Here is a 57671-nt window from a genome sequence, read left to right as displayed (position 1 = left end):
TGTCACAAGCTTATAACCTCTTTTTTTTACCGTTTCAAACTCATAGCCTTCTTGCTTCAATGTTTGCAGGTGTTTCCAAATAGCCGTTCTTGATACTTGAAGCTCATCTGCTAACACTTGCCCTGAAATCGGTTCTCCGTTCGCATTTAAAAAACGTTTTAATATTTCATCCTTCATCGTGAAATGCATGAAACCATTCCTTTAATTGTTGTTTATCATTTTCTACTTCTCTGTTTAAGACAGCCAAAATCGCCGCATCTAAAGTCCTTTTAATCCACGCGCCACGCTTTTCTGAAGACCACTCCATTAGATCTCTGCCGGAAATAGCAAGTTCACTTACATGCTGTATTGGTAATGCGCTTTTTCGATAAACTAAATCATCAAAAGAAAAAGGCAGAACATTATTTTGCCATTTTACAAATTGACAGGCAGTTTCTAAAACAGATAAATCATAGCGCAATAAATCAATCGGTGATATTTCATTTAGTAAGCATTCATATGCACCTAAAACACTCTTTGTAAACAGTTTATCTTTATTTGAACAGCGATACGCCGAAAGTAAAGAAAGGTCACTTTCATTTACTAGACAAAAGTAGGCCCATCCAACTTGCCGATCTTCTGAGTAAAACTCGGTCCAACTATGATGATTGAATTTACCAGGTAAATAGTTGCTTAATGATGTATTTTCAATATACTCAATTCCCATTTGGGTATGTTTGGATGTAAAAATTTTTGAGAGCTCCACTTGAATTCGTTCGATTGAAATATACGAGATGGTAGATGCTTTTTGATGAATGGCCTGCAAAGTTTGATGTTCAATCGAGAATTGGAGCTGTGAAGCAAATCGCACAGCGCGCAGCATTCGAAGCGCGTCCTCTTCAAATCGCTGAAGTGGCTCACCGACAGCACAAATTACTTTATTATCAATATGCTGACGTCCATTATAATAATCAATATAGTCACCTGATTTGCTAAGTGCCATAGCATTCATCGTAAAATCACGACGCTTTAAATCTTCTTTTAAGTTGCGGACAAAATGAACCGCATCCGGACGGCGGTGGTCGCTATAACCTGATTCAGTTCGATATGTCGTCACTTCAATCGGTTCCCCAAAATCAAGGACAAGCACAGTACCATGGGCTATCCCTACGTCTATTGTATGGGTAAAAATCGCCTGAACTTCTTCTGGTAATGCGCTTGTCGCAATATCAACATCATTATTCTCTTTTTTTAAATAATAATCGCGGACTGCCCCACCTACTATATACGCTTCAAATCCTGCCTGCTCTATCGTATTGATGACTTTCTTAGCTGCTTGCCAGTGCATTTTTTTCTTGAACCACTCTTTCATAAATTCGCTCGTATTGTTCTACCATTTTCGATTCGTGGAATTGTTCACGTACTGCCTGTAATGCTGCCAGTTTGAATGCTGCATGTTTTACTTCATCCTGCAATAATTCGACTGCATAATCAGCGACCGATTGTGTATCGCCAAGAGGAACTAAATAGCCATTCACTCCATGATTAATCACTTCCGGAATACCACCAATTGCTGTACCGATTCCAGGGACTCCACATGCCATTGCCTCTAATAGTACTAATCCAAAAGATTCCTTCTCAGAAAGCAGTAACTTCAGATCACTAATCGCAAAGAGCTCAGTAATATTTTCCTGTTTCCCTAAAAATAAAATATCATCTTTATATGGCGACACTTTAACAAGATCGGTTACACGATGTTTTTCAGGTCCATCTCCAACTAACAGTAATTTAGCAGGCATTCTTTCTCGGATTTTCAAAAAAGAATCTACAACATCTGGTAAATTTTTTATTTTGCGGAAATTTGAAATATGAATGATTACTTTTTCATGTGGCAAAATACCAAATTGCTCTTTTAAATTTCCTGGATCTACTGGTTTAAACACATTGTCATCGACAAAATTATATATTGTTTCGATTTTCTGTTTCGTATCTATTAAGGCATATGTCTGCTGTTTTAGTGATTCAGAAACGGCGGTAACAGCATCCGAACAATCAATTCCATATTTAATTGCCTGAGCTAATGTCGAATCTTCACCTAAAACCGAAATATCCGTCCCATGAAGAGTCGTAACGATGCCAAAATTCTCACCACTCATATGTCTTGCTAATACGGCACAAACAGCATGAGGAATTGCATAATGCACATGTAATATATCTAGTTTTTCTTCCTTAATAACATCGGCCATTTTACTTGCTAATGCAATATCGTATGGTGGGTATTGAAATACTGAGTAATTATTTACTTCAACTTCATGGAAAAAAACATTTGGATAAATTTTATTAAGCCGAAATGGTACGCTCGATGTAATAAAGTGAATTTCATGTCCCCGTTCCGCTAGCATCTTTCCAAGTTCTGTGGCGATAACACCAGAACCTCCAACTGTCGGGTAACATGTAATACCAATTTTAAGTTTTTTCATTAGTCTCCCCATCCTCTCAACAATACGATTAACTTTCGTTAGTAAATATTTTACCGCAATTATGCTTTAGCATGATTACTTTATTCACTATTTTCTGCGTTCCGCTAAAATGCGCCAATCGACAAATCCTTCCTGCAGGCCCTTTAGTAAAATTTCTGCAGTCCCCATATTTGTCGCAAGGGGAATATGATATAAATCACATAATCGTACTAATGCCATAACATCCGGCTCATGTGGCTGTGCAGTCAATGGGTCGCGGAAGAAAAAAACCATATCCATATCATTGTTCGCTATCATAGCACCTATTTGTTGGTCCCCTCCTAATGGACCCGAACGAAATTTTGTAATGTCAAGCCCTGTTTCAGCTTCAATCATTGTACCAGTAGTACCTGTTGCATACAGATCATGCTCTTCCAAAATATCCCGATATGCAATGGCAAATTGAATTAAATTGTCCTTTTTTCGATCATGTGCAATTAATGCAATTTTCATAAATTTCATCCCATTTCTAAATGATGTTCTCTAATCCGTATATTAATGTATTGCAATTCATAACTTTTTCAATACTAAATGTAACTCCACCCATAAAGCTACCTCGATTTAAAGAATCATGACGGATTGTTAATAATTCACCTGTCCCACCAAACAAAACTTGTTGATGTGCTACTAAACCGGGTAGGCGAACGGAATGAACATGCATGCCTTCTATATTTGCACCTCTAGCACCAGTATGTGTTTCTTTTTCATCCGGATGACCTTGTTCTTTAGTGTTTCTAACTTCACTAATCATTTGGGCCGTTTTAATTCCGGTACCAGATGGCGCATCCAGCTTTTGATCGTGATGCATTTCTATTATTTCGACATCCGGGAAATACTTCGCAGCCTCTTTAGCAAATTTCATCATTAATATTGCACCGATAGCAAAATTCGGAGCAATAATACAGCCTAATTGTTTTTCTTTTGCTAATTGTTGTAATTCCTCAAGCTGCTCATCTGTAAAACCTGTTGTCCCAACAACTGGCCGTACATTATGTAATAATGCTTGTTTAGTTCTTTCAAAAACGAAATGTGGATTCGTTAAATCGACAAGCACATCTGGCTTTGTATCTCGTACAAGTTCCGGGAAATTCGTATAAATTGGAACTTCATATTGTTTTGGAAACTCATCCAATTCTCCTAGCGTTGTGCCGACGTCTTTGTAATCCAGAGCAGCAACCAATTCCATTCCATCATTTTTAATTATCGTATGAACTGCTTCCATACCCATTTTACCTCGTGCACCAGCAATTGCGACTTTAATTGTCATTACATAAAACTCCTTTGAACTTTAGTTAATACAGTATTTCTATATTTTTTGACTATAATCATAATTAGTTTTCAATAATATGTTCACAGGCACAAATAATGATTCGTTTTAGCCCACTGTTGTCAAATACATCGAAATCAAACATAATAAACGATGTAGCCTTTTTCCTGCTTCGACACATATTTTCTTTCACAATAGATTATAGGAGGATGACAATGCAAGGAATAAAAATAAAAAATATCATCGGGATCCTCATCGGTTCCGCCATCTTTAGTTTTGGCTTTGTACATTTTAATATGCAAAACCAGCTAGGAGAAGGCGGATTTAGTGGTATTACACTTATTTTATATTTTACACTAAATTGGGACCCAGCATTAATGAATTTACTATTAAATATACCAATGTTTATTCTTGGCTGGAAATTGCTCGGTAAAAAATCGTTTATCTATACATTAATCGGCACGATTGGCGTATCTGTTTTCTTGAAAATCTTTCAAATCTATGAATTTGACATGAATTTGAAGGACGATTTATTTCTCGTGTCCTTATTCGCAGGGGTATTTGTCGGTATCGGTTTAGGTATTGTTTTCCGCTTTGGCGGGACAACGGGTGGAGTAGATATTTTAGCTCGACTTGCCAATAAATATTTTGGCTGGAGCATGGGGAAAACGATGTTCGGCTTTGATTTTTTTGTTATTATCTTTTCTTGGATGACATTTTTAGATGCAAGGTCGATGATGTATACATTAGTAGCTGTCTATGTAGGAGGTCGGGTGATTGACTTCGTTCAGGAAGGTGCTTATTCAGCAAAAGGTGCATTTATTATTTCTTTACATTCAGATGAAATAGCAGATTTAATTACAAAAAATATGGATCGTGGTGTAACGATTTTTGATGGACATGGTCATTTTACGAAAGAACACCGCAATGTTCTCTATTGTGTCGTTTCACGTAGTGAGCTTGTAAGATTAAAATCCATTGTTCATTCCATTGACCCCCACGCCTTCGTTACAATTATGGACGTTCATGATGTATCCGGTGAAGGCTTTACATTAGACGATAAAAAACAACCGCTAGACTAAAATGAATAAATAATAGGATAACATCCAATTAAATGGAAGAACAAAAAAGCAATTGCGCGGTGCAATTGCTTTTTTTCGTGAACTAGAACTTAATATTGTTACGACCATTTTTTTCTTTATTAATCGTCTGAAGTCATGCCTGTGTAAATTAAGATTAAACGTAATAGTTCCATTACGGCTACAGCAGCTGCTGCTACATATGTCATTGCTGCCGCATTTAATACTTTACGTGCAGAACGTTCTTCCGTATTGTTAATAATCCCTAAAGAAACGACTTCGTTCATAGCTCGTTTCGATGCATCAAACTCGACTGGTAACGTAACTAATTGGAATACAACACCTGCTGCTAATAATGCAATACCTAGCAATAGGAAACCTGATAAAGATGAAAAAATACCAATTAACACGAAAATCCATGACATATTTGAAGAGAAACTAGCCAATGGCACTAATTTTGAACGTAATGTTAAAAACGAATATGCATCCGCATGTTGCATCGCATGACCTACTTCGTGCGCTGCTACAGCTGTACCTGCGATCGAAGAGTTGTAATAGTTGTCTTCTGATAACGCAACTGTTTTAGTTGCGGGATTGTAGTGGTCCGCTAAATAACCTTGTGTTGGTACGACACGCACATCTGTTAAGCCGTGCTGGTCTAAAATGTAACGTGCTACTTGCGCCCCTGTCATACCCTTTTCAGCAGACACTTTTGCAAATTTCTTATACGTACTTTTTACCTTCATTTGTGCGTACAACGGCAATAGCATAATGATGATAAAATAAACGATATACATTCCCATTTCCGAACTCCCTTTCTATATCTTCAATTCTCTTTAATTTTAAAGGCTTTTTACTGTTGTTGCAAATATTCGCGCTTGCGACTTTCTAAAAAAGCGAGCATTATACATGCAATAGATAGCCAAAATGTGAAGTAGCCAATTTCACTTGGATATTGGTTGATCACACGGTAAAACGGCATTTGACCAAATAAATAGTCAATCACGTCATTATGCAGTGTCCAAATGGCCCCAACCATCACGTGCCACATTTTAAAACGATATTTCGGTAAATATAAAACTGCCTGAACAGCCATTAAGAAATGTGATGCTACAAGCATCCACCCAGCTGCACCTAATTCCCCGGTTTCAGCCAATGTAAGAAGATTCATTACAACAGCCCATAAGCCATATTTAATGAGCGTAATAAGTGCTAGCACTTCCATTAGTTTGTAGTTTTTCCCTAATAGCCACCCAATAATGGCAAAGCAGAAAAATAAACTCGCAGTTGGAGAATCTGGAACGAAAATGTAATAAATCGGATCTGTAGCTGCTAGCTGCCCTTTATACCAATAGTATCCGTAAATTGTACCGAATAAGTTAACAACAAGCAATAAGCTTAAAAAGGCACGGTGGTTCATTAAATACCATAATTGCATGATATATGCTTTCATTTTTTCTCCTTCTTTTCATAATAAATCTTCATTTCATATGTATTTTGTGCAACTTACATAAACAATGTACGTCTTTTATTATAAACATGCTTTAGGCGAGAAGCAAAATTTCCCTTTAATTTTGAATAAAGAATCTTTGCTGCTAAGTAACAGAAATCTTAGACTCTAATTAATACATTTCTAGTAATCTATCAAAAAAAGAGAGTCAGAATTCTGACCCTCTCTAAATTAAATATTATTATTCTGCTTCTTTTAATCCAGCAATAAATTCAGCTAAAACTTGAAGCTCTTCATCAGTACCTGTAAATGTTCCTGCTGGCATACCACCACGACCATTTACAATTACTTCTTGTACTTCTTCTGCTGTTAATTCATTGCCTAAAAGCATTGGACCTGATACACCAGCTAAGTCTCCACCGTGACAGCCAATACATGAAGCTTGTGCTTGGTAAATTTCATAGCCTTCAGAAGTTTCATCGACTTCAACATCAGGTAATAGTCCTAAATGTTTATCCGTAATTTCACCTTGTGCATCAACCGCATCCCAATCAGTTGCGTCTACAGATTCCCAAGTTGTATAAATAAGTGCTGCTACTGCTAACAACATGAAAGCTGTCGGTAATGGACGTTTTGACGGACGACGTTCAGGTGTTGTATCTAAAAATGGTATTAATGCTAATGCACCGAATGCAATACCTGGAATAACCATAGCTCCAATTACATTATATGGACCAGATGCATAAGTATATTTTAATAATTGGTACATCGATAAGAAATACCAGTCCGGTAACGGAATATAAGATGCATTAGTTGGATCTGCCGGACCCTCTAGTGGTGAAGGATGTGCGACAGTTAATAGTAAATAACCGATTAAGAAAACTGCTCCTACCATCCACTCTTTTAATAAGAAGTCAGGCCAGAAAGCTTCTGTTTTCCCTGGATATTCGGTATAGTCTTTCGGCACGTTCGGCATACGGTTATTCGCTTTAACACGTGAATCCCCTACGAACTTCATACCTTTTCCGCGTTGCATAGTGTCCCCTCCTTAAAAAATCATACAATTAGTTTCAGATCATAGAGGTCCTGAAATACCTTGGCGGCGGATCATAATAAAGTGAACTGCCAATAAAGCAAATAGTGCTGCTGGTAAGAAGAATACATGAATTGCAAAGAAACGAGTTAATGTTTGCGCACCAATAATTGTAGAATCCCCAGCTAAAAGTGTTTTTATTATTTCTCCTAAAAACGGAACAGATGCAGCAATTTCGATACCTACTTTAGTTGCAAATAACGCTTTCATATCCCATGGTAATAAATAACCTGTGAAGCCTAAACCTAACATAATTGCAAAAATACCTACACCAACTAACCAGTTTAACTCACGAGGTTTTTTATACGAACCTGTGAAGAATACACGAAGTGTATGTAAGAACATCATAACGATTACTAGAGATGCCCCCCAATGGTGCATACCACGAACGATTTCACCGAATGCTACTTCGTTTTGTAAATAGTAAACTGATTTCCAAGCATTTTCTACGTCTGGTACATAGTACATCGTTAAGAACATACCTGATAGAATTTGAATAACTGTAATGAAGAAAGTTAATCCCCCGAAACAGTAAACGAATGCTGAAAAGTGATGGGCAGGGTTAACGTGCTCTGGCACTTCGTGGTCGGCAATATCACGCCAAATAGGAGTAATATCTAAACGTTCATCGACCCAATCATAAATTTTATTTAGCACTGTGTCGTACCCCCTAACTTATTTAGTTACTGTGTGTGTTTGCGATTTTTTTCCCAAGCATTAAGAAACCATCATTTTCTGACACTTCAAACATATCTAGTGGTCCAAGTGGCGGTGTACCTTTTACGTTTACACCTGATTTCTCATAACGTCCCGCGTGACATGCACAGAAGAACTGATCTGGGTGTGTTGGATCACTTGCCCAGTTTACAGTACAACCTAAATGCTTACATACAGGTGATATTGCGACGATTTGATCGCCTTCTTTGTAAACCCAAGCTGCATCGGCAACTTCTGATTTATACCAACCATCTGTTTGTTCATACGAGAAGTCAACTTTTACTGGAACTTCTGTAATTTCAGCAGCTTTTTGGCTTGTTTGTACAAAATCTCCTTCTTCTTTCGTTTGAAGAATTGGGTCAATCGCAAAACGAACCATTGGCATTAACATACCTGCAGCCATAAATCCACCTACGCCAGTAATCGTATACGTTAAAAATTGACGTCTTGTAACTCGATTCTTACTCATCCTTTTCCCCCCTCTTACTAAAAGGTCAGTCCAACGGACATATACTTTTAAAAATAGTAAATAACTAGGACATATCTATGATATATCAACTGAATAAGTTGGTCAATATAGCATTCATTTCCATATGTGTAGATTGTGAACATTTAATGAAACAAATAGAGTGCAATTATACCCAAATATTTGTCAAAGTTGGAATAACTTGTTTCAATTGATCTTCCAATATACGTTGTTTTACTGATTTATCCATAGATTCAAGGGGGATTGAAGGAAGCCAAATAATATTTAAAAATTCTTTATATTCTGTCCAACTATGGTCACAAGTTACAAAAATGATAGATTTAAATCCCGCATTCTTTAATTCTTGTTCGATTGATGTAGGCAAAGTTTCAGATTTTGTGTTAACCGTATAGGAAAACGGGGGGAAGAGCATAAGACGTCCTTTGAATTGCTGTTCTATAAAATTCGTTAAAGACATTAAATATTCTGCAGCAGAACTGCTTTGTTTCATTCCTTGTTCTGTAAAATCCAATTGTAAAAGAGGAACAATAGCGGTATCAATAAATTGCTTTTGTGCTTGAAATTGTTCTATATCAGTTACTTTAAAATTCATTTTCATTCCTCCTGGGTCTTTTGAATACTACGAAAATAGGCAATAAGTATTTTTTTAATAGTTATATTCACTTCGTATATTTCAACGCCTGCAGTAAATTTGATAACTCAAAAAAGCGGTCTTTATCTCCTGCATCCAGCGCCTCATCAATCTCTTTTAAAAGCTGTTGTTCCTGAAACTCCAATACGCTATTCTCCAGCAATCGCTGCGCTGCTAAACGGTCTTTTTCACTTATAAACAAGTCTTTAGGTACATATGGATTTTCTTCCAGCACCGCCAAATATAAAGGCTCTGGCGGAATGCTAGGAAAATTCAGTTGAAAATAAATAGATTCATGTGCATTAATACGTAAATCATGAAAAGCTTTCTCTGCATCGGATGTCATAATATTTTCTTTATAAAATCTAAAAGGGATACTCGTCGTTTCAATTGTCGACATAACGATAGACCGTGGACAATAGTGTGCTTCATCAACGAAGTGAACATTTTCCAACAATTCATCATTACTTAATAAGTAATTTAAAATCCATACCCCTTCACGCCTTTTTAATTGGAAATTTTTCAAAAACCATCTGATGAATAGCTTTTTATCATTCAGTGGTACGAAATAGGTCAACATGCAATCCTCCCTTTACTCAAAGCGTTCTAATAAATCAGTCCATTGCTGTTCTGAAGGTTGTAATTGTACAAGTCGCTCCACAACTTTTTTTGCTTCCTCACGCTTACCATCCTCAACTAAAAACAGATAATATTTCTCCAAGAATTCAACATCATCTTTAAATTCAGTATATGCCTCTTTATAAATTTCGTATGCTTTTTCAAACTGTTCTTCTTCATTATAGGCATTGGCAACAAACGGATAGAGCGAAACCCATTCAAATTCATTTTGCTGTAGCTGTTCATATAGTGCAATAATTTCTTCAAAGCGCTGTTCTGTACTATAGACAGACATTAATATTAAAATTGCCTCCATATATTCAGGATCTAGCGCAATTGCTTCATGCAGATATTCAGTAGCTTCCTGTATCATACTGTTTTTTATCGCCATCTTTCCGGCAAATAAATACAATGACTTATCATACTCATCACGTTTCAAGCCCTCTTTGATTGCTTTTAGAGCTCGCTCATTGTCTTCAAGCATTGCGTAGCTTTCCGCCAATAATAGGTAGGCGGAGAAATAATCTGGATCAAGCTCTTTTAGATCTTCCAGTTGTTTTATAGCCAGTTCATATTTTTCTGTTTGGAATGCTGAATAAGCTGAACCAAACAGTAAATCTGCAGTTACTTCTTCTTCCAATGCCTCCATATAATAATCTAACGCTCTTTCATACCCCGCTCCGGCACGGTAAACTTCTGCAAGGCGTTGGGCTAATATTATACCAGCAAATTTTTTGTCAACTGTATAGAGTTCTTCATATATACGTACTGCTTCAGAAAATCTCCCAGTTTCGAATAATAATTCTGCTTTTGCAAATTGTAATAAAGGCTCATGAGGCAAAATCTGTAAAGCTTCATTAATACGTTGTTCTGCTACTTCAAATAATCCTTGCATTTGATAGTAATCCGCTAAAACTAAAAGCGCTTGTGGATATTCTGGTGCATCATCTGCAATACCCATTAACAAATCGAGCGCATTATCCTCTTCGCCCATTTCAATTAAAACACTTGCGCGATCAATTGAAATCTGAGCTTCCTCGGGAAATAAAAATTGCAAATGCTCGAAGACTTTGTCTGCTTCATTTAAAAATCCATAATGCATAAGTGCCTCGGCAATTTCATATTGTGCTGCTGGTTCAGCCTCCATTAAAAATGATTCAAGAAGAGTATTTACTTGCTCCAAATTACCTTCTTGAATCGCCTGTAGTAATTGTTCCATAAGTCGTTCACCTTTTTCTTTTGTTTTCAATATTTATGCTACATGACTGATTCGCGGTTCTCAAGGAAAAGCTTTAACATATATCATTATTTATTGAAAACAAGCATTTAAACCTTCCTAAATATCATGTTTGTAAAAAAATTGCCTCTAGCTATGCAACTTAAACTAGAGACAACACAATGTTATTTTAATTATTTTCATATAGTATACACGCCACTTCATGATCCTCTGACAGTTTTGTCATTTCAATGCGTTCTTTCTTGCAGTCTTCCATGGCAAATTGACAGCGTGTATGAAATGGACACCCTTGTGGCGGATTTGATGGATCCGGAATCTCGCCTTTCAATAAAATTCTTTCCACTGTATCATTTGGATGGGTTTTAGGAATAGCAGAAATCAAAGCCCGACTGTATGGATGTTTTGGGTTTGAAAATAATTGCTCTTTAGTGGCCACTTCTACGATATTTCCTAGATACATTACCGCTATTCGGTCACTTACATGTCGAACTACATTTAAATCATGAGATATAAATAAGTACGTTAAATCATACTTTTTCTGAAGATTTTCCAATAAATTCAATATTTGCGCCTGAATGGATACATCCAATGCCGAAACAGGTTCATCCAACACGAGAAATTTCGGCTTTAAAACGAGTGCACGTGCAATGCTTATTCGTTGTCTTTGCCCTCCTGAAAATTCATGTGGATATTTTGTTAAACTTTTTTCTGTCAGTCCAACATTTTGAATAATTTCTTTTATCTCCTGCTCCGCTGCTTTTCCATTCATTAGTTTATGTGTCAAAAGTGGCTCCAAAAGTAACTGTCTAACGGTCATACGGGGATTTAGGGAGCTATACGGATCTTGAAAAACAATCTGAATATCGCGACGCAATTCTCTAAATTGAGAGTTAGATAATTCCACAATGTTTTTTCCGTTGTAAATTATCGCTCCATCAGTAGGTTGAATTAATCTCAAAATCATTTTGCCTGTAGTTGATTTTCCGCAGCCACTTTCACCTACTAATGCAATTGTTTCATTTTTGTAAATGGATAACGAAATCCCGTCTACCGCTTTTATATGTCCTACAGTTTGCTTAAAAAGCCCCCCTTTAATAGGAAAGTATTGCTTTATATTTTTTAATTGCAAGATTGGCTGCTCATTCATGATTTTCGACTCCTTCTACAAATAACCAGCATTTCGCAAACTGTGTTTCTGTAATTCGAATTGGTTTAGGGGAGGTACTCCAGCAAGTTTCTAGCACATGAGGACATCTTGATGCAAAGCGACATCCTTTAGGGAACTCATCTGGTGTTGGGACATTGCCAGGTATTGAATATAATTCTGCTGATTGATCACCTATACTGTGAACGGCTTTTAATAGTCCCTTCGTATATGGATGCTTTGGCTGATCGAATATCTCTTGAACCCTACCCTGTTCAACAATTTCACCAGCGTACATGACCGCAACATCTTCACAAATTTCTGCAATAACTCCTAAATCATGTGTAATGAGCAGAATCGTTGTATTATATTGCTGTTTCAAATCTTTCATCAAATCAAGTATTTGCGCTTGAATCGTTACATCCAATGCCGTAGTTGGCTCATCTGCAATCAATAATTTCGGTTTACATATTAATGCCATCGCAATCATGATTCGCTGACGCATTCCCCCGGATAGTTCGTGGGGGTAGTTATTCAGTACCTTTTCAGGTCTGGATATACCAACTGATTTCAGCATTTGCAAAGATTGTTCATACATTTCATCTTTTTTAAGCTTTTGATGAAACTTTAATACTTCAAACAGTTGATACTTTATAGTATACATAGGATCAAGAGCAGTCATAGGCTCTTGGAAAATCATCGAAATTTCATTTCCTCTAATTTTACGGATATGATTTTTTTTTAATTCCAGTAAATTTCCCTTTGATAAAAAATTGATTTCTCCATTAATAACGGATAGCTTATCTGCAAGTAAATTTAATATTGCCAATGAAGTTAAACTTTTACCACTGCCAGATTCCCCCACAATACCGTAAGTTTTTCCTTCCTTCAGTTTTAAACTTATATTTTTAACAAGGGGTTCAATATTATTATGTTTATCCAATGAAATGGTTAAGTTTTCAATTGATAATAGATTCTCCACTGTACTCACCTCTCAATCGTTCAAATCGTTTCCACGGATTCCCATCGGAAAATGCCACTTTTCCCATTACGACTTCCCTTTTTGCCCCCGTAGCGATTGGTAACTGATTTGGTATTCCCAGCATTGTGTTATATCCGAAAATGGCAAAACCAATCGCTTCTTTCCAAACGCCAGGAACACCAATTTCATCTAATCTAGAAACCTTAATATGAGGAAAAGCTTCTTTTAATAGCTGCATCAAACAAGAGTTTAGGCTTCCACCACCATTAATATAGATTTCCTTTAGCTCATCCATTGGGAGGTAACTTTCATAGCTTCGTTTTATTGTTTGCACTGTATAGGCAGTTAAAGTTGCGATACGATCTTCGACAGAATAATTTCCCATCAATTTTAAACAGTCATTTAAGTAATCTTCGGTATAAAGCTCTCTACCCGTTGTTTTTGGCAATGGCATTGAATAGTAAGGGTGTTTCAACCACTTTTCAATAATCTCGTATCTTACCTCTCCTTTACTTGCGATTAACCCATCATCGTCAAAGTTTTTTTGACCATCTGTTAATATTTGAACTGCTCTATCGATCAAAACATTTCCCGGACCTGTATCAAATGAAATAACTTCACCACTACCGCTTGGAGGCAAGTATGTTACATTTCCAATTCCTCCGATATTTTGAATGGCTCTCCCTACGCGTTCATCCTGTAGAAAAACAAAATCAAAATAAGATAATAATGGTGCCCCCTGCCCGCCTGCTGCCATATCCGCAGTTCTGAAATCACCGATTACAGGTAGTCCCGTTAGTTCAGAAATATATGAAATGTCTCCAATCTGCAATGTAGATGGTATTTCATAAAACTCTGTTCCGCCTACTGGTTCATGAAAAATAGTTTGACCATGTGAACTGATAAATGAAATCAAATTTTTATCGACATTATGACGATTAATAAAGGCATTAATATGCTCACCGATAAATTTCCCTAAATAAGCATTCATCATCGTGATTTTTGATATAGTGGCCGTATTTTCATGACAAATTTCACTTAACTTTCTTTTGAAATAAATCCCATAGTCAACCATATCACTGGCTACTATATGTATCTCTTTCTTTTCATCATATAATTTTAAATCTATCATTACGATGTCTAAACCATCTAGAGAAGTGCCTGACATTACACCAATTCCGTACATAAATCATTCCTCCTTAAGAAGTAAATTGATGGCTTTATCGATTTGTTGATTGGAACTAATCAGTGCTTCCTTACATTTTTCTATTGAAGCATTTGATTTGTAATGAACGATGGATAATCGAATGTTATAATCCGTTTCTTCCAATAATCGTATCCCTTTACTATCATCTATATTTGTGAATTTCTTCAAAATTGTTAAGGCACGTCTACGTAACTTTTCATTTGTCGCCTGTACATCGATCATAATATTACTGTACACTTTATTGTATTTAATCATCGATGCTGTACTTAGCATGTTTAACACCATTTTTTGCGCTGTTCCTGCTTTCATTCTTGTTGATCCAGCAATGACTTCCGGACCCGTATTTACTTCAATTACCGTATTGGCAAATTGAGCAATTTCACTATTGGTGTTACAGGCAAGTGAAACTGTATAGGCACCTAATCTATGGGCATACGATAGTGCAGATTTCACGTAAGGTGTACGGCCACTGGCTGCTATCCCTACCACTACATCTTTAGCCGTCAAACCTTTACTAACTAAATCATTAATGGCCTCCTGTTCACTGTCTTCTATATTTTCGACTGCATTTGTCAAAGCATATGCCCCCCCGGCAATAACCCCCTGTACTAGTGTATTTGGTACATTAAATGTAGGCGGGCATTCCGAAGCATCCAAGACACCTAATCTGCCACTCGTCCCTGCCCCAATATAAATTAATCTACCTCCATTTTGAAAAGCTTCAACGATTTTTTCAACCGCCTTACTAATAGAAGGAATTTCGTTCCGTACTGCATTTGCTATAGACGCATCTGCATCGTTTATCCACTGCAGTATTGTTGTTACGGATTGTTTATCAATCCATTCAGTTGCAGGATTTAATGCTTCTGTAGTAAGAAAATCAGTCATGTCAGCACTCCTTTATTTCATCTTAGGATCTAAAATATCTCGTAAACTATCACCTAACAGGTTGAAACAAAATATTGTAAATACGATTGCAACCGTTGGAAATACTATTGTCCATGGAGCAAATTCCATATATGTTCGACTTTCATTTAACATACTTCCCCAAGATGGATTTGGTGGTTGGACACCTAAACCTAAAAAGCTTAATGCAGCTTCCGTTAAAATGGCACCCGACAATGCTAGTGTCACCTGAACGATAAACGGTGCTAAAATATTCGGTATTACGTGTCTTATTATTATTTGGAACGGCTTTACACCAATAGCAACAGCGCCCTGAATATACTCATTTTCTTTTACCGAAATCGTTGCTGCCCGTACAGTTCTCGTAAATACCGGTGTAAATACTATCCCAATTGCTATCATCGTATTCGTAATATTCGCCCCAAGTACAGCTACAATTGCAAGAGCCAGTAAAATATCCGGAAAAGCAAACAGTATATCCATAATTCGCATAATGATATTATCTACTTTCCCTTGGAAATAGCCACTGAGCAACCCGAAAATCAACCCTAGCGACGCCCCGATTCCTACCGCGATGACACTTACCTTTACAGATACTTGTGCCCCGTACAAAATACGTGAAAATATGTCTCTGCCAAATTCATCCGTTCCAAAAAAGTAAGTACTATTAGGTGACTCTAAAATATGTTTTGTAAACATTTTATCTGGCGGGAAAGGTGCAATAATTGGCGCAAATATACTGATAATAACGACAAGAATGATTCCGATTGCTCCTAATAGCCCGATTCGATCTTTCACTAATCGATTTGCAAATCCTTTCATGTTTTCACCTCAAACCATTATTTGTAATTTATTCGTGGGTCTAAATAAGCGTATAATATATCCACGATTAAATTGACCATAACAAAGACGAATGATATAAATAGTACACTTCCCTGTACAACGGTTAAATCGCGTTGTGTGATGCCTGTTAATACATATTGCCCTAGCCCCGGTAAAGAGAAAATCTGCTCAATAATGACCGCACCACCAAGCAATGTACCGATTTGCATACCGATAATTGTTAAGATAGGAATTAGCGCATTCCTTAATGCATGATTTAAAATGGTTACGCGTTCTTTTGCACCTTTTGCACGGATTGTTCGGATAAAATCCTGTCGTAATACCTCTAAAACTGTGGATCTAGTCATTCTCATAACTGCCGCTGCCATCGTCGTACCAAGTACCAATGCTGGAATAAGCATTATTTCCAAGTTTTTCATTGGGTCTTCGAATAATCCAACATAACCTATAGGCGGACTGTAATTGAAAAATAAAGCCAAAATCAAAATTAATACAGTAGCAAATGCAAAGTTTGGTATCGAAACACCTAATAATGAAATCGTACGCACTGTAATATCTGTCGCACTATTTCGTTTAACCGCTGCCAATAAACCGAGCGGTATTGAAATCAACCAAGATATAATGGCCGCTAAAATTGTTAATTCGAATGTCAATGTAAATCGGCTTAAAATTTCAGGGAACACATCCCGGCCATTTCTCATCGACTCACCGAAATCTCCCGTAAGTACTCCACCCATCCAATTCATATATTGTTTAATGTACGAATCATTAAGTCCAAATTCATTTCGTAATGTTTCTAAAGATTCCGGTGTTGCATCCGTACCTAATATTGTTTGCGCTACATCTCCCGGTACGACACGCATCATTAAGAAAATAAAGATAGAAACACCAAACAACACAGGCACAAGCATGAATAAACGTCTTAAAATATAGCTTGTCATGTATCGATTTCATCTCCTTATTAAAAAATAGAGTGCTAGGGTATTCCCTACCACTCTATTCATAGCTTATTTTATTCTTTTTGTGCTGAATTGAAATCTGATGCATTATGTGGATATGGCGTATAACCCGTAACACCTTTTCGAACAGCTACATAGTTTTTTGGAGAAACTAAAAATAAATTCGGCGATAAATTAATTAACATTTCCTGTGCTTCTGTATAAATGGCTTTTCGCTCTGCTGGATCAGTAGCTTGCAATCCTTTTTCTACAGTTGAATCATAGTCCGCGTTTGCGAAGTTCCATACGTTTGCAGAACCTGTTGAGCTGAAGAAGTAATTCAATGCACGGTCAGGGTCAATACCCGATGAGTTACGCCCAATTAAAATATCAGCAGTTTTATTGCTCCAAGTATCAATATACTCGCCCCACTCAATTTGCTTAATCGTGGCATTTACACCGATTTCTTTCCATTGCTGTTGCAATAATTGTGCTGTATCTACCATATCCGGATAACTTGAAGCCGTTGTAATGGTAATATCAAAGCCATTTGGATGACCTGCTTCAGCCAATAAAGCTTTTGCTTTTTCAATATTTCGTTTATAAAGATCTAGTGATTCCACATCTACAGACCAATCTCCCATCGATGGTGCCACCGGACCTGAGATTAACCCTTCACCACTCCAAACAATATCAAGAATTTCTTGACGATCTGTCGCTAAACTTAGCGCCTGTCTTACTTTTTCATTATCCAATGGTGCCTTTGCGTTATTGAAGCCGACATAGCTATATTCCAAAGATTGATATGGAATAATTGATAAATCCTCATTATTTTCTAGGAGTTTTGTAGATTTGGCTGAAATCGTCGTAAAGTCAATTTCACCTGTACGTATTGCTGATAAACGAGCCGACTCTTCCGTCATTGTATAAAATGCCAATTTCGCAGCTTTTGGTTCGCCTTCTACATGGTAATCTTCATTTTTAACTAATGTGACATTGTTGTCCGGCACCCATTGTTGAAGTTTGAATGCACCTGTTCCATCAGCATTTTGTTGTAAATCTCCATTTGCTTCAACTGTTTCCTTTGGTACTACTACAGCACTTCCATGCGTTAAGTTGGATAGGAACGTAGCTTGTGGTTTATTTAAAGTAAATTTCACTTCATAGTCTCCTACAGTTTCAATGGAAGCTACATCAGCAAAATATGAACGAATATGGGAAGCAGTATTTTCATCCATGATACGCTCAAAACTATATTTCACGTCTTCAGCAGTCATTTCACGGCCATTATGGAATTTTACGCCTTCCTTTAATTTAAATGTATACGTTGTGTCATCTTCTAGATTCCACTCTGTTGCTAAACTTCCGATAATATTCATATCTTTATCAAACGTTAGTAAGCCTTCATAAATTTGTGAATAAATTCGTGAAGATGATGCAGCTGGTACTTTATGTGGATCTAAACCAGCAGGCTCTTGGTCGTTTGCAATTTTCAGTTCACTCTCTGTTGCTGTTTCTGTAGTTGTTCCACCATCAGTAGTAGGTTCTGATGATTCTGTTGAATTATCTGCATCATCGTTTGAGCATGCCACTAAAACGATCGTCAATAACATAGTGACAAAGAAAAATAAGTACTTCTTCATTAAAATTCCTCCATTAACGTACATAATGAATTACTTCGTTTCGAATTTCATACATGTCTTTTGGATTTTCAACATGCAGTCGATTCGCTAAAAATGTAATGACTCTCTTTGTTTTTGGCTCAATGTACAACATAGTTCCGGTAAAACCTGTATGACCCAGCCCGTTCATAAATAATCCACTTTTGCTAAAACCTAATGTTCTCTCATTCTCATTAAGCTCCAGCAAAAATTCTACAAGTTCAGCGTCTAAGAGCGAACCACCTCCTTTAATGTATAATTGTCCTAACTTACTAACCGTTTTATAACTTCCAAATAATCCGGCATGTCCAGAAACCCCTTCAAAAAAATAATAGGCATTACCGTCATTAACGTGACCAACTATAGGCTGTTCAGGTGACCGCCAATTTGAGAATGTTAAGCCCCTCTCCTTGCACATCTCATGTTCGATTTGATTCCCATACTCTGTTGCAGCAAATTCGGATTTCGGGCGGTTCAATAAAAAGCCACCATCGTCATCACCAATTTCATTTAGAATAAATTGAATCTGCTGTTCAAAAGTTCTAGCATCAATGCATTCACAGATAAAGCGTAATAGCATAAAATTTAGGTCGCTATAGGTCACTTCATTGCGTTTCGCATCTTTTGTCACATCAATATCATTTAGTATCATTTCAAAGCTTTTGCCATACTGATTATCGTTATAAAATGGATACCAGCTAGTAATACCTGATGTATGAAGCAGCAATTCACGAACCTTAACGTTACCAATTACTGGTGGGCCTATCTTAAAATCTCCCAGGCGGTCATCTAAAGACAGTCGCTTATTTGAGATATGATGAAGTACCAGTGTTGCAGTATATAACTTTGTTAAACTAGCTAAATCAAATAACTTTGATCGATCCATTGGGATTTCCCTATCTTTATTTGCCCAGCCTAAAGCAATAGTTTCGTAATCTTTTCCATCCTCCCAAATATTACAAATACCGCCTGCATAATATTGTTCGTCAATGCCTCTTTGGATAATTTTATGAAGCAAATAATCACACCCCTTTTTGAATAACTGCTTTAGTCTCTTTAAATAACTGAACAGATTTTTCAAAATCTTTCCGAGCGATACAAGTAAATAAAATATCAATCATATTTAGTTGTGAAATACGTGAAGAAGTTGCTCCTATACGCTCATTGGCTTCAGTAACTGATACATACAAATTAATATCAGCCAATGATTGAACTGTATTATTAATAAACGTAGTCAAGGCAATAATCGTTGTTCCTTTTTCCTTTGCTAACTTTGCAAATTCAACTATTTCCTTCGTCTCTCCTGAGTATGTCACTAGAAATACGATATCGTTTGGCTTTAAATGAACAGATTTCACAAGCATTTGATGACTGTCCGTCAAAGCTTCGCAACGTTTATCAATCCTTTGGCATTTCAGCATAAAATCCTGTGCTACTAATGCCGATGCCCCTACACCTGCAATAAAAATGGAATCGGATTTATACAGCATTTCAATTGCGTCATTAAGCTTCCCATAATCAATCAGCTTTACCATCTCCAAAATCGCATTTTGATTGTTGTTAGAAATAATGGATACTGATTCCTCCAATGACGAATCTTTTAGTAGTTGCTTGTAAATGCCCTGCTGTTGATGTTCCATTTGCATATTTAAAGATGTTAAGATTCCCATCTTTAAATCCTTGAACCCTTCAAATTCCAATTCTTTGCAAAATCGCACAATTGTTGCTTCACTTTTTTTGCTCGCCTGTGCCACTTGTTGGATGGAATTATTTATTACAAAATTAGGGTTATGCAGAATAAATTTTGCAACTTCTTTTTGAGTAGGTTTTAAATTATTAAAAATCATTTCAATTCTTGTAATGGCATCTTTCATTTCAAACATCCTTTTATGAAACTTTATTTCATAATAAACCAAATAATAAGAAATTTCATTACATTTTTAAAATTTTTCCTTTAAAGGGAAAAATAAAAAGAAAGCGACAATTATGCCGCTTTCCTTTTTATTTCGATAAACTATTAAGATGTTCAAAAAATGTTGGATACGAAACCGCGATACAGTCTGCGTCATCCAGTGTAACTTCTCCGTCTGCAATTAATGCAGCGACAGCCCCCATCATACCGATTCGGTGATCGCCGTATGTTTTTAAGGAAGCACCTGCTAATTTTGTAGGACCTTCAATAATCATTCCATCATCTGTTGCTTCAATATTCGCACCTAGTTTTTTCAGTTCATTCACAACGGCATCGATGCGGTTTGTTTCTTTTACCTTTAGTTCTTCGGCATCCTTAATAATCGTTTTACCTGTTGCTTGTGTTGCCAACAGAGCGATAATTGGGATTTCGTCGATTAGTCGAGGAATAATTGCCCCCTCAATTACTGTGCCTGTAAGTTGAGATGTTCCAATTATAATTGTTGCAGTGGGCTCCGCTGCGTTTGCATCATCAATCTCGATTGTCATATTGGCACCCATATTTTGAAGCACTTGTAGGATGCCATCTCGCGTATCATTTACACCTACGTTTTCCAATACGATGTGACTATTATTAGTAATGGCCCCTGCGACTAAGAAAAAGGCTGCTGATGAAATATCACCTGGTACGTTCACATGTGTTCCCGTTAGCTGTTGTCCACCTTCAAATGACACAACACCGTCATTTACTGTTACATTTGCACCAAATTGACGTAGCATACGCTCTGTATGGTCACGTGATACTTCGCTTTCTCTTACAATAGTTGTACCTTGCGCGCGAAGCCCTGCCATTAGGATGGCTGACTTTACTTGTGCACTTGCTACAGGCATAGTGTAATCAATCGCTTGTAATGGACCACCTTGAATCGCGAGTGGTGTATATTGTCCGTTTTCCCGTCCTGCAATTTGTGCACCCATTAAACGAAGCGGATCGGCTACACGGCGCATTGGACGCTTGCCAATTGAAGCATCACCCGTCATAACTGTATGTAGCGATGTACCTGATAAAATCCCGAGCATTAAGCGAGTAGTTGTTCCGGAATTCCCTGTGTATAATACTTCTTTTGGTTCCATCCAATTATCAATACCTGGGCTATCAATCGTGACATTTGTTCCGTCCACTTCAATTTCAACACCCAACTTTTTAAAGCAGTCAATCGTGCTTAGGCAATCTTCGCCTAATAAAAATCCGGTTACCGTAGTCCTTCCTTTTGCGATTGAACCAAACATAACCGCGCGATGTGAAATAGACTTATCCCCCGGTATTGTAATATTCCCTTGTAATGCCACCTGTTCGTATTGTAACGTTTTTGAACTCATGCTCCGAACCCCTCCTTAGAAAAATACATCCCGCCTTCAAAAAGCGAGATGTGTCCTTATGAAATATACGTATCGTACTTTGCCTTATGTGCGATACATTGTGCTGCACGCTCACGGTCTTCATTTGTCTGGAAGCTTATTACTAAAATACCGAATACGTCTACCCTTGTTTCGACAATACGTATATTTGTAATACTAATATTATCTTCTGCCAAAAAGCCCGTCACTTCCGAAATAACACCTGGATAATCCGGAATATCTACATATAAATCATAAGGCATATATAATGCGCCGTTAGCGATTGGCAGGCTGTCACGAACATCCCGCGCATCGCTAAAATATGCTTCAATTGCCTTTTCATCACCATTATCCAATAATTGACGAACACGATTCATTTCTTCAAGCCATGTATCGAGCTGCCCGACAAGCTCTTTTCGATTTTGCAGTGTAATATCACGCCATAATGCAGGATTGGATGAAGCAATACGCGTAATATCACGGAAACCTCCCGCTGCCAATGAAGATGTCATCGGATAGGCCTTCTTTTCAAAATTCAGTTGATGTACAAGTGAAGCAGCTATGATATGTGGAAAATGGCTAACAACAGCAGTCATATGATCATGGATTTTAGCATCCACAACAACCATTTTCCCTAACGTAAATTTCAGCAAATTATCAAGCATTGCTAGCTTTTCGATTTCTTCGCCTTCATTTGGTGTTAGCATATAATAGGCATTTTCCAATAAATAAGGCTTCGCAGCAGTAATCCCACTTTTATGCGAGCCTGCCATCGGATGACCGCCGATAAACGTAATGCCTAGTTCTTTCAGTTCTTTTGCCTTGTCCATAATTTGTGTCTTCGTACTACCCGTATCAGTAATAATGACACTTTTTTTCAATTCCCATGATTTTAACTGCTCCATAAACTGGAGTGTCACGTTTACTGGTGTACCAAAAATAATAACATCTGCCTCTTTTGCAAATTCAGCTGGATCTTCTACAACTTCGTGTACAACCTTTAATGTGCTAGCTAATTGTCTCGTTTGTTCATGGTAGTCATAGCCATACACTTTCGTACGCGGAGCCTTTTGAAGAGCTAACGCAACTGAACCGCCGATTAGCCCTAGTCCGATTACGAAAACATTACGTGTCATGCAAATACTCCTTGTTCTGTTAATACATCTTCAAGCAACTGTAAAAACTTCGCATTTTGAGCTTCAGTCCCAATCGTAACTCGTATATAACCTTCTAAACCAAGTGCAGCACCACTGCGGATAATAAATCCGCGCTTCATCATTTCTTCAAAGACTACGTTACTATCAGCCTTCACTTCAAACATAATAAAGTTCGTTTGAGACGGGAAATAGTTTAATCCATGACGCTCACAAAATGCCACATACTGTTTTTTACCGATTTCATTTGCCACACGACAGCTCGCAATAAACTCCTGATCTTGTAAAGCAATTTGTGCAACCTGTTGGCTTAACACTGTATTGTTAAATGGTGCGCGTACTGGATCCAACTTTGCAATAACTTCCGGCTGTGCAATGCCATATCCCACACGGAATGATGCCAAACCGTAAGCTTTTGAAAACGTGCGAAGTAAAATTAAATTCGGATATTCACGGAAATAATGCAGTGTATCCTTATAAGATGGATCATTGACATACTCAATATAAGCCTCATCCAACACTACAAAAACATCTTCAGGCACTTTTGCTAAAAATGCACTTAGTGCTTCGTCTGACACAATTGTTCCTGTAGGATTATTCGGATTGCATACCCAAACGACTGATGTTTTCTCATCAATGGCCGCCAGCATCGCATCCAAGTCATGCACACCTTCTTTTAAAGGTACTTTACGTACTTCGGCTCCTTCAATATCTGCGTTATGCCAGTATTGGGAAAACGATAAATCCGCCATCACGGTATTAACGCCTGGATATAATAATGCACGCGTTATAATAGCAATTAAATCATCGGAACCATTCCCTAATATCAATTCATTTTCCGCAACACTATAAAATTCCGCTAAAGATGTGCGTAAGCTTTGTGCATAGCCATCCGGATATATCGCATGATTTGTTTGTTGCTCCTGTAAAAATTGTTGCACCTTTGGGGAACTGCCAAAGGGATTTTCGTTGGAAGCAAGTTTAATAACTTCATCCAATCCGAAAATTTTTTTTACTTCTTCAATCGGTTTTCCCGGTTGATAAGCTTTCATGCCAAATAACTGTTGTTTCCACTTCATCGTTAACGTCTCCTCTAACTGGCGATTATTTCACTAAATCTGGTCTTAACTTTACCGCATCCTCTAAATAAACATGACGGACTTCATGTTGCGGTATATCTGTATTAACATGCAATAAAACACGTATACATAATGGCAATGCACCAGGTACATCCATCTCGTGCATACACATGATCGGTACATACTGCCACCCTGGCATTGTGCGTACTGACTTTGCAGGAAAGGCAGAGTGGATATCGGGTGTTGTTGATATTGTAACGGATGCAATATTTTCCGGTTCAATATTGTTTTGCTTAGCAACTTCTTTTACAAGTCTCGCTGTTTCACCCCATACGTATTCAGCTTTATCTTCAGCAATCGTTATTGCCCCACGTATTCCACGAATCATTTTTGCACCTCCGCCAGTAATGCTCTTAATTGTTGGTCAATTTGTTCACATTTTTCAAGTTCAACTTTCTGAACGAATGGATGACCGATTGTATCAAGTAATACGAACTGTAATTGTCCGTAGTCTGCTTTTTTATCTTTTAATAAATACTCAGTTAACTGTTCGAATGTAAAGTCATGAACCGCTTCAAAAGGATAACCGTTTTCTAGGGCAAACTGTAAAAAGCGCTTCGTAAATTGATGGTTTACCTTACCGTATTGTTCACTTAAAAGTAACGTATACAGAAGACCAATCATGACTGCTTCGCCATGTGCCACTCGACCATAGCCTGCTGCAGCTTCAATTGCGTGCCCATAAGTATGGCCTAAATTTAAAAATTTACGTACAGATTGTTCCGTCTCATCCTGTTCTACAATCGTTGCTTTTACTTGGATGCCGTGCGCTAAATAGTTAACTAACGTCTCCTCTGGAAGTTTCGTTACAAAATCGCCTTCCAAAAGTTCCTCAACCCATTGCGCATCTGAAATTAAAGCATGCTTAATTACTTCTGCCATCCCTGAGCGTACTTCTTTTTCACTCAAACTATGTAAAAACGTAATGTCATAAATGACAGCTTCCGGCTGATAAAATGCACCAATCATATTTTTCCCGAGAGCATGGTTAATGGCTGTTTTCCCGCCAACCGCTGAATCATGCGCCAAAATCGTAGTCGGCACTTGGACAAACGGAATGCCCCGCATATAAGTCGCGGCAACAAATCCTGCCAAATCACCTACTGCACCGCCACCAAAAGCAATTATAAGAGACTTTCGTGTACATTTTTGTTCCAATAAAAATGTTTGTACGGCATTATAGTTTTCAAAGCTTTTGCACGTTTCCCCGGCAGGCATTATATGGAGGTGGTACTCATACGGGAAATTAGCTTCAAAATAATGCTGCTGTGAACTCCAAACATTTTCATCTGTCAGCACTACAATTTTATCTGCTTTTGCAAATAAGTAGTTAAGTGCTGTCACTGCTTCTTTCAATATGCCTTTCCCAATCGTTACATCATACGAATGAGATGCAGCCCGAACTGGAATCTTCATATTAAAACCCCTTTGTATACTGACGCATTTCATCTAATTGTGCTTTTAGCTGTGGCAACTGATCACTATGGAACTGTTCTACAATCGCCTTCGCGATTTCCCAGGCAATAACATGTTCAGCAACAATTGAAGCTGCAGGTACTGCACAGCTGTCAGAGCGCTCTACACTTGCTTTGAAAGGCTCTTTCGTTTCAATATCAACACTTTGCAATGGTTTATATAATGTAGGAATTGGCTTCATTACTCCTCTTACAACAATCGGCATTCCAGTAGACATACCACCTTCAAGACCTCCTAGACGATTTGTTGCACGAGTATAACCTTTTTCTTCATCCCATAAAATTTCATCGTGTACTTCAGATCCCTTTTTACGTGCCATTTCAAAACCGATTCCGAACTCAACACCTTTAAATGCATTGATGCTTAACATAGCTCCTGCAAGCTTCGAATCCAATTTACGGTCATAATGTACATAGGAACCGATCCCAGCTGGCAACCCTTCTACGATGACTTCAACGACACCACCAATGGAATCACCTGCTTGTTTTGCCTCATCAATCGCTTCCACCATTTTTGCCGAAGCTTCCGGATCTACACAGTAGCATGGATCCTGCTCAACAATTGTGCGTATTTCGTCTGCTGTTTTGCCTTCCAATAAGTTCTGGTTCGCTTTAATGCCAACAATTTCAGTTACATGTGCAACAATTGAAATGCCTAGTTCATTTAACAATGCTTTTGCAACAGATCCAACAGCAACGCGCACCGTCGTTTCCCGGGCACTTGAACGTTCTAATACGTTACGCAAATCTCTGTGACCATATTTCATTCCACCTACTAAGTCCGCATGTCCTGGACGTGGACGTGAAATTTGGCGTTTAATTTCGGATGGATCAATATCTTCCGGCAGTTCTTCTGCCCCCATGATTTTCGTCCAATGCTTCCAGTCATCATTCGTTACTACTAATGCAACGGGAGATCCCAACGTCTTTCCGTGACGAACCCCAGATACAATTTCTACAGTATCTGTTTCAATCTGCATGCGGCGTCCACGACCGTGGCCTCCTTGACGACGTTTTAAATCATAATTGATCTTTTCTGCGGTAATCGGTAATAATGAAGGCAACCCCTCAATAATTGTTGTTAGTTGTGGTCCGTGTGACTCACCTGCTGTTAAATAACGCATTAAACACTTTCTCCCTTCAACTCGCTAAAGTATGTATTTTTCACTATAACATATTTTATACTAAATAACAGTACTGATTCACCTAACTAATATGTCATTTTAGAATATTCTGAACGTTCCAACTAAGAAACGGCACAATTATAAGCAAATAAAACAAAAATACACTTTTCGCTATTTTATACGAAAAGCGCATTAGTATGTAGCTTTTAAAGTATTTCACAGCAGTCTTACTAATTTTTAAAAAGCTATATTATTTTTTGCGGTAAAAGAATGTATCCTCAACTTCAAAGTCATATCTGGCAGGATTAAAGATTTGCTCCGTTGACCCGACAAATAAAATTCCACCAGATCGCAATGATTTACTGAAGTTCGCATAGATTTGATCTTTAGCTTCCTCTGTAAAATAAATCATCACGTTTCTACAAACTATTAAATCAAAATTTGATTCGTAATTATCCTTCAATAAATTATGCTTCTTAAAAGTGACCGTACGTTTAATCTCATCTTTAACTTTATAGAATTGTTCTTCCTGGTTAAAGTACTTAGCTTGTATCGGCTTTGGCACCTCTGCAAGAGAACGTTCAGGATAAAGACCTAATTTTGCTTTTTGGAGTACATTCTCATCCAAGTCCGTTGCCAAAATATTTATTTGGGATAAAGGCAGATGATGGGATAGCACCATTGCTAGGCTATAAGGCTCTTCGCCTGTAGAGCAGGCCGCACTCCATATTTTCAACCTTTTATTCGATTGCAGCAGTAAAGGGAAAATCTTATTTTGTAATACTTCCCAACGCTTTCCATTTCGATAAAACTCAGAAACATTGATTGTCATGCGATCTAGAAATTCATTCATCAAATCTCGATCTTTTTCCAGAGCCGAAAGAAAATCAACGAAATTACCGAAACCTTTCTTTTCATATAACGATGTTAACCGGCGTTTCATCTGCGCTTCTTTATATAGAGCTAGATCAATGCCCGTCTTGCGCTTAATGCCATTTATAAATTGAACATAATCTGACATTGTCCATCTTTCCCCTCATCTAACGTATGCCTATTATAGCCGAAAATTTCTGAATCTGAAATAGTTTTTACCTATAAAGGTTATTCAGTGCGTCTGTCCAGCAAAAGCTGTTTTGACTGTTCAAGCTCAAGCTTCATTTTTTCAGTTTCTGAATCATAGCTTTGTAAACGGATTTGTTCAAGCTGTGTCTCTTTTTCCAGCATCTTTATTTGTAACTTTAAACTCGATCGTTTATGGGCAGTTAATATTGCTGTAAGTGCAATAACGGCTCCAGAGCCAAAAATAATAGAGATAATAAGAATATCTTCCATACGGTTTAATACGCTCCCCTGATTAATATTTTACTTACCTGATTGACTTGTTGATTGTGTATCGAGCAGTAACTGTTTTGTATGTTCCAATTCAAGCTTCATCTTTTCTGTTTCTTTATCGAAATTTTCAAGTCTTAGTTTTTCTAGCTCGATTTCCTTATCAAGACGTTTTAAATCAATTTTTTTATTTCTAGTATACGTATCTGTTAGAATTCCTACTACAGCGATTATTGTAATCATTATCCAAAACATGAATGTCACCCCTTCTAAAAAAATCGCTATTGGTTAAATAAATACTTACTTTTGTTTATGTTCTAATAATAATTGCTTTGAATGTTCTAATTCCAAACGCATCTTTTCTGTTTCTTTATCATAATTTTCAAGACGCAATTTTTCCAACTCGATTTCTTTCGTTAATTTATTTACATCGATTCGTTTGCTTTCATTGCGCGCATCGGTAATGACTGCAATCGCTCCCACTGCCATTACTGAAATAACGGCTAAAACCCACATAAACATCCCCCTAATTTCACTCAGTATTTTTTATACGTATGTATCCCGAAAATAGTTTCATTATTCGGATTTTATTATACCATTAATAGGTAATATTTTTCGTGTTGAATATAAAAAAAGCTACCACTTTAAAAGTGATAGCTTTTCAAAAATATCAATTATTCAGCTAAGCCTTCTGGGAACCATAAACCGATTTCACGTTCAGCAGAAGCTAAAGAGTCAGAACCGTGGATTACGTTGTGAGATAAAGTTACAGCGTAGTCACCGCGGATTGTACCAGGAGCTGATTCTTCTGGCTTTGTAGCACCCATCATGATACGAGATAATTGGATAACGTTTTCGCCTTCCCAAACCATACCGAATACTGGACCTGAAGTAATGAAGTCTACTAATTCACCGAAGAAAGGACGCTCAGCGTGCTCTGCATAGTGTTTTTCAGCTAATTCACGAGTTGGTGACATTAATTTTGCTCCGCGCATTACGAAACCGCGACGCTCAAAACGATCTACGATATCACCAATCACTTGACGTTCTACGCCATCTGGTTTAACCATTAAAAATGTTTTTTCGATTGCCATTATAAACACTCCCTAAATTTGAGTAAAAGGTTTTACACCTACCGATAAATATTACCAAAATCCTACTCAAACTGCAACAAATATTAGATTTTGCTATATATTGGCTGTTGTAATCAAGATTTTCGCTTACCCATAAAAAGAGCAATATCACGCAATTTTTTCTTCATCGGATGATCGGGTAATGCTTCTACTTCTTTTAAAGCTTTTTTTAAGTATAGATTGCTGATTTTAGTTGCTTCTTTGATGGCATCCGAATTGCGTACGAGTGCCAGCATATTTTGACGTTCCTGCTCCGATAGTCCCGTTGTTGACACTTTTGCTAAGTATGGGGCAAGTAATGGATTGTCCTTCATTAATAAAATCGGCAATGTAACATTTCCTTGCATTAAATCACTTCCAGCCGGTTTTCCAAGCTGTTTGTCTGTTGCTGTGAAATCTAAAATATCATCTACTATTTGAAAGCTCATCCCTACAAAATATCCGTATCGCTTTAAGTGGCGCACTGTTTTTTCATCAGCACCGCTCACTACCGCACCTAATTCACAGCTTGATTCGATTAACAACGCTGTTTTTCGTTTAATACGGCGGAAATAATCTTTCAAATTTTGATCTAAACGAAACTTATCCTCGATTTGAATGACTTCACCATTTACTAGTTCTACCATTGTTTTAGCTAATATTTGATGTGCTCTCGGATTTTCAATGCTTGTTACGTATTCCAGTGCACGTGCAAATATAAAATTCCCTGTATACATCGCCACACGGTTGTTCCACTGGGCTTTTACCGTTTCCCGTCCGCGACGCATATCTGAATCGTCAATCACATCATCATGTACTAATGAACCCATATGAATTAATTCTAGTGGGACGGCGATATTTTTCATTCGCTCAATATTATAGTCACCAAATTTAGCACTTAGTAACGTAAATACTGGTCGAATTCGTTTACCACCAGCTTGCAGTAAATGAATAGAGGCATCATTCAATAAGTGTGAAGATGAATTCAACGCTTGTTCTAATTCGTTTTCGATGATTTCTATATCTGATTTGATATCCGCATATAGCATTTTGATTTTCATCTTTTCCACGCGTCAAAACCTACTCCCACTATTATTTCTTTTTAAAACCCATGTGCATAGCTGCTGCCCCACCGCTATATGGTTTATATGTGACATTTTCATACCCGGCTTCACGGAACATTTGCGCTAGCTTTTTCATACCCGGAAAGTCTTTCGCCGACTCTTGAAGCCATGAATATTCTTTATAGCTTTTTGCAAATAATTTTCCGAACATTGGCATGATATAGTTAAAGTAAAAACGGAAAAGTTGACGATATACCGGAATTTCAGATTGGGATGTTTCAAGACAAACAACCATGCCACCTGGCTTTACAACACGATTCATTTCACGTAATACTTTCATATAATCAGGTACGTTTCGCAAACCAAAGCCAATCGTTACATAATCGAATGTATTATCTTCAAATGGAAGCTCCATTGCATTCCCATGAATTAACTCTATGTTTTGAATATTTTCTGTTTTTTGCTTGCCGACTTTCAGCATGTTCTCACTAAAGTCCAGCCCTTTTACAATACCTTCATCACCTACTGCCTTTGATAGGGCAATAGTCCAGTCAGCAGTACCGCAGCAGACATCCAAACATGCGGAGCCCTTTTTAACGGCCATACGCTTCATCGTATCATCACGCCATCCGACATGCATTTGAAAGCTGATAACGGAGTTCATTTTATCGTAGTTTTCTGAAATGTTTTCAAACACTTCATGAACATGTTCTTCTTTCGATTTTGCCATTTTTTCAAAACCTTTCTAAATTCACTACAAAGTGATGTATTGCTCAATGGAATGTTTTAAATCTTCATGGATATGGCTTCGCTTCACAACTTCCAACACCTGCTGTTGTCGGATAATCAGTTGTTCATGCAACCATTCCATTGTTGAGTCAAGAATAGTTGGATTATCAGCCAATGCCAACGCTTTATATAAGAAACCTCGTTTTGCATCCTGTATCAATCCATATTCTTTTTTCAAACGAATAAATGTCAATGTGTTTTCCATAAGTTCAGAATAGGCATTGTAACCGTATACATCATAGTATTGCGAAATCAATGCGCTTTCAATTACCGTTAAACTATGAATCCATTGCTCAACGGAACGGGTTTGTGTCTCATAAATGCGAATTTGATGCTCACAGCGATTTACAATCCCTTTAGACAGTTTCTGAATTAATCTAATATTTCCGGACTGTGCAAGAAGTTGATAATAGCGGCCGCTATAATAATCTCCCGACAGGACAATGAGTTGTTGCTCCTTACTTGTAGCATCTACTTCCAATACTTTTTCGTGCTCCAGAAGTGATGCATGTACAATTCCAACAGTTATTGCACTTACTTTATGGTCGTCAGTCATTTCAGCCCCATTCAAAAAAGGCAACTGAATAAAAAACAATTGTTCTTCTTGTAACGTAGGTTGTCCAACATTTTGAAGTAATGCTCTATGATGAACATGCTGTAGAATATTTGATTGTAACGTTTGAACCGATTGTATAATAGATGTTGCACTCATAGAAATTACTCCATTTCAATGTTTTAAAGCATTTAATCAAAATTTTTTATGATATATAGCTTGTGCTTTTGTATTCATTATTTTTTACTTTGGATTGTTCCATGGGCAGAATGAATTTTAGCTTTTCCGCGAATTTTCATTGCAGACGTATGCTCAGTAAACTGGGCAATCATTACTTCGCCAGCATCCAACTTTTCAGAGTGGTGAAATTTTGTATCAGTGCCACGAGTTAGACCAATTACATGTACACCATCTTCTTCTGCTTCAATAATAATATAATCTGGTTGTGCCATTTAATAATCCCCCCACCTGTTAATTTCTTTGTTTATAATACCATATTTGTCCGGCTTATTTCATTTGGATGAAAGTAATCACTTCGTTGCGCTTTGTATCATCTTCTTCATAAATACCGCGCGCGACAGCTGTCACCGTTTTAGAACCAGGTTTCTTCAACCCGCGCATTGTCATACACATATGCTCGGCCTCGACAACAACATAAACTCCTTTAGGGTTTAACATTTCCATAATAGTATCTGCTACTGTAGAAGTAATGCGTTCTTGCAGCTGTGGACGGCGTGCAACAGATTCCAGGCAGCGTCCCAGTTTGCTTAAACCGGCTACTCTACCGTCTTTTGGTATGTATGCTATATGTGCTGTGCCATAGAAAGGAACTAAGTGATGCTCGCACATAGAGTAGAACGGAATATCCTTTACTAATACAAATTCTTCGTGGTCTTCATGAAAAACCGTACTAAAATAATCACGTGGATCTTCATTTAAACCACTGAACATTTCTGCATACATTTTTGAAACACGTTTTGGCGTATCAAGTAATCCTTCACGCTCTACATCTTCCCCTACTGCTTCTAAAATCATTTTTACTGCGTCTTCTATCTTTTTCAAATCGACATTTGCCATGGAAATCAGGTCCTCCTACAAACCAAAACGTTTTTATGTATACGTCTATCTATATTTATTCTCATTAAATGCTATTATTTTCGTTATAAAATACACTCTTGAATCGTAGCACATTAAACGCGTAAGTTCAAAAGAGTTCTACTTTTTTTAGCATAGTTATTCAAAAACAAAAAGAAATGAACCAGAGTGCTAAATTCACAGTTCAATTCAGGTACCTTTTCGGTAGTCCAAAGCGATAAAACAGAGGTCTATGCGCTTTAGCCATGACGAATGCCAAACTTAGTATACGGTTATTAAAAAGCACGCCACCCTATCAGTTTCCAGGCATCAAAAAAGAGCAGCTCTCAGTTAGACTGAGAGCTACTCTATGTACTTCTAGAGGCTGATTTATTTTACAGCGTCTTTAAGTGCTTTACCTGGTTTAAAAGCAGGTACTTTCGAAGCAGCGATTTCGATTTCCTTACCTGTTTGTGGGTTACGACCTTTACGCGCTGCACGCTCACGAACTTCAAAGTTACCAAAACCGATTAATTGTACTTTGTCACCCTTTGCAAGAGCATCTTGAATTGTATCAAATACAGCTTCAACTGCTTTAGAAGCGTCTTTTTTAGAAAGACCTGCAGCTTCAGCAACAGAGTTTACTAATTCTGTTTTATTCACACCATTCACCTCCTCTCAAAGGGTCATGAATCTAAATCCTGTAAAAAGATTAACATACAGAAAACCGCTACGCAACTGAATTCATTCAGGTTTTGCTTATATTTTAACTTTTTTTGCAAAAAAACAGAAATTACAGGACAATTCACCTATAAAAGTGAACGGTCCTGTAATTTTTCAATCATAAATTTATATTGAAATTTAAATAATAAATGTAATTAAACCTCTTTCCCCTTCATTTATTAATCTTTCCAACATTAAACGCATTCTGTTTTTTGCATGAGTTGGAACACCACTCATTTTATAGCGGATACTTTCTGTTAGTACTTCATGTAAAGGTGTACCGAATAATTGAGTTTGCCATAATGCCTGGCGATCATATTCATATGCATGCTTCAGATCCTTCAGCAAATGCTGACTATGAAACTCTGAGCCAATTAATGGCGAAAACTCCGCTTCCATATCAATTCGAATAATATGGTAGGATGGGGCAGTTGCTTTCATTCGTACACCGTAGAAATTATTTTGTTCAATCAATTCAGGCTCACTTGGAGTAAATTCGTCCATTGCAGGCAATGTCACACCATAACCATCTTCTTTCGCCTGTTCAATGGCTTCACGGAATCTGCTTTGCGCCGCTTTGGCTTCTGCTGCCTCCTTTATAAACAAGAGCCATTCTTTTTTCGATTCAACTGGTTTATCGAGCCATTCTGCACATGCTTCTTTATAATAGTCATTGTGGATATTGACACGCAACGTTGCAATACCTTGCCCGGCATCAATATTTTCCACTGTACAGCTTTCTATAAAATCAATTTCACGGAGCAATTGACTTGCTGCTTCTACATCACGAATTTTCATCGCATCATCTTGTAATTGTGACGTAGCAAATGATAATGTTTCATTTAAATGATGATGCTCATCCAACACATCCAACCAATCCGGTTTCTCTACTTGAATCTCATTTACATTGAATTCAAATAAGGCTTCTTGCAAAATCATCATAACATCGTTTAATTGCATCTGTTGAATCGAAGTTGGGATTACAGGTACATCATATTTTTGAACGAGTGCTTGTTGTAGATTCTGTGTTTCAGCCGAATGTGGGGCTGTACTATTCAGCACAATTACGAATGGCTTTCCGATTTCCGTAAGCTGATCTATAATTTGCTGCTCCGCTTTTTCTACAGCAGCCCGTGTCATTCCATTTACCGTTCCATCCGTCGTTACGACAATTCCGATATTGGCATGGTCACGAATAACTTTATCTGTCCCAATTTTCGCAGCTTCCTGAAACGCAATTGCTTCATTATGCCATGGTGTTTGCACATATTTTGGTCCTGACTCGTCTTCATAACCCTTTGCTCCCTCAATTACATATCCGACACAATCAACAAATCGTACACGGAAAGGTATTGCGCTTTCTCCAAATGCAACAGTTGTACCTTGAGCAGGGACAAATTTCGGCTCTGCCGTCATGATCGTAGGTCCAGGAGAACTTTGAGGAAGCTCATCCATCGCACGCATACGGTCTTCCGCATTTTCAATATTAGGCAATATTACGCCTTCCATGACCTTTTTAACAAACGTCGACTTACCAACACGAACTGGTCCTACTACACCAATATAAAGATCACCATTCGTACGTTCCGCCAGTTGCTGAAAAATATGCTCGCTAATCGTATTGCCTCCTTTATATGCCTTAATCTTCTGTTTCCAGTTAAAGTATTCATTATCAAAACACTATATGTATATTCGTTTTTAAATATGAAAAAAGGTGTACTAAAAGTTTCACCTTTTTGTACACCTTTTCTGTTATTTTTCTTTTTTTGTTGGATCATACCAAATGATTGGTTCATTGTTTTCATCTACTGTGTATGGAAGTGAATATGCTGGTACTACCGGAAAATTATCCACTAGTATTTCCCGAATGTCGTCACCAGGCTGCGCGACAATATCGTTATCTTTCATATACGTATATAAATCAATCGAATAATCAACGTATAAATCCCCTTCAGCCGATACAACAATTGGTAATTGATTATTCGAATAAGGACTCTGAACTGTCACATTTTCTTTATAACCAATATTTTCAAAGTTAACTGTATAAACATGCTCTGCCACTTTATCTTTAAACTGTGGATATTTCGTCCCTTTAAATCGAATATTGATTTCACGTATACGTTCAGGCGTACGTAAATCAACAAGCTTCACAGTTGGGTTTTCTTCCGGATTCCAAATAATATACTGAAAAATTCCACCCTTTTCATATGCATTCCCCGGCGGCGAACCAATATATTTCGGAACAAGTTTTTCAAAATCAATTAAATATTTAATAAAAATGTCTGTGTCCTGATCGCGCGTTTTAATTGGCAATACCCCTGTATCTTCACGGTACTCATTAACAGCCCGCTGGACACCCGCAAGCATATCGACATCAGGTCTTAGGCTGGATTGATCGAAGTTAGACGAGGAGCCACACCCTGATAAAAGCAACGTGATGATGGATAAAAGCACAAACCATTTTGAAAATTTCATAATATGTATTCCCCCTACCTTAGTTCGGCCATGTTAATATGACAAGTACCATCAATAATGTGCCGATAAAAAACATTACATAGGCAACAAGTTTAATTAAAAACGATAAAAACGTATTATGTATCCATTTACGGACTGCTGTGATAATTAATAATGATGCTAATAATAAGCCAATTGAATAAAACGAAACCCACATAACATCCAATGCATGCATAGAAGCTAAAGGTCCACGTGCAGAGTTTAATAGTAGATTTGACATCGGATTCATCAATAGTAGAACGTGTTGCAATGCTAAAACCGCCTTCCTATAAATTTTCACGGATATTCCGCTAATAATTATAGCCTTTTCAGGTAAAAAAAAACAGGAGGCATACAAGTATCCCTCCCTATTTGTGACAAATTATTAAATTTTATAGATTTACCGACCTTAAAATAAGCCGATTAGCTCATTTCATCGATTTCGCTTTTTTTCGTTCGTAACATTAAAGACTCTACTAATGCTTTTGGTTCCATATCATTAAATAACACATCGTATAATGCTGATGTAATAGGCATTGAAACTTCGTATTTTTGTGATAATTGATAAGCTGCCTTTGTCGTACGTACACCCTCTACAACCATCCCCATCTCTTCCAGTACTTGATCAAGCTTCATTCCCTTTCCAAGCATATTACCAGCCCGCCAGTTACGTGAATGGACACTTGTACAAGTTACGATTAAGTCGCCCATTCCTGTCAGTCCTGCAAATGTAAAAGGATTACCGCCCATTTTTACACCGAGACGTGTAATTTCTGCTAATCCACGTGTAATAAGAGCTGCCTTTGCATTATCTCCAAAATTAAGACCATCCGTCATACCTGCTGCAAGAGCAATTACATTTTTAAGTGCCCCACCTATTTCAACACCAATCACATCATCATTCGTATACACACGTAAATAATGGTTCATAAACAGATCCTGCACCTTTTCCGCTGCCTTTAGATTTTTGCAAGCTGCGGTTACCGTTGTAGGATGCTGCAACACTACTTCCTCCGCGTGCGAAGGTCCTGATAGAACGACGATGTCACTAACAGCATCAGATGCCAGGCTTTCTTTCATCAACTCAGAAATACGCATTAAAGTATCCGGTTCTATTCCTTTTGAAACATGGACAAATAAAGCCTTGTCTGTAATATAGCTTGAAATTTCTCCGCAAACTTCGCGGATTCCTTTTGTTGGTACAGCCATGACGATTGTTGAGCCATGCTTTGCGGCTGTTTCTAAATTAGCAGTTGCCTTTAAATTCTGCGGCAGTACTGTATTAGGTAAATATTTTTTATTCGTATGTTGCTCATTTATTTCGTTCGCCTGATCTTCACGATGAGACCAAATTAACGTATTGTGTCCGTTTTCCGCCAAAACGATTGCAAGTGCAGTCCCCCAGGAGCCTGCGCCTAAAACTACTACATTTTCCATTAATAAACCCCCAAATCTACTTAAAGTTTCTTAATATCATTTACTTCAAGCTAAATTCCCTTTATGTACAAAAACGCTAGTTCATTTTCATAAACTAGCGCTCTGTACATTTAATTAGTCACGAGCACGTGTAATAAGACGTATTGGAGTACCTTCGAAATCGAATGTCTCACGAATACGGTTTTCTAAGAAGCGCTCATATGAGAAGTGCATCATTTCAGGTTCATTTACGAATACAACGAATGTTGGCGGTTTAATTGCCACTTGTGTTGCGTAGTAAATACGTAAACGACGCCCTTTATCTGTTGGTGCTGGATTACGTGCAATGGAATCTTCAATTACTTCATTTAAAATAGATGATTGAATACGCATCGCATGATTTTCACTAACACGTTTTATAATAGGTAAAATATTGAGTACGCGTTGTTTCGTTTTTGCTGAAACAAAAACGATTGGTGCATAATCCAAGAATAAGAAATGCTCACGAATTTGTTCTGTGAATAAATTCATCGTTTTCTCGTCTTTTTCAATTGCATCCCATTTGTTTACAACAATAATTACCGCTTTACCAGCTTCATGTGCATAGCCTGCGATTTTTTTATCCTGTTCTTGAATGCCTTCATCTGCATTCAGAACAACTAAAACAACGTCAGAACGTTCGATTGCGCGCAGTGCACGTAGCACAGAATACTTTTCTGTTGTTTCATAGACTTTCCCTTTTTTACGCATACCCGCCGTATCAATAATGACATAATCTTGCCCATCATGTGAGTACGGAGAGTCAATTGCATCACGAGTTGTCCCTTGAATTTCACTTACAATAACACGTTCCTGACCTAAAAAGGCATTTACAAGTGATGATTTCCCAACATTTGGTCGACCAATTAATGAGAATTTAATCGTATCTTCATCATATTGCTCTTCATCAGGTTGCGGGAAGTGTTTTGCACATTCATCCAATAAATCCCCTAAACCTAAACCGTGCGAACCTGAAATTGGCCAAGGCTCACCAAAACCTAATGAATAGAAGTCATAAATCATATGACGCATATCCGGGTTGTCGATCTTATTAATTGCCAATACAACCGGTTTTTTTGTTTTATATAAAATTTTTGCTACTTGCTCATCCGCAGCGGTTACACCTTCACGACCATTTGTCATGAAAATAATAACGTCCGCCTCATCAATAGCGATTTCTGCTTGCTGGCGGATTTGCTCTAAAAATGGCTCGTCCCCAATTTCAATACCACCAGTGTCGATAATATTAAATTCATGTGCTAACCAATCAGCCGAACTATAAATACGGTCACGTGTTACACCGGGGATATCTTCCACGATCGATACACGTTCTCCGACAATTCGGTTAAAAATTGTCGATTTACCTACGTTCGGACGTCCTACGATGGCGATTACTGGTTTTGTCATCTGTACTTCATCCTTCCAAACTCTTGTCTTTCCGTATTATACACGAATTTGACTATTATATCATTTTTTCACAACATTCTAAATGGAATTATTGAATAGAAGACATTCTTAGGAAATCAAGTTAATAAAATTAATTTGGAGTTAAATGCAATTACTAGGAAATTATTTCAGAAATATATTGTATTTTCTGAATATTTTGCATACTATAAAACTGAGAGGTGATTCATATGTCAGAAATTATAAATTTGTCTTCTAATAATCCCCAACCACTTACAAAGAAGGGAGAAAAAACACGTCAACATTTACTAAATATTGCTGAAGAAGTTTTTGGTGAAAAAGGTTATTTTAATGCCTCCATTGTTGATATTACGCAAAAGGCAAATGTAGCCCAGGGAACATTTTATAATTACTTCCCTTCTAAGCAGTCCATTTTCGAAGAACTTGTGCGTAACATGAGCCACACATTTAGAAGTGAAATTAGAAATGCTATTAAGGCGGCAGATAGTTTTGAAGAGTCCCAAAGAATTGGCTTCCGTACATTCTTTTCCTGGGTAAAAAATCATCGGAATTTGTACAGTATTATTCAGCAAACTGTTCTTGTGGATGAGAAACTTTATCGCTGGTATTACGAGCGCTTAGCATCGGGATACATTAAAGGATTGGAAGAAGCAATTGGTAAAGAGGAAATAAAGAAATACGATTCCGAAACAATTGCTTATTGTTTAATGGGTATTAGTCAGTTCTTAGGGATGAGGTGGATTTACTGGGAAGATAAAGACGTACCAGAGGATTTGTTAGAAGATGCAATAGCCCTTATTTTCCAAGGTTTACGAAAATAATTGCAGGAGTGATGTCAATTGAAGGGAATATCAAATTGGATTGATCAGCGTTCCATTATTACACCAAGTAGACTAGCTTTAATCGATGTCCAGAGAAAAATTACTTATCTGGAAATGAGCAGCATGGTTAACCGATATGCCGGCGTATTACAATCTACTTACTCTATTAAAAAAGGCGATCGGGTGGGTATATTATCGATGAATAGCATTGATTTTATTATTTTATTATTTTCATTGGCAAAGCTCAATGCTGTTGTTGTTCCACTTAATATCCGCCTAACTGAAGATGAGTTAGAATATCAGCTTAAAGATAGCGGCCTTCAAACACTCATTGTTGACCATGACAACTATGAAAAAGGTAAAGAATTGTTAACCCGAACAAACTTTCTTTTATTAACATTTAAAACGATTAACATCGCACATCCAGAGCCGCTCACACCTATAGAAATAGATTCATCAGCTCCCTATATTATCTGTTACACATCTGGTACAACTGGCAGACCTAAGGGAGCTGTTTTAACCCAGGAAAATATGTTTTGGAATGCAATCAATAATACGTTAAGTCTCGACATCACTTCAAAAGATAAAGTTATAACTTTATTACCACTTTTCCACATTGGTGGAATTGGATTATTCACATTACCCGTTCTGTTAGCTGGAGGAACAGTTATTGTACCGGAGCGATTTAACCCTGAGCAAGCACTGGAGTATATAGAGAAATATAAAATAACCATTATTATGGGCGTTCCAACTATTCATGATACCTTACGGAAAAGCCCTACCTTTGAAAAAACAAATTTGACCTCTGTACGTTTTTTTTATAACGGAGGTGCTCCCTGTCCTGAAGAGCTAATCCATTGGTATATACAAAAAGGCATTAGCTTTGGGCAAGGTTATGGTCTCACTGAAACATCCCCTACTGTATTTTTATTATCAGAGGAAGATTTCCATCATAAAGCTGGCTCCATTGGAAAACCAGTTATGTTTACAGAAATCCGAATTGTGGATGAAGATGCAAAAGATGTTTCACCTGGTCAATATGGTGAATTGCTTGTAAAGGGACCGAATGTCATGAAGGAATACTATAAACTTCCTGATGAAACAGCAAAGGCAATTCAGAATGGTTGGTTTGCAACGGGTGATATTGTCAGACAAGACAAGGAAGGCTTTGTCTACATTGTTGGCAGAAAAAAGGAAATGATTATATCAGGTGGTGAAAATATTTATCCATTAGAGATTGAAAAAGTCATTTATGAGATTAGTGATGTTGTGGAGGCAGCAGTTATCGGAGTTCCTCATAATAAATGGGGCGAAACACCAATTGCTTTTATTGTATTAAAAGAAGAGACAACCTTAACTGACGAAAAGTTAAAAGAACTATGTACTAAAAAGTTAGCAAGTTATAAAGTTCCAAGTCTTTTTAAAATTGTAAGCGCTTTACCAAAGAATGCGACAGGAAAAATCGATAAACCAACATTAAAAAAATATTACGTAGAAGAAGCGGTGAATTAACGATGAATTTTTTTGTTGGGCAGAAAGCGGCTTTTAGCAGAACTGTTACCGAAACGGATATTGTCATGTTCGCTGGTTTAAGTGGTGACTATAACCCTGTTCATGTTGATCAGGAATATGCTGGAGATACAAGATTTGGACAGAGAATTGCGCACGGTTTATTAACTACTTCATTTTTATCCAGGCTCTTAGGCATGGAACTTCCTGGAAAGGGATCGGTTTATTTAGAGCAAACGCTAAAATTTCTAAAACCTGTTTTCATAGGAGATACGATAACTGCTAGTGCCGAAATTTTAGAAATCGATCCAGAACGGGGAATCCTTCGGCTCGAGACGATTTGCCGAAAACAAGATAATACTGTTGTGTTACAAGGAGAAGCAAAAATGATGATGCCAAAGGAGGGTACAAAAATATGATACAAATCGTTCATACAAGCACATATTTTCCACCCGATGTTGAAACAGCTCGGATACTAGAAAAGAAAACAGGTATTCCAGAAGATGTAATAATACAGAAATTCGGTCTCTATGAGAAACATGTGGCGGACTCTTCCACGCATGCTTCCGATATGGCGATTAATGCTGCATTGCCAATACTAGAGAAGGTAAACCCGCTGCTTATAGACGTGGTTATATATTTTGGAAGTCCGTATAAAGACTATGGAGTTTGGTCCAGTGCACCAAAAATTCAACATAAGCTTGGCGCAAAAAATGCTTATGCCTTTGAAATAATGAATGTAAGCTCTTGTTTCCCTATCGCACTTAAAGTTGCAAAGGATATGTTAACTTCTGATACGACTATTAACCAGATTTTACTAGTCGGAGGATGTAAAGAATCACAAATTATAGACTATCAAAATCCTCGATCAAGATTTATGTTCAATTTTGCTGATGGGGGTGCCTCTACCCTTCTATCAAGAGATAATGGCAAATTTGAAATTTTAGAATCATCCATATATACAGACGGTTCATTCCACGACGATATACGTGTACCAGCTGGAGGTTCTGCTCTTCCCGCTTCCCATGAAACAGTTAATAAGAATCTTCATTTCATCGATGTGAAAGACCCTACAGATATGAAAGAACGGCTTGATCCCATATCTGTAGCTAATTTTTTTAAGGTAGTAAAAGAATCGGTAGAAAAAAGCGGATATACGTTGCAAGATATTGATATGCTCCTTCCATTGCATACAAAAAAGTCGATGTTTCTTCAGATTTTAGACGGACTAGAGCTTTCCGAAGAAAAAGCAGTATATCTCGACCATTATGGTCATATGTCATCCCTGGACCCGCTTGTAGGTCTCCATTTGGCTGAGACAGAAAATAGATTAAAAAAAGGGAACATCATTGTTGCGGTCAGTGCTGGAACAGGTTACACATGGGCAGCAACAACATTAAAAAAAATCAAAGACTAAGGAGGAAGAAAGTGAAAATTTTTACTAGAAAATATATATATTTAGGTCTTTTTTTATCACTTCTATTGTTTGTCTTTGGATGCAGTGCTGATGAAAATGAAAATGTAGAAGGGGCAGAAGCGAAAGATGCTGTACCTATTAAAATTGGAGTACTTGCATCTTTAACTGGTGGTTTAGAAGCATACGGAAAACAATCTGTTCAAGGCTTTGAGCTTGGTCTTGAGTATGCTACGAATGGAACAATGGAAGTTGAAGGTCGTAAACTTGAGTTTATTGTAGAGGATACAGAGACAAAAGCTGAGGTAGCAGTACAAAAAGCTACCAAACTATTAGAAGAAGATAAAGTTGATTTTCTTGTAGGTTCTTCTAGCTCCGGTGACACACTAGCTGTTTTACCGCTTGCAGAGGAGTATGAAAAAATAATGGTTGTAGAGCCAGCTGCTGCAGATAGTATTACGGGTGCAGAATTCAATAAGTATATTTTCCGTACAGCACGAAATTCATCTCAAGATGCGGTTGCGGGTGCAGCTGCTATCGCTAAAAAAGGAGTCAAAATAGCAACTCTTGCCCCTGATTACTCGTTCGGACAAGATGGGGTTGCTGCATTTAAAGAGGCAGCGATCAAGTTAGGAGCAGATATTGTTCATGAAGAATATGTGGATCCTGCCGCTACAGATTTCACTTCTAATATTCAAAAGATTATCGGTCTAAAGCCTGATTATTTATATGTTATCTGGGCTGGCTCCAATACGCCTTGGGGGCAAATCAGTGATATGAAAGTTCAGGAAAAAGGGATTAAAATCTCTACTGGCGTTGCAGATATAGCGACTTTCCCTATCATGAAACCTCTTGTGGGAATGGAAGGCTTTACAGTGTATTATCATGAGTTACCAGACAACCAAGTAAATACTTGGCTTGTAGAGGAGCACAAACAACGCTTTAATGGGGAGGTACCAGACCTTTTCACACCAGGTGGAATGAGTGCAGCTTTAGCAATAGTTGAAGCATTAAAGAAAACAGAGGGAAATACCGATACAGACAAACTTATTGAGACAATGGAAGGAATGAGCTTTGAATCTCCAAAGGGTACTATGACCTTCCGCCCAGAAGATCATCAAGCACTCCAATCACTGTATGCTGTAAGACTTGAAAATAAAGAAGGTTTTGACTACCCAGTTCCCGTATTAATTAGAGAGCTAACTCCACAGGAAACTGCTCCTCCGATTCGAAATAACTAGAAAATATTAATCGCAGCCCTTCGACTGTCGACCTAGTGAAATGAGTGGTTGGCAGTCCTTTATTTTTTTCACTCAATTTTAACTATTCATAAACAAAAACAAAAAATGCCCACATAAGCGTTTGCTTACATGGGCATTCTTTGTGTTATTGTTTTTTAAAGCCCTTCAGCTGGTCACCGATAACGTCGCTGAATGAGAATCCTTTATTTTCTTCAGGAAGCTCGTAATCGAAATCCTCTTCTGCATCTGAATCTTCCTGTAATGCTTTAATACTTAATGCAAGACGTTTTTCATCTGCATTCACTTCTAGCACCTTAACTTCCACTTCTTGCCCATCTTTCAATGCCTCATGTGGTGTATTAATATGCTTATGTGAAATTTGAGAGATATGAACTAGACCTTCAACTCCCGGGAATACTTCAACAAACGCACCAAATGTAACAAGACGTTTAACAGTACCCGTTAAAACAGTGCCCTTTGCAGCCTTTTCCGTAATGTTTGTCCACGGACCAGGCAATGTATCCTTAATTGATAGCGATACACGCTCATTATCAATATCAACTGAAAGGACTTTTACCGTTACGGCTTGTCCTTCCTGTAAAACGGTAGAAATATCTTCTACATGCTCATGAGCCACTTGCGAAATATGAACTAACCCATCAATGCCGCCTAAATCAATAAAAGCACCGAATTTCGCCAAACGTTGAACCGTACCTTCCAATACATCGCCTTGATTGATGTTTTGGATAACCTGTTGCTTTTTCGAAGCTTTTTCTTCATCAAGCACTGCACGATGAGATAAAATAAGTCGACCTTTGTCTTTATCTAATTCTGTAATTTTTAATCGTAAAGTCTTTCCTTTATAGTCTTCAAAATCTTCTACAAAGTAGTCCTCTACCAGTGATGCGGGAACGAAACCACGAACGCCTAAATCTACGACAAGTCCGCCTTTTACAACATCTTTAATTTCCGCTTCGAAAATTTCACCGGATTCGAATTTTTCTTTTAGCTTATCCCATGCTTGAAGTGCATCGACTTTTCGCTTTGATAAAACAAAATTTTCTTCCTCAACTTTTGTAATGATTAGCTCAAGCTGATCTCCAACTGAAACTATATCGGAAGCTTTTTCAATGTGTAAGCTTGAAAGTTCGCTAATAGGTATAATTCCATCAAAAGGTGCCCCCTCGATAGAAACTGTCACTGACTTCTCTTCAACTTGTGCAGCAACACCTTTCACAATATCTCCTTCTTGAAATTTTTGGTTTAACCCTAAATTCATTTCCTCAGACATATGTAGCCCTCCTTCGCATTATCCACCTTTATTTTATTCCAAATGATCGACAAAGACAAAAAATAACCCTTTATTTTCAGAAATTTCATGCGTTACATAGGATAACCATAGAAATTAGCTCATTTTTTGCTGTGCTAATTCTATAATTTCCTGTGCAGCTTCTTCAATTGTTAAATGTGTTGTATCCAAAAATAGTGCATCATCTGCTTGGATAAGTGGTGAAGCTTCACGTTCGCTGTCAAGCTTGTCCCGGAGTGCAATCTCCTGCTGCAATGTTGCAATTGTAGAAGGAATTCCGCGTCGTTCATTATCAAGGAAGCGACGACGTGCCCGTTCTTCAACAGTTGCCGACATGAATATTTTAAGTTCCGCATCTTTTAATACATGTGTTGCGATATCTCGTCCATCCATCACAACTCCACCATCCGCTGCCAACTTTTGTTGCATTGAAACTAGTATTTCGCGAATATTTGCATGTGCTGCGACTTCCGAAACATTTGCAGTTACCTCATTTGAACGGATTGCTTCAGACACATTTTGTCCATCTACAAAAACAATTTGCCCCTGCTCTGATGGCTTTAATGTAATTGTTGTATTTTGCAGCATTGTTTCTATAGACTTTGCGTCATGTAATTGTATGTTTTCATTCAATGCTTTATACGTAACAGCACGATACATTGCTCCTGTATCTATATACGTAAATTGAAGCGCTTCGGCCACTATTTTTGCAATTGTACTTTTACCTGCCCCGGCTGGACCATCAATTGCAATTTGAATTTTTTTAACCATAATTAAATCCCTACTTTCCGTAGTTATTGTATCATAACCTGAAAAATATTAACTTCATTTCAATCTAATTTTTACTTGGATATTTTTGTAGATACTTTTAATTATCTATCTAAAAAAGATCTAAAAAGTGGGTACTTTTCAGATCTTCATGTTTTTATATTTCGTTCATTTCTTTTTTTCGAATTAACACTTGACGCTCAAAGCAGAAGCGCACAATTTGTTGTTTATCAAAATCCTCAGTGTCGGCAAATTGTAATGACGCAACTTGAATTCCATCCCGCTCGAAAACTCTAACTACTTCGGAGTTTGTCTCAACGTATCGAATCTCTCCATTTGCAAACGGCAATACTATTAAAGTATTCACCATGTCACCTTCAATAAAATTCACCGGAGTTTTTAAACGTATTAAAATACCGCCAGCACTAATATCTTCAGCCACAAACTGAAATTTCTGTCCTTCATGTTCAACCGCAATATCTACAGGTGTTTCTACACGGACAAACTTTCGACGTTGTATTTTTATGAATTCATCAGAAGCAGGATGTGAGAGGATGATCATCTGAACATCCCCGCCTTTACGCCCTAAAACTTCGGTATTAAAAGAATAGGTATCCTTTGCATCCGTACTGAATGTCACTCGAAATTGTGCACCATCTATTAAAAAAGCTGTTTTCTTCGTTGCTAAATTAATCGGATAATCGATAAAAATCATATTGTTGTGTTTTTCCACTACACGACATTTGAACTTTTCTGTTCTTTCCGTATATGTTGGCTCTAATGTTAATTGTGTTCCAATCTTAAGTTCCATTTGTCTCTCTCCGTTACAAATATTATGATAATCTATTATCTCACGGGAAAGGGAATTTAGCTATATTTTTACAATTAGTTCACTAATTTAACTTTTCATTCTTAATTACTTCATGTGTTTCTGCATCAATTACAATACGGAAAGAATCGTTGGATTTATTATTTAATCTTGCAATTACTTCATAGCATTTACGTAGCTCCAGACTTTTGTTAGCTGTATAGATTTTTTTCGTTTCTTCTACAGATACTTGATCGGAAAAGAATTTTTCCCAATCGATTGGTACTTCACCTTGAGTCGGTATTTTTTCTTCCTGTATATATTCCATTGCATTGACACCTAAAATTTCAGCATTGTCTTTTGCAACTTTCACCTGGATACTATCTGGATATACAAGCGCTTCATCTTCACCATGAACTCTTGAAAATACGAAATGCCATGCCTCGTGATTTTCTCTTGATTCGGCAATTTTTACGTCAGAATAGCCGACCTTTTTCATAAATTTTTCGGCAGTACTCAAAATTTCTTCATGTGATAATGGATGTTTTTTCACCGGTCTTTCCAATAAAAACGAAAGAAGATGACCGCCATTTTCTGTTATATCAGCATAACCAATTTTCGATCCATGGATAAACTGGATATGATAAAAAGGATATGGGGCATCATCGCTACTTTTTGTGACAGTAACAAGGGCATCATCAATATTTGGGAAGAAATTTTTAAATTTCTTTATTGCCTCACTTTTTGTGATTTTCTCATCCTTTATATGTTGTAAGTCTCGCTTTTTTTCATAATCAGACTCACTGGCAGTTAAAGGAAAATCAGTTTCATTATATGTTTTTAATTGTTTCGAAACATTCATAAATGGTGATTCACTTAGATCAGTTGTATGGTTATTCGACCATTTTTTCATATCGCCATCATTTTCATAAAATGCTACTGTTGCGGTGTTCCATTCTTCTGCAAACGCATGTAAATTAGCTGCAACAGTATTCATCTTTTTTTGCCAATTTTCATAATCACCTGTTACTGCCGCTTGCTTTGCATTATCACCGATTTTCCCTAAATAGCGCATCCATTCGTTTTGAACTTCCGGCTGTATCGGCAAATTGGCTACAGACTTCCTTAAATCACTACTCATGCGCCAAATTGAATCTAATTCATTATTTAACGCTTTTTCATCTTGAAATATTAAAGATTGCTCGACTGTTGAATGTAACGTTGACAATTTTTCTGTTGCCGCTGATAAATCTCTTGTTTGAGCGGCAAAAACCGAGCGTTCAAGCTGTTTGTTTTGAGTAAATAAGTCAAACGATACAAATCCTAATATGACAACGAATAACCCTAATAAATACGCAAAGTTTCTCATGATTCACACCCTTTTATAAGCAAAATATATGTTCGCCGATTTGTTTGATTTGAGGTCTTGACCATATCCATTTACTTGTTGCTGTTACAGGATTGAAATAGTAAAGAGCGTTCTCAGACGGATCCCAGCCATTAATAGCATCGAGAACAGCCTGCTTAGCACGCTCGTTCGGAGTAAGCCAAATTTGACCATCTGCTACTGCTGTAAAAGCTAAAGGCTGGAATATAATTTCCGAAATAGTATCCGGAAATTCAGGAGATTCTAAGCGATTTAAAATTACCGCTGCTACAGCAACTTGTCCTTCATAAGGTTCACCACGTGCTTCTCCGTAAACAGCATTTGCTAGTATTTGCAAATCCTGTTCCGAATACCCTGGTGGTAATTGCATAGAATCCGTCAAATTAGCACCTGTTCCAGATCCTTTGTTCGCTCCCGATCCTGAGCCTGTGCTTGCAGTTGAGTTATTCTTTTTCACTTGGTCTTTTAAAGGCATACCTCCATAGTACGTAAACTGATTACCTGCATTAATTTGCTCATGTACAAAGGCCCTATCAAAATCAGAGTTATTTACAAGCTTTTCTTTCGTTTTTTGACCCGCGATTCCGTCTACCGGAAGTCCGTATTGTTCCTGGAAATTACGCAGAGCCCAATACGTTCCATATCCAAATTTGCCGTCAATTTTGCCATGATAAAAGCTTAAATATTGTAATCGTGCCTGTAGTTCAACCACATCATCCCCAAAAGCACCACGCTGCACTTCTTGATCTGAAAATGCAATTGTATGACTTGCAAAGCTACCTGACAAAATGAGTATGAATAATACAATCTTTTTCAATGTCATTTCCACTCCTTTTTTAGTAGGATGGAGTTAATTAAAAAGTTTATACATCCGAAAAATACATTTCGTTCATAAAATAGTGAACAATTTACTTTTAAACAAATTGCATTTTTTTACGCAACAAAAAAGGTCTGATACAAAAAATTCTGTATCAAACCTATTATGTATCCCCGCCTTGGGATAAATGATCTATTAAATGCTCATGCGCCTGTTTGACTTTGCGAAGTGCAAACGTCCAAAGGAATAACATAAACGGCAACATTGCATACATGAAGTACTCTTCCAACAATAGAATGGAGTTATATATAATGTGAAGTCCAATTGGGGCAAATAAAGCGAGCGCAATATATTTTTTCATAATTGTTTCGCTCGAAAACTTACCTTTCCCGTAATAATATCCCATAACCACGCCAAACAAAGCATGACTTGAAACTGGTAAAAGTGCCCGCATGAACGCCTGGTCAAGTCCAAACGATAACAGAAAAATCACATTTTCCACAGTAGCAAACCCTAGTGACACAGCTGCGCCATATAAAATACCATCGTAAGGATCATCAAATTCGACGTGCCGTAAAATAACAGCCAGAATGATGAGCCATTTTACCAATTCTTCAATCGAACTCGTAAAAATGACATTAATAAAAAAAGGGTTCGAAAATGTTTCCTCTTCCTTTAAAACGAATTGCAAAAATAAAACGGGGAACGTAATAATAGCGCCAAAAATGAACGCTTGAAATAATGTACGCCTTGGCTCTGTATCCATTTGATTTCTCAGATAAAAATAGCTTAAAAGGGCTAGACCCGGCGCAATTGCTGCAGATAAAACTATAAACATGTGGCCGGCTCCTTTCGATTCTCAAGTTCTAAATAGTATATCACTATTTATTTAATCACAGTTACCAGTATCCAATATTTGTATAAAAATAATTAAAACTCGGTAATTTCTAACCGAGTTTTTAGATATCATTGCATAAAAGAAGCATAATTCGTATCGCCATTTGCCAGCATTAACAGGAGTTTTAAACGGGCTTTTTTCGGATCAAAGTCGCCCCCCATAATAACACCAGTATCTTTTAGATTATTAGCGCTACTATAATAATCATATGTAGGGAATACGCGCCCTTCCTCTGTCGATGTTGTCAAAACGACCTTTGTCCCTTTTTGACAAAGCTTTTCGATTGCACCCATCATTTGAGGCGCCACCTGACCTCGTCCTGCACCTACAAGAATTATCCCTTCAATATCAGCTTCATAAAGAGCATCTAAAATAATTGAGCCAGCTCCTAAATAAGCAAAAACAATTTCTACTGTAGGATAACTTTCTTTTATTGGATACACTTCTTTATGCGTTGGCTTTTGATAGATAACAACCTCATCGTTATCAATAAAACCTAGCATACCGTAACCAATAGCACCAAACCCGTTAATACTTGATGAGTGTGTTTTCTTTACATACTTTGAATGCAGAATCTTTTCATTAAATACTACGCAAATGCCTATATTTTTTGCCTCATCACTTGATGCCACTAATAAGGAATTACGTAGATTAGAATAGACATCCGTTCCGATGTCTTCAGGAGATTTTTGTGAACCTGTCACAATAACCGGGCGTTCATCATATAATGTCAACTCTAAAAAATAGGCAGTTTCCTCTAGACTGTCTGTCCCGTGTGTCACCACAATTCCGCTTACAGATGGATCTTGAAAGACTTTTGTGATGGTTTTGTTCAAGTGATTTAAATTTTCAAATGTCATATGCATCGACGGAATTTGATATAAATCAATTAATTCAATATCGATATCATTTTCAAGCTGGCACATCGATAAAATTGCCTGTCCATCAAGCTTACCGGATTCCAGCTTATTTTTATCGTTTCGCGTACTGGCAATAGTACCGCCTGTGGTGATTAGCACTACTTTTTTCTTCAAAAAATTCACCCCTTATGTAGTTTTTTCATTTGCGATATTTTTTGCGATTAACCCTCCATGGAAGCGACCATTTTCAATAAAAATTTCATTTGCATTATTGCCTGCTGCTATCACTCCGGCAATGAACAAATTTTCGATATTCGTTTCCATCGTTTCGGGATTAAAAGCCGGTCTTCCTGTTTCATTATCAATATGAACACCCATTGCACTTATAAATCGGTGGTCCGGATGATAGCCAGTCATTGCAAAGACAATATCGTTGCCTACTGTTTCGGTAACTCCTTCTATCTCTAAAATTACTTCTTTCTCACGGATTTCCTTTACTTCTGTATTAAAGTGCATCGTAATTTCACCTTCGCGTACAAGTCCCAAAAATTCTGGAAGTACCCATGGCTTAATGCTTGGAGAATAATCATTGCCTCTATAAATGACCGTTACATGTGCCCCAGCTTTGTTAAGCTCCAGCGCAGCATCGATCGCCGAATTTTTGCCTCCAATAACGAGAACGTCTAAATCAAAAAAAGGATGGCCTTCTTTAAAATAATGATGAACTTTCGGCAAGTCCTCACCCGGAATATTCAAATAGTTTGGATGATCATAATATCCTGTAGCAATAACTACATAAGGTGTTTCATAAATATCTTTATCAGTTTGTACGATAAATAAACCGTTCGTTTTTTCTACACTTTTCACCATTTCAAAACGATTGACTTGAATTTTTTTCGCTTTCACTACTTCACGATAATAGACAAGAGCCTGATTACGCTTTGGCTTTCGTTCTTCAATAATAAATGGCACATCACCAATGGCTAATTTTTCGCTCGTACTGAAAAATGTTTGATGTGTTGGATAATTGTATATCGCATTGACGATATTTCCCTTTTCAATGACAAGTGGTGACAATCCGATATTTTGTAGTTCAATCGCTGCTGATAATCCACATGGACCTCCACCGACAATGATTGCGTCTACCTTTTGCATAGTAACAGCTCCTTAATCAAATACAATAACCTTATTATACTGCTCTTTTCTATTTTACAAAGACTTCTCTTTGAAATTTATTTCTATTAAATGACACTCGGGCTTTGCGCCGAATCGTAATGGTAAGAGGGTTGTGCCATAGCCGTTGCTTACTAGTTCATAGCGGTTTTGAACCTTTTTGAAATACCCATGCGGTTGGACACCCAATTTTCCCAGCCGAATCTGTCCTCCGTGCAAATGTCCTGCAATACTAAGTATTGGTTGAAATTTTTGATGTACTTTTTTAAATAACTCAGGGTTGTGAGCAATAAATACTGTTTGAGATTCCACGCAATAATCGATTGCACGTTGAATATTCCCTTCACCTGGACGATACGAAACTGCACTGATCGTTAAGCCATTTTCGCTAGCCAGCTTAATCGACTCATTTTCAAGTATTCTAATTTCGTGCTTCTTTAATAGTTGGCGAAGCTTATGTTCTCCAAATTCAACATCATTATTCCCCCATACAAAATAGGTTGGTCCGAGTTGCTTAACAACCCGTATATTATGAAGGAAAGTTTCTTCTGTTGTACGGCGATCTACGAAGTCTCCACCAATTATGACAGCACTTACTCTTTTATTTATTGATGTAATCATCGTTTCATCAATTTTACGAGCATGTGTATCGGAAATAAAAAACAAATGTACCTTCTCCTGTTGTTTACCTATTGTATGTACTTCATGCATACGAAGGTTATTTTCATGTGCCTGCATATACATAAAAAGCAACAATATAATACAAACACTCCCGATAATCCCAATAAAAACCATGCGCAATCCTCCAATATAAAAGCAAATACTGTTTATACAATATCCATTTTTAACGTTTTCTTAACAAACAAAAAGACGAGCACCAAAACGGATCGTCTTTTTTACATATCGATATACGAAATGTTTTACTGCTTTTATGGAACGATTACTAAAACTTGCCCAGCTGTAATACTATCAGATGATAAATTATTGGCAGCTTTTATTTTTTCAATATATGCAGGGCTACCGTTACCGTAGTACTTTAACGCAATTCGATATAAATTGTCCGATGAAGAAACGGTATGTGTTTTTTGCTCCGCTTTAGCTGCTGCTTTTTTCTTTTCCTCAAGCTCTTTTGCTTTTTCAGCTGCAACCTTTTGTGCTTCTTCGGCTTTTTTTGCCTCTGCAGCATCTTTTTCAGCTCTTGCTTTAGCCAATTTTTCTTCAGCCTTTTTGGCTTCTTCAGCAGCTAAACGTTCTTTTTCTGCCTTTTCGTCATCGACTTTGGCATTTTCAGTTGCTTGATCTTCGTCTGTGTCTTTTTTGTCCTCATCGCTGTTAATAGATGCCGGACTTTGTGGATTTTGCTTTTGAATTTCCACTAAATTTTCTTCCCCACCGCTTGCACTTTCTCTTGCAGACGTGCTCGGTTCATATATAAGCCAGACGTACCCTAAAATTGTTAGGGGAATAAATATTAAGACAACCGTTAAGATTGTCATCATTGGGTTTGATTGTTTTTTTGCACTCTTTTTTCGATGTCTGCTAACACGAGACACTTTTGAACCTGACTCGTTATGTAGGTCAATCTCTTGGCGATGCTCTTCTACCTTCTCCCGGTAATCCTCTTTTGCCATGTTCTGCACCCCTCCAACTACTAAAAATATAATTTTATTATGACGAATTTCTCCAAAAAAGTAAACGGTTCGCGAGTAGATTACAAGTTTCGTAGTAGTAATTTGTCCAAGCGTTGTTGCCAATTTGTCATTTTAACTGTTCCTTTCGATAAATCTCTCTTTTGAACAAGGTTAGATAATTCTATTCCACAATTTGTACAGCAATTTTCCTGCTGCTCTATTAAGTGCTGTCCAAAATAACGAACTACTTGTCTTCGCATACATTCTTCAAGGGAAATGAGCTTTAGAACAAGCTCCACTTCTTCAAACTTTTTCAGCTGCATATTCTGCATTCTACTTTTCACTTTTTCAGGAGATTCCCGCGCCAGCCAATAACTTAAAACACGAAATACGACTTCCGACAATTCCCCATTTGTAAGTAAGGATTCTGGCTGTTGACCTGCAGCGACGGTTTGCATAAATCGCTCAATATGCACTTCTTTCGGCAAATCTTCAGTGGCGATAAATTTAGCAAATTGTTCATCCCCATCACAATACAGCAAAAATGCGACAGCGGAATCCCCATCTCGCCCTGCCCGACCGATTTCCTGCATGTAATTGGACAAAGTAGCCGGCATTGTTTCATGAATTACCTGTCGTACATTTTCTTTATGAATCCCCATCCCAAATGCATTTGTTGCGACAATCCACTCGAGTTTCCCTGCCAAAAACTGCTGTTGGATAAATTGGCGATCCTGTGCTTCCTTTCCGGCATGATAGGCAGCAGCGGCAACATTTTGCTGAATGAGCTGCAAACTAATTGCTTCGGCTTTTGCCCTAGATTGTGTATAAATGATTCCAGGTCCCGCTGTACTTTTCACATGTTCAATAATCCATTCAATCTTTTCTTCTCTATGTGTAAACACTTTTTTTACTAAATGAATGTTTTCCCTGTTTACCGTGTGCATATATTGAAAAGGTTCATCCATCTTTAAATACGATTTTATGTCTCGGAGCACCGTGTCAGTAGCTGTTGCCGACAATGCAAGTATTGGCGGGCGGTTTGATTGTGGGAGCACTTCTCCAATACGTAAATAATCAGGACGGAAATCAAAACCCCATTGTGAAATACAGTGTGCTTCATCCGCTACAATGAGTGATAGCTCTATCTCCTGGATACGTGCTTTCACTTGAGGTTGTAGAAGCATTTCAGGAGAGATAAAAATAAAGCGATACTCCTGCAAAAAATGAAGGGCGTATTTTTTTTGTTCCATTGTTAAGAAAGAATTGAGGGCTACGACCCGTTTTTCCCCCATTTGTTTCAACTGGTCCACTTGGTCCTGCATAAGTGATAAAAGTGGCGATACAATTAAAACAGGTTTTTGAAATAAATACCCCGGCAGTTGATAACAAAGAGATTTCCCCATACCAGTCGGCAAAATGGCAACAACATCTTTACCCTTTAAAATATTTCCGATAATTTCTTCTTGCCCTGGTCGAAATGCATCATATCCAAAATATTGTTTTAAAGCGGCTTGTAAATTCATGTTGTAACAGCTCCTTTCGCCAATGTTAGTCTCAATTGAAAATAACTTAGATGCGGTAATATTTCCTTCAATGTTTTTAAACGTTTCGTTCCGTAATCTTCGACTGCCGCTAGAATTTGCTGCTGTTCTTCAATTGTTACAAATGGCTCAATTGAAAAATCCATTACGTTCATCGCCATTTCAACAATGTGATCTTCAATCGTATTGCTTTTCAAACGACGGATATGGCTAATTTCCTCAATCGTTTTTCCTACTTTGTAAAGCTTTGCAGTTGCATTGGCTGAAGAAGTCAACAGTACTTCGACACGAATATTTTGCATGATCTCATGCAATAATGGATAAAGGGTTGTTTTTTGATACAGCTCATTTAGCCATGCATGTAGTCCGCTTATATAAAGAAGTTGGACATCCATTTCCTGCATTTCATAACCAAATGCCAGCTGTTGCCACGTAAAACCAGGTTCGTTATAGCCTGATAATCGGTAAATCATTAAATCTTTAATATTTTCTTCTATTGCCAGTTGGGATAGGCTTGCTGATATTTCACTATGTAATGACTGCTGCAGCATCTGTTTTTGGTAATGATGGCGCAGTAAAAATTTACGGACCCATTGCTGTGTTTGTTCATTTCTTTCAATAGGGATAAACGTGTTTTTTTGATGTAGCTGATGCGACAGACTTTGTACAATAAGTGAGACCCGACTAAAAAATAGATGCTCATTCCCGCGATAATGCCAACTATCGAAAGAGATTGGCAACGATTGCGCAGCAAGTTGTTTTCCATGTTCTGTGATGCTATAATACCCATTCTCCTCAATTAAAATAGCATTTTTAGCAAACAATAAATCAATCTGCTCATCGAATTTTTGACGTGTCAGCTTTGGTAGCAGACCAAAAAAAGGATAGAGATTAAATAGCCCTACATCATGAATCGTCTGCCCTGATCTCTTGCCTTTTAACAGATGGTAAGCAGCCGAAATTGTTCTTTCTTGCTGGAATGTATATAATATTTTCAAAAGAATTTGTTGGATTAGCATATCAAATCCCTCATTTTCGTAGTATTAGGTTGAAAAGTGCTGAAAACACATTTAGAATAAATAAGAGCTTTATGGAAACGAACGGATAAAGGAGAGGTAACAATGCCAAAATATACAATCGTAGATAAAGATACATGTATCGCTTGTGGCGCTTGTGGCGCTGCTGCACCAGATATTTATGACTATGATGATGAAGGTATCGCTTTCGTTATTTTAGATGATAACATGGGTACAGCTGAAGTTCCAGAGGATCTACTAGAAGACATGCAAGATGCATTTGAAGGCTGCCCAACAGATTCTATTAAAGTAGCTGAAGAAACGTTTGATGGCGATTCTTTAAAATTTGAATAATACGTAAGCAAACGAAGTGATTCTTTAATTTTGATTAAAGAATCACTTTTTATTTTTCTTTTTTTCATATTGCGCATCATTATTAGAGATGTTATAGTTATTATTAGTAGCAGGTACTAATAATAACTAACTATTTTAGGGGTGTCGTTATGGATTTATTGGAGTTAAAAGGCAAGAATATAGTTGTAATGGGTGTAGCCAATGAAAGAAGTATCGCCTGGGGTATCGCGAAAAAGCTTTTTGAAGTAGGCGCAAATGTTATTTTTACATATCGCAAAGAACGTTCTAAAGGAAAAATCGAAAAACTTTTAATAGGTTATGAGGAGCACAATACAGCTGTTTTTGAATGTGATGTTAATAGTGATGAGAGCATCGAAAAGGCCTTCACTCAAATTGGGGAACAATATAAAGTCATTCACGGAATCGTCCATTCGGTGGCCTTCGCACACGCAGAAGATCTGCACAATCGTTTTGTTGAAACTACGCGTGAAGGATATGCTTTTGCACAGGATACGAGTGCATACTCTTTAATCGCTGTAACAAAAGCAGCCAAGCCTTACATGACGGATGGCGGATCTGTTGTGACGATGACTTATTTAGGTGCTGAGCGAGTTCTTGATGGCTATAATGTAATGGGTGTAGCAAAAGCAGCACTTGAAGCTTCTATGCGTTACTTAGCAGCAGATGTTGGTGCAGATAATATCCGTGTAAATGCCATTTCAGCAGGCGCCATTCGTACATTAGCAGCAAAAGGTGTACCAAGCTTCAATCAAATTTTACACAAAATCGAAGAAACAGCTCCGTTAAAACGCAACACGAACCAAGAGGAAGTTGCTGATATGACAATCGTTATGTTAAGCAAGTTATCTCGTGGCGTGACAGGCGAAACGATTTATATCGATAGCGGTTATCATATTATGGGTTAGTCATAAGCGAATTCACAGCCTCCCTTGTGAATTCGCTTATTTATTTGGTAAAATGTAGAAAAATGATTTTTTTAGGAGGAATTTTCATTGAAAAAATTTATTTCAGTAATTTTACTAAGCGCTTTCGTTATTGGTCCCCTATCATTTTCCACAATTGAAGCCGAAGCAGCTACAAAAAGTAAAGTGAAGTTAGTCGAATACAAAAACTGTTCAGAACTA

General features: G+C 37.5%; 65 protein-coding genes (2 of these 65 only partly in view). 9 read left to right on the top strand and 56 right to left on the bottom strand.

Annotated elements, in window-relative coordinates:
• The 5 genes from MKY13_RS06080 to dapB all read right to left on the bottom strand — a co-directional run.
• Nucleotides 1–189, bottom strand: the 5' portion of a protein-coding gene (locus MKY13_RS06080) for a biotin--[acetyl-CoA-carboxylase] ligase (RefSeq protein WP_339215766.1). Its footprint begins 795 nt before the window's first position; the window shows 189 of its 984 coding nt (coding positions 1–189); it begins with the start codon at nucleotides 187–189; the stop codon falls past the left edge of the window.
• Nucleotides 167–1351 carry a CCA tRNA nucleotidyltransferase gene (locus tag MKY13_RS06075; protein ID WP_339215764.1) on the bottom strand — a complete coding sequence of 395 codons (1185 nt, stop codon included), beginning with the start codon at nucleotides 1349–1351 and terminating at the stop codon, nucleotides 167–169. The genes MKY13_RS06080 and MKY13_RS06075 overlap by 23 nt, the downstream gene beginning before the upstream one ends.
• Nucleotides 1308–2459 (bottom strand): N-acetyl-alpha-D-glucosaminyl L-malate synthase BshA, encoded by a 1152-nt coding sequence (gene bshA / locus MKY13_RS06070; RefSeq protein WP_191698137.1) that lies wholly within the window; start codon nucleotides 2457–2459, stop codon nucleotides 1308–1310. The genes MKY13_RS06075 and bshA overlap by 44 nt, the downstream gene beginning before the upstream one ends.
• 87 nt (nucleotides 2460–2546) lie before the next feature.
• Nucleotides 2547–2951, bottom strand: a complete 405-nt coding sequence (gene mgsA, locus MKY13_RS06065) for a methylglyoxal synthase (RefSeq protein WP_191698138.1) — start codon at nucleotides 2949–2951, stop codon at nucleotides 2547–2549.
• A 16-nt stretch (nucleotides 2952–2967) separates the two neighbouring features.
• Entirely contained in the window at nucleotides 2968–3765 is a 798-nt protein-coding gene (gene dapB / locus MKY13_RS06060) for a 4-hydroxy-tetrahydrodipicolinate reductase (protein ID WP_191698139.1), read from the bottom strand.
• A gap of 215 nt (nucleotides 3766–3980) precedes the next feature.
• Between dapB and MKY13_RS06055 the strand changes: the two genes are divergently transcribed.
• Entirely contained in the window at nucleotides 3981–4847 is an 867-nt protein-coding gene (locus MKY13_RS06055) for a YitT family protein (protein ID WP_191698140.1), read from the top strand.
• Between the two features lie 119 nt (nucleotides 4848–4966).
• On the opposite strand, the gene MKY13_RS06050 is transcribed toward MKY13_RS06055, so the two are convergent.
• The 39 genes from MKY13_RS06050 to der all read right to left on the bottom strand — a co-directional run bounded on the left by MKY13_RS06050 (nucleotide 4967) and on the right by der (nucleotide 38958).
• Nucleotides 4967–5647, bottom strand: coding sequence for a zinc metallopeptidase (locus MKY13_RS06050; RefSeq protein ID WP_191698141.1), 681 nt, complete (start codon nucleotides 5645–5647; stop codon nucleotides 4967–4969).
• 50 nt (nucleotides 5648–5697) lie between these two features.
• A complete protein-coding gene (locus tag MKY13_RS06045) occupies nucleotides 5698–6297 on the bottom strand; it encodes a DUF1405 domain-containing protein (RefSeq protein ID WP_339215761.1) in 600 nt (199 codons plus the stop codon).
• A 238-nt stretch (nucleotides 6298–6535) separates the two neighbouring features.
• Nucleotides 6536–7330 (bottom strand): menaquinol-cytochrome c reductase cytochrome b/c subunit, encoded by a 795-nt coding sequence (locus MKY13_RS06040; RefSeq protein WP_191698143.1) that lies wholly within the window; start codon nucleotides 7328–7330, stop codon nucleotides 6536–6538.
• A 39-nt stretch (nucleotides 7331–7369) separates the two neighbouring features.
• Nucleotides 7370–8044: a cytochrome b6 gene (locus MKY13_RS06035; protein WP_191698144.1), complete on the bottom strand. Its 675-nt coding sequence runs from the start codon at nucleotides 8042–8044 to the stop codon at nucleotides 7370–7372.
• 22 nt (nucleotides 8045–8066) lie between these two features.
• Nucleotides 8067–8573 carry a ubiquinol-cytochrome c reductase iron-sulfur subunit gene (locus MKY13_RS06030; protein WP_339215758.1) on the bottom strand — a complete coding sequence of 169 codons (507 nt, stop codon included), beginning with the start codon at nucleotides 8571–8573 and terminating at the stop codon, nucleotides 8067–8069.
• A gap of 166 nt (nucleotides 8574–8739) precedes the next feature.
• Nucleotides 8740–9183 (bottom strand): YpiF family protein, encoded by a 444-nt coding sequence (locus MKY13_RS06025; RefSeq protein WP_339215756.1) that lies wholly within the window; start codon nucleotides 9181–9183, stop codon nucleotides 8740–8742.
• 67 nt (nucleotides 9184–9250) lie between these two features.
• Nucleotides 9251–9799 (bottom strand): ReoY family proteolytic degradation factor, encoded by a 549-nt coding sequence (locus MKY13_RS06020; protein WP_191698147.1) that lies wholly within the window; start codon nucleotides 9797–9799, stop codon nucleotides 9251–9253.
• 15 nt (nucleotides 9800–9814) lie between these two features.
• Nucleotides 9815–11059 carry a tetratricopeptide repeat protein gene (locus tag MKY13_RS06015; RefSeq protein ID WP_339215754.1) on the bottom strand — a complete coding sequence of 415 codons (1245 nt, stop codon included), beginning with the start codon at nucleotides 11057–11059 and terminating at the stop codon, nucleotides 9815–9817.
• A gap of 187 nt (nucleotides 11060–11246) precedes the next feature.
• Complete coding sequence (locus MKY13_RS06010; protein ID WP_339215752.1) at nucleotides 11247–12224, bottom strand: dipeptide ABC transporter ATP-binding protein; 978 nt, start codon at nucleotides 12222–12224, stop codon at nucleotides 11247–11249.
• The gene (locus MKY13_RS06005; protein ID WP_191698150.1) at nucleotides 12217–13203 is read right to left on the bottom strand and encodes an ABC transporter ATP-binding protein; all 987 of its coding nucleotides are present in this window, start codon (nucleotides 13201–13203) and stop codon (nucleotides 12217–12219) included. The genes MKY13_RS06010 and MKY13_RS06005 overlap by 8 nt, the downstream gene beginning before the upstream one ends.
• Nucleotides 13181–14389: an anhydro-N-acetylmuramic acid kinase gene (locus MKY13_RS06000; protein WP_339215749.1), complete on the bottom strand. Its 1209-nt coding sequence runs from the start codon at nucleotides 14387–14389 to the stop codon at nucleotides 13181–13183. The genes MKY13_RS06005 and MKY13_RS06000 overlap by 23 nt, the downstream gene beginning before the upstream one ends.
• 3 nt (nucleotides 14390–14392) lie before the next feature.
• Nucleotides 14393–15298 carry an N-acetylmuramic acid 6-phosphate etherase gene (gene murQ / locus MKY13_RS05995; protein WP_339215747.1) on the bottom strand — a complete coding sequence of 302 codons (906 nt, stop codon included), beginning with the start codon at nucleotides 15296–15298 and terminating at the stop codon, nucleotides 14393–14395.
• A 12-nt stretch (nucleotides 15299–15310) separates the two neighbouring features.
• Complete coding sequence (locus MKY13_RS05990) at nucleotides 15311–16138, bottom strand: ABC transporter permease (RefSeq protein WP_191698153.1); 828 nt, start codon at nucleotides 16136–16138, stop codon at nucleotides 15311–15313.
• A gap of 17 nt (nucleotides 16139–16155) precedes the next feature.
• On the bottom strand, nucleotides 16156–17100 hold the full coding sequence (locus MKY13_RS05985; RefSeq protein ID WP_191698154.1) for an ABC transporter permease: 945 nt from the start codon (nucleotides 17098–17100) through the stop codon (nucleotides 16156–16158).
• Between the two features lie 71 nt (nucleotides 17101–17171).
• Nucleotides 17172–18740, bottom strand: coding sequence for an ABC transporter substrate-binding protein (locus MKY13_RS05980; protein ID WP_191698155.1), 1569 nt, complete (start codon nucleotides 18738–18740; stop codon nucleotides 17172–17174).
• Between the two features lie 13 nt (nucleotides 18741–18753).
• Nucleotides 18754–19776 carry a serine hydrolase gene (locus MKY13_RS05975; RefSeq protein WP_339215743.1) on the bottom strand — a complete coding sequence of 341 codons (1023 nt, stop codon included), beginning with the start codon at nucleotides 19774–19776 and terminating at the stop codon, nucleotides 18754–18756.
• 4 nt (nucleotides 19777–19780) lie between these two features.
• Nucleotides 19781–20632 carry a MurR/RpiR family transcriptional regulator gene (locus tag MKY13_RS05970; protein ID WP_339215742.1) on the bottom strand — a complete coding sequence of 284 codons (852 nt, stop codon included), beginning with the start codon at nucleotides 20630–20632 and terminating at the stop codon, nucleotides 19781–19783.
• 127 nt (nucleotides 20633–20759) lie between these two features.
• A complete protein-coding gene (aroA, locus tag MKY13_RS05965; RefSeq protein WP_339215741.1) occupies nucleotides 20760–22049 on the bottom strand; it encodes a 3-phosphoshikimate 1-carboxyvinyltransferase in 1290 nt (429 codons plus the stop codon).
• Nucleotides 22050–22105: 56 nt separating this feature from the next.
• Complete coding sequence (locus tag MKY13_RS05960; RefSeq protein ID WP_191698159.1) at nucleotides 22106–23203, bottom strand: prephenate dehydrogenase; 1098 nt, start codon at nucleotides 23201–23203, stop codon at nucleotides 22106–22108.
• On the bottom strand, nucleotides 23200–24300 hold the full coding sequence (gene hisC, locus MKY13_RS05955) for a histidinol-phosphate transaminase (protein ID WP_339215739.1): 1101 nt from the start codon (nucleotides 24298–24300) through the stop codon (nucleotides 23200–23202). The genes MKY13_RS05960 and hisC overlap by 4 nt, the downstream gene beginning before the upstream one ends.
• Before the next feature lie 25 nt (nucleotides 24301–24325).
• Nucleotides 24326–24688, bottom strand: coding sequence for a chorismate mutase (aroH, locus tag MKY13_RS05950; RefSeq protein ID WP_191698161.1), 363 nt, complete (start codon nucleotides 24686–24688; stop codon nucleotides 24326–24328).
• Nucleotides 24685–25776, bottom strand: a complete 1092-nt coding sequence (aroB, locus tag MKY13_RS05945) for a 3-dehydroquinate synthase (protein WP_339215737.1) — start codon at nucleotides 25774–25776, stop codon at nucleotides 24685–24687. Before aroB ends, aroH begins: the two co-directional genes overlap by 4 nt.
• A 1-nt stretch (nucleotide 25777) precedes the next feature.
• Nucleotides 25778–26959: a chorismate synthase gene (gene aroC, locus MKY13_RS05940; protein ID WP_339215735.1), complete on the bottom strand. Its 1182-nt coding sequence runs from the start codon at nucleotides 26957–26959 to the stop codon at nucleotides 25778–25780.
• 250 nt (nucleotides 26960–27209) lie between these two features.
• Nucleotides 27210–27980, bottom strand: coding sequence for a protein-glutamate O-methyltransferase CheR (locus MKY13_RS05935; protein WP_339215733.1), 771 nt, complete (start codon nucleotides 27978–27980; stop codon nucleotides 27210–27212).
• Nucleotides 27981–28060: 80 nt separating this feature from the next.
• Nucleotides 28061–28291: a hypothetical protein gene (locus MKY13_RS05930; protein ID WP_191698165.1), complete on the bottom strand. Its 231-nt coding sequence runs from the start codon at nucleotides 28289–28291 to the stop codon at nucleotides 28061–28063.
• Between the two features lie 30 nt (nucleotides 28292–28321).
• Nucleotides 28322–28543, bottom strand: a complete 222-nt coding sequence (locus MKY13_RS05925) for a hypothetical protein (protein WP_191698166.1) — start codon at nucleotides 28541–28543, stop codon at nucleotides 28322–28324.
• A 45-nt stretch (nucleotides 28544–28588) separates the two neighbouring features.
• The gene (locus MKY13_RS05920; RefSeq protein ID WP_191698167.1) at nucleotides 28589–28804 is read right to left on the bottom strand and encodes a hypothetical protein; all 216 of its coding nucleotides are present in this window, start codon (nucleotides 28802–28804) and stop codon (nucleotides 28589–28591) included.
• Between the two features lie 158 nt (nucleotides 28805–28962).
• Nucleotides 28963–29382 carry a nucleoside-diphosphate kinase gene (gene ndk, locus MKY13_RS05915; RefSeq protein WP_191698168.1) on the bottom strand — a complete coding sequence of 140 codons (420 nt, stop codon included), beginning with the start codon at nucleotides 29380–29382 and terminating at the stop codon, nucleotides 28963–28965.
• Between the two features lie 113 nt (nucleotides 29383–29495).
• Nucleotides 29496–30470: a heptaprenyl diphosphate synthase component II gene (hepT, locus tag MKY13_RS05910; protein WP_191698169.1), complete on the bottom strand. Its 975-nt coding sequence runs from the start codon at nucleotides 30468–30470 to the stop codon at nucleotides 29496–29498.
• Between the two features lie 22 nt (nucleotides 30471–30492).
• Entirely contained in the window at nucleotides 30493–31194 is a 702-nt protein-coding gene (locus tag MKY13_RS05905; protein ID WP_191698170.1) for a demethylmenaquinone methyltransferase, read from the bottom strand.
• Nucleotides 31195–31218: 24 nt separating this feature from the next.
• Nucleotides 31219–31965: a heptaprenyl diphosphate synthase component 1 gene (locus tag MKY13_RS05900; RefSeq protein WP_191698171.1), complete on the bottom strand. Its 747-nt coding sequence runs from the start codon at nucleotides 31963–31965 to the stop codon at nucleotides 31219–31221.
• 77 nt (nucleotides 31966–32042) lie between these two features.
• A complete protein-coding gene (gene mtrB, locus MKY13_RS05895) occupies nucleotides 32043–32258 on the bottom strand; it encodes a trp RNA-binding attenuation protein MtrB (protein ID WP_191698172.1) in 216 nt (71 codons plus the stop codon).
• Nucleotides 32259–32313: 55 nt separating this feature from the next.
• Complete coding sequence (folE, locus tag MKY13_RS05890) at nucleotides 32314–32883, bottom strand: GTP cyclohydrolase I FolE (protein ID WP_191698173.1); 570 nt, start codon at nucleotides 32881–32883, stop codon at nucleotides 32314–32316.
• Between the two features lie 387 nt (nucleotides 32884–33270).
• Nucleotides 33271–33543, bottom strand: coding sequence for an HU family DNA-binding protein (locus tag MKY13_RS05885; RefSeq protein ID WP_004232618.1), 273 nt, complete (start codon nucleotides 33541–33543; stop codon nucleotides 33271–33273).
• 198 nt (nucleotides 33544–33741) lie between these two features.
• Nucleotides 33742–35208, bottom strand: a complete 1467-nt coding sequence (spoIVA, locus tag MKY13_RS05880; RefSeq protein WP_339216863.1) for a stage IV sporulation protein A — start codon at nucleotides 35206–35208, stop codon at nucleotides 33742–33744.
• Between the two features lie 147 nt (nucleotides 35209–35355).
• Nucleotides 35356–36078: a hypothetical protein gene (locus tag MKY13_RS05875; RefSeq protein WP_191698174.1), complete on the bottom strand. Its 723-nt coding sequence runs from the start codon at nucleotides 36076–36078 to the stop codon at nucleotides 35356–35358.
• A 19-nt stretch (nucleotides 36079–36097) separates the two neighbouring features.
• The gene (locus MKY13_RS05870; RefSeq protein ID WP_191698175.1) at nucleotides 36098–36346 is read right to left on the bottom strand and encodes a DUF2768 domain-containing protein; all 249 of its coding nucleotides are present in this window, start codon (nucleotides 36344–36346) and stop codon (nucleotides 36098–36100) included.
• Nucleotides 36347–36519: 173 nt separating this feature from the next.
• Entirely contained in the window at nucleotides 36520–37533 is a 1014-nt protein-coding gene (locus tag MKY13_RS05865) for an NAD(P)H-dependent glycerol-3-phosphate dehydrogenase (protein ID WP_191698176.1), read from the bottom strand.
• 114 nt (nucleotides 37534–37647) lie between these two features.
• Entirely contained in the window at nucleotides 37648–38958 is a 1311-nt protein-coding gene (gene der / locus MKY13_RS05860) for a ribosome biogenesis GTPase Der (protein ID WP_191698177.1), read from the bottom strand.
• A gap of 227 nt (nucleotides 38959–39185) precedes the next feature.
• Between der and MKY13_RS05855 the strand changes: the two genes are divergently transcribed.
• Genes MKY13_RS05855 through MKY13_RS05835 form a run of 5 tightly spaced genes read left to right on the top strand, consistent with a single transcriptional unit; the run spans nucleotide 39186 to nucleotide 43961 of the window.
• Nucleotides 39186–39797 (top strand): TetR/AcrR family transcriptional regulator, encoded by a 612-nt coding sequence (locus MKY13_RS05855; protein ID WP_191698178.1) that lies wholly within the window; start codon nucleotides 39186–39188, stop codon nucleotides 39795–39797.
• An 18-nt stretch (nucleotides 39798–39815) separates the two neighbouring features.
• Nucleotides 39816–41309, top strand: a complete 1494-nt coding sequence (gene menE / locus MKY13_RS05850; protein WP_191698179.1) for an o-succinylbenzoate--CoA ligase — start codon at nucleotides 39816–39818, stop codon at nucleotides 41307–41309.
• A 2-nt stretch (nucleotides 41310–41311) separates the two neighbouring features.
• Entirely contained in the window at nucleotides 41312–41725 is a 414-nt protein-coding gene (locus MKY13_RS05845; protein ID WP_191698180.1) for a MaoC family dehydratase, read from the top strand.
• Nucleotides 41722–42723: a 3-oxoacyl-ACP synthase gene (locus MKY13_RS05840; protein WP_191698181.1), complete on the top strand. Its 1002-nt coding sequence runs from the start codon at nucleotides 41722–41724 to the stop codon at nucleotides 42721–42723. The genes MKY13_RS05845 and MKY13_RS05840 overlap by 4 nt, the downstream gene beginning before the upstream one ends.
• 11 nt (nucleotides 42724–42734) lie before the next feature.
• Nucleotides 42735–43961 (top strand): substrate-binding domain-containing protein, encoded by a 1227-nt coding sequence (locus MKY13_RS05835; protein WP_318245163.1) that lies wholly within the window; start codon nucleotides 42735–42737, stop codon nucleotides 43959–43961.
• Between the two features lie 145 nt (nucleotides 43962–44106).
• Here MKY13_RS05835 and rpsA read toward each other — a convergent pair whose 3' ends face one another.
• The 12 genes from rpsA to MKY13_RS05775 form a co-directional block, all read right to left on the bottom strand.
• A complete protein-coding gene (rpsA, locus tag MKY13_RS05830) occupies nucleotides 44107–45252 on the bottom strand; it encodes a 30S ribosomal protein S1 (RefSeq protein WP_339215726.1) in 1146 nt (381 codons plus the stop codon).
• Between the two features lie 114 nt (nucleotides 45253–45366).
• Complete coding sequence (gene cmk / locus MKY13_RS05825; RefSeq protein WP_191698184.1) at nucleotides 45367–46041, bottom strand: (d)CMP kinase; 675 nt, start codon at nucleotides 46039–46041, stop codon at nucleotides 45367–45369.
• A gap of 154 nt (nucleotides 46042–46195) precedes the next feature.
• Entirely contained in the window at nucleotides 46196–46849 is a 654-nt protein-coding gene (locus MKY13_RS05820; protein WP_191698185.1) for a flagellar brake domain-containing protein, read from the bottom strand.
• An 82-nt stretch (nucleotides 46850–46931) separates the two neighbouring features.
• Nucleotides 46932–48215 (bottom strand): PepSY1/2 domain-containing protein, encoded by a 1284-nt coding sequence (locus MKY13_RS05815; RefSeq protein WP_191698186.1) that lies wholly within the window; start codon nucleotides 48213–48215, stop codon nucleotides 46932–46934.
• Nucleotides 48216–48228: 13 nt separating this feature from the next.
• Nucleotides 48229–49056, bottom strand: coding sequence for a spore cortex-lytic enzyme (gene sleB / locus MKY13_RS05810; RefSeq protein ID WP_191698187.1), 828 nt, complete (start codon nucleotides 49054–49056; stop codon nucleotides 48229–48231).
• Nucleotides 49057–49213: 157 nt separating this feature from the next.
• Nucleotides 49214–49888, bottom strand: a complete 675-nt coding sequence (gene prsW, locus MKY13_RS05805; RefSeq protein WP_191698188.1) for a glutamic-type intramembrane protease PrsW — start codon at nucleotides 49886–49888, stop codon at nucleotides 49214–49216.
• 128 nt (nucleotides 49889–50016) lie between these two features.
• Nucleotides 50017–50982 (bottom strand): asparaginase, encoded by a 966-nt coding sequence (locus tag MKY13_RS05800; protein WP_191698189.1) that lies wholly within the window; start codon nucleotides 50980–50982, stop codon nucleotides 50017–50019.
• 12 nt (nucleotides 50983–50994) lie between these two features.
• Entirely contained in the window at nucleotides 50995–51963 is a 969-nt protein-coding gene (locus tag MKY13_RS05795) for a YpdA family putative bacillithiol disulfide reductase (RefSeq protein ID WP_191698190.1), read from the bottom strand.
• A gap of 54 nt (nucleotides 51964–52017) precedes the next feature.
• Nucleotides 52018–52776 (bottom strand): metallophosphoesterase family protein, encoded by a 759-nt coding sequence (locus MKY13_RS05790; RefSeq protein ID WP_191698191.1) that lies wholly within the window; start codon nucleotides 52774–52776, stop codon nucleotides 52018–52020.
• 134 nt (nucleotides 52777–52910) lie between these two features.
• The gene (locus MKY13_RS05785) at nucleotides 52911–53612 is read right to left on the bottom strand and encodes a LysM peptidoglycan-binding domain-containing protein (protein WP_191698192.1); all 702 of its coding nucleotides are present in this window, start codon (nucleotides 53610–53612) and stop codon (nucleotides 52911–52913) included.
• 80 nt (nucleotides 53613–53692) lie between these two features.
• The gene (locus tag MKY13_RS05780) at nucleotides 53693–55138 is read right to left on the bottom strand and encodes a RecQ family ATP-dependent DNA helicase (protein ID WP_191698193.1); all 1446 of its coding nucleotides are present in this window, start codon (nucleotides 55136–55138) and stop codon (nucleotides 53693–53695) included.
• The gene (locus MKY13_RS05775) at nucleotides 55135–56154 is read right to left on the bottom strand and encodes a helix-turn-helix domain-containing protein (protein ID WP_339215719.1); all 1020 of its coding nucleotides are present in this window, start codon (nucleotides 56152–56154) and stop codon (nucleotides 55135–55137) included. The genes MKY13_RS05780 and MKY13_RS05775 overlap by 4 nt, the downstream gene beginning before the upstream one ends.
• A gap of 123 nt (nucleotides 56155–56277) precedes the next feature.
• On the opposite strand from MKY13_RS05775, the gene MKY13_RS05770 reads away from it, so the two are divergent.
• The 3 genes from MKY13_RS05770 to MKY13_RS05760 form a co-directional block, all read left to right on the top strand.
• The gene (locus MKY13_RS05770; RefSeq protein ID WP_191698195.1) at nucleotides 56278–56526 is read left to right on the top strand and encodes a ferredoxin; all 249 of its coding nucleotides are present in this window, start codon (nucleotides 56278–56280) and stop codon (nucleotides 56524–56526) included.
• Nucleotides 56527–56675: 149 nt separating this feature from the next.
• Nucleotides 56676–57452, top strand: coding sequence for an SDR family oxidoreductase (locus tag MKY13_RS05765; RefSeq protein ID WP_339215717.1), 777 nt, complete (start codon nucleotides 56676–56678; stop codon nucleotides 57450–57452).
• A 99-nt stretch (nucleotides 57453–57551) separates the two neighbouring features.
• Nucleotides 57552–57671: the 5' portion of an excalibur calcium-binding domain-containing protein gene (locus tag MKY13_RS05760; protein WP_339216861.1), read on the top strand. It continues 150 nt past the right edge of the window; 120 of the gene's 270 nt are visible here — the first part of the coding sequence; the start codon lies at nucleotides 57552–57554; the stop codon falls past the right edge of the window.

Origin of the sequence: Solibacillus sp. FSL W8-0372 (assembly GCF_037969735.1) — a bacterium.
Lineage (GTDB): Bacteria > Bacillota > Bacilli > Bacillales_A > Planococcaceae > Solibacillus > Solibacillus faecavium.
The sequence above is the reverse complement of the archived record's forward strand: the minus strand, read 5'-3'. Positions and strand labels throughout refer to the sequence as shown.

What these genes read in the sequence shown, in the direction of transcription:
- MKY13_RS06075 (WP_339215764.1), bottom strand. Translation starts at nt 1,351, where the DNA reads ATGAAAGAGTGGTTCAAGAAAAAAATGCACTGGCAAGCAGCTAAGAAA.
- bshA (WP_191698137.1), bottom strand. Translation starts at nt 2,459, where the DNA reads ATGAAAAAACTTAAAATTGGTATTACATGTTACCCGACAGTTGGAGGT.
- mgsA (WP_191698138.1), bottom strand. Translation starts at nt 2,951, where the DNA reads ATGAAAATTGCATTAATTGCACATGATCGAAAAAAGGACAATTTAATT.
- dapB (WP_191698139.1), bottom strand. Translation starts at nt 3,765, where the DNA reads ATGACAATTAAAGTCGCAATTGCTGGTGCACGAGGTAAAATGGGTATG.
- MKY13_RS06055 (WP_191698140.1), top strand. Translation starts at nt 3,981, where the DNA reads ATGCAAGGAATAAAAATAAAAAATATCATCGGGATCCTCATCGGTTCC.
- MKY13_RS06050 (WP_191698141.1), bottom strand. Translation starts at nt 5,647, where the DNA reads ATGGGAATGTATATCGTTTATTTTATCATCATTATGCTATTGCCGTTG.
- MKY13_RS06045 (WP_339215761.1), bottom strand. Translation starts at nt 6,297, where the DNA reads ATGAAAGCATATATCATGCAATTATGGTATTTAATGAACCACCGTGCC.
- MKY13_RS06040 (WP_191698143.1), bottom strand. Translation starts at nt 7,330, where the DNA reads ATGCAACGCGGAAAAGGTATGAAGTTCGTAGGGGATTCACGTGTTAAA.
- MKY13_RS06030 (WP_339215758.1), bottom strand. Translation starts at nt 8,573, where the DNA reads ATGAGTAAGAATCGAGTTACAAGACGTCAATTTTTAACGTATACGATT.
- MKY13_RS06025 (WP_339215756.1), bottom strand. Translation starts at nt 9,183, where the DNA reads ATGAATTTTAAAGTAACTGATATAGAACAATTTCAAGCACAAAAGCAA.
- MKY13_RS06015 (WP_339215754.1), bottom strand. Translation starts at nt 11,059, where the DNA reads ATGGAACAATTACTACAGGCGATTCAAGAAGGTAATTTGGAGCAAGTA.
- MKY13_RS06010 (WP_339215752.1), bottom strand. Translation starts at nt 12,224, where the DNA reads ATGAATGAGCAGCCAATCTTGCAATTAAAAAATATAAAGCAATACTTT.
- MKY13_RS06000 (WP_339215749.1), bottom strand. Translation starts at nt 14,389, where the DNA reads ATGTACGGAATTGGTGTAATGTCAGGCACTTCTCTAGATGGTTTAGAC.
- murQ (WP_339215747.1), bottom strand. Translation starts at nt 15,298, where the DNA reads ATGACTGATTTTCTTACTACAGAAGCATTAAATCCTGCAACTGAATGG.
- MKY13_RS05990 (WP_191698153.1), bottom strand. Translation starts at nt 16,138, where the DNA reads ATGAAAGGATTTGCAAATCGATTAGTGAAAGATCGAATCGGGCTATTA.
- MKY13_RS05985 (WP_191698154.1), bottom strand. Translation starts at nt 17,100, where the DNA reads ATGACAAGCTATATTTTAAGACGTTTATTCATGCTTGTGCCTGTGTTG.
- MKY13_RS05980 (WP_191698155.1), bottom strand. Translation starts at nt 18,740, where the DNA reads ATGAAGAAGTACTTATTTTTCTTTGTCACTATGTTATTGACGATCGTT.
- MKY13_RS05970 (WP_339215742.1), bottom strand. Translation starts at nt 20,632, where the DNA reads ATGAAAGATGCCATTACAAGAATTGAAATGATTTTTAATAATTTAAAA.
- aroA (WP_339215741.1), bottom strand. Translation starts at nt 22,049, where the DNA reads ATGAGTTCAAAAACGTTACAATACGAACAGGTGGCATTACAAGGGAAT.
- MKY13_RS05960 (WP_191698159.1), bottom strand. Translation starts at nt 23,203, where the DNA reads ATGACACGTAATGTTTTCGTAATCGGACTAGGGCTAATCGGCGGTTCA.
- hisC (WP_339215739.1), bottom strand. Translation starts at nt 24,300, where the DNA reads ATGAAGTGGAAACAACAGTTATTTGGCATGAAAGCTTATCAACCGGGA.
- aroH (WP_191698161.1), bottom strand. Translation starts at nt 24,688, where the DNA reads ATGATTCGTGGAATACGTGGGGCAATAACGATTGCTGAAGATAAAGCT.
- aroB (WP_339215737.1), bottom strand. Translation starts at nt 25,776, where the DNA reads ATGAAGATTCCAGTTCGGGCTGCATCTCATTCGTATGATGTAACGATT.
- aroC (WP_339215735.1), bottom strand. Translation starts at nt 26,959, where the DNA reads ATGCGTTATTTAACAGCAGGTGAGTCACACGGACCACAACTAACAACA.
- MKY13_RS05935 (WP_339215733.1), bottom strand. Translation starts at nt 27,980, where the DNA reads ATGTCAGATTATGTTCAATTTATAAATGGCATTAAGCGCAAGACGGGC.
- MKY13_RS05930 (WP_191698165.1), bottom strand. Translation starts at nt 28,291, where the DNA reads ATGGAAGATATTCTTATTATCTCTATTATTTTTGGCTCTGGAGCCGTT.
- MKY13_RS05925 (WP_191698166.1), bottom strand. Translation starts at nt 28,543, where the DNA reads ATGTTTTGGATAATGATTACAATAATCGCTGTAGTAGGAATTCTAACA.
- MKY13_RS05920 (WP_191698167.1), bottom strand. Translation starts at nt 28,804, where the DNA reads ATGTGGGTTTTAGCCGTTATTTCAGTAATGGCAGTGGGAGCGATTGCA.
- ndk (WP_191698168.1), bottom strand. Translation starts at nt 29,382, where the DNA reads ATGGCAATCGAAAAAACATTTTTAATGGTTAAACCAGATGGCGTAGAA.
- MKY13_RS05905 (WP_191698170.1), bottom strand. Translation starts at nt 31,194, where the DNA reads ATGGCAAAATCGAAAGAAGAACATGTTCATGAAGTGTTTGAAAACATT.
- MKY13_RS05900 (WP_191698171.1), bottom strand. Translation starts at nt 31,965, where the DNA reads ATGAGTGCAACATCTATTATACAATCGGTTCAAACGTTACAATCAAAT.
- mtrB (WP_191698172.1), bottom strand. Translation starts at nt 32,258, where the DNA reads ATGGCACAACCAGATTATATTATTATTGAAGCAGAAGAAGATGGTGTA.
- folE (WP_191698173.1), bottom strand. Translation starts at nt 32,883, where the DNA reads ATGGCAAATGTCGATTTGAAAAAGATAGAAGACGCAGTAAAAATGATT.
- MKY13_RS05875 (WP_191698174.1), bottom strand. Translation starts at nt 36,078, where the DNA reads ATGAAATTTTCAAAATGGTTTGTGCTTTTATCCATCATCACGTTGCTT.
- MKY13_RS05870 (WP_191698175.1), bottom strand. Translation starts at nt 36,346, where the DNA reads ATGAATCCGATGTCAAATCTACTATTAAACTCTGCACGTGGACCTTTA.
- MKY13_RS05865 (WP_191698176.1), bottom strand. Translation starts at nt 37,533, where the DNA reads ATGGAAAATGTAGTAGTTTTAGGCGCAGGCTCCTGGGGGACTGCACTT.
- der (WP_191698177.1), bottom strand. Translation starts at nt 38,958, where the DNA reads ATGACAAAACCAGTAATCGCCATCGTAGGACGTCCGAACGTAGGTAAA.
- MKY13_RS05855 (WP_191698178.1), top strand. Translation starts at nt 39,186, where the DNA reads ATGTCAGAAATTATAAATTTGTCTTCTAATAATCCCCAACCACTTACA.
- MKY13_RS05845 (WP_191698180.1), top strand. Translation starts at nt 41,312, where the DNA reads ATGAATTTTTTTGTTGGGCAGAAAGCGGCTTTTAGCAGAACTGTTACC.
- MKY13_RS05840 (WP_191698181.1), top strand. Translation starts at nt 41,722, where the DNA reads ATGATACAAATCGTTCATACAAGCACATATTTTCCACCCGATGTTGAA.
- rpsA (WP_339215726.1), bottom strand. Translation starts at nt 45,252, where the DNA reads ATGTCTGAGGAAATGAATTTAGGGTTAAACCAAAAATTTCAAGAAGGA.
- cmk (WP_191698184.1), bottom strand. Translation starts at nt 46,041, where the DNA reads ATGGTTAAAAAAATTCAAATTGCAATTGATGGTCCAGCCGGGGCAGGT.
- MKY13_RS05820 (WP_191698185.1), bottom strand. Translation starts at nt 46,849, where the DNA reads ATGGAACTTAAGATTGGAACACAATTAACATTAGAGCCAACATATACG.
- MKY13_RS05815 (WP_191698186.1), bottom strand. Translation starts at nt 48,215, where the DNA reads ATGAGAAACTTTGCGTATTTATTAGGGTTATTCGTTGTCATATTAGGA.
- sleB (WP_191698187.1), bottom strand. Translation starts at nt 49,056, where the DNA reads ATGACATTGAAAAAGATTGTATTATTCATACTCATTTTGTCAGGTAGC.
- prsW (WP_191698188.1), bottom strand. Translation starts at nt 49,888, where the DNA reads ATGTTTATAGTTTTATCTGCAGCAATTGCGCCGGGTCTAGCCCTTTTA.
- MKY13_RS05795 (WP_191698190.1), bottom strand. Translation starts at nt 51,963, where the DNA reads ATGCAAAAGGTAGACGCAATCATTGTCGGTGGAGGTCCATGTGGATTA.
- MKY13_RS05790 (WP_191698191.1), bottom strand. Translation starts at nt 52,776, where the DNA reads ATGGTTTTTATTGGGATTATCGGGAGTGTTTGTATTATATTGTTGCTT.
- MKY13_RS05785 (WP_191698192.1), bottom strand. Translation starts at nt 53,612, where the DNA reads ATGGCAAAAGAGGATTACCGGGAGAAGGTAGAAGAGCATCGCCAAGAG.
- MKY13_RS05780 (WP_191698193.1), bottom strand. Translation starts at nt 55,138, where the DNA reads ATGAATTTACAAGCCGCTTTAAAACAATATTTTGGATATGATGCATTT.
- MKY13_RS05770 (WP_191698195.1), top strand. Translation starts at nt 56,278, where the DNA reads ATGCCAAAATATACAATCGTAGATAAAGATACATGTATCGCTTGTGGC.
- MKY13_RS05765 (WP_339215717.1), top strand. Translation starts at nt 56,676, where the DNA reads ATGGATTTATTGGAGTTAAAAGGCAAGAATATAGTTGTAATGGGTGTA.